At 74.1% G+C, this 55,669-nt stretch carries 55 protein-coding genes (2 of these 55 running past the window's edge); 27 read left to right on the top strand and 28 right to left on the bottom strand.

The window, feature by feature from the left end; translation table 11 throughout:
* The 6 genes from ACH4PY_RS21405 to ACH4PY_RS21430 form a co-directional block, all read left to right on the top strand.
* Positions 1-26 carry the 3' portion of an MMPL family transporter gene (locus ACH4PY_RS21405; RefSeq protein WP_398184992.1) on the top strand. Its footprint begins 2,191 nt before the window's first position, so only the last 26 of its 2,217 coding nucleotides appear in the window; the start codon falls outside the window, past its left edge; the stop codon is at positions 24-26.
* Positions 27-217: 191 nt separating this feature from the next.
* Positions 218-628, top strand: a complete 411-nt coding sequence (locus ACH4PY_RS21410; protein WP_398184995.1) for a hypothetical protein — start codon at positions 218-220, stop codon at positions 626-628.
* A gap of 103 nt (positions 629-731) precedes the next feature.
* The gene (locus tag ACH4PY_RS21415; protein ID WP_398184998.1) at positions 732-1,277 is read left to right on the top strand and encodes a thiol-disulfide oxidoreductase DCC family protein; all 546 of its coding nucleotides are present in this window, start codon (positions 732-734) and stop codon (positions 1,275-1,277) included.
* A gap of 10 nt (positions 1,278-1,287) precedes the next feature.
* Positions 1,288-2,094, top strand: coding sequence for a TetR family transcriptional regulator (locus tag ACH4PY_RS21420; RefSeq protein WP_398185001.1), 807 nt, complete (start codon positions 1,288-1,290; stop codon positions 2,092-2,094).
* A gap of 42 nt (positions 2,095-2,136) precedes the next feature.
* A complete protein-coding gene (locus ACH4PY_RS21425) occupies positions 2,137-2,931 on the top strand; it encodes a hypothetical protein (RefSeq protein ID WP_398185004.1) in 795 nt (264 codons plus the stop codon).
* Positions 2,928-3,293: an ASCH domain-containing protein gene (locus ACH4PY_RS21430; protein ID WP_398185835.1), complete on the top strand. Its 366-nt coding sequence runs from the start codon at positions 2,928-2,930 to the stop codon at positions 3,291-3,293. The genes ACH4PY_RS21425 and ACH4PY_RS21430 overlap by 4 nt, the downstream gene beginning before the upstream one ends.
* Positions 3,294-3,486: 193 nt before the next feature.
* Here ACH4PY_RS21430 and ACH4PY_RS21435 read toward each other — a convergent pair whose 3' ends face one another.
* The 9 genes from ACH4PY_RS21435 to ACH4PY_RS21475 all read right to left on the bottom strand — a co-directional run bounded on the left by ACH4PY_RS21435 (position 3,487) and on the right by ACH4PY_RS21475 (position 12,500).
* Complete coding sequence (locus ACH4PY_RS21435; RefSeq protein ID WP_398185007.1) at positions 3,487-4,149, bottom strand: hypothetical protein; 663 nt, start codon at positions 4,147-4,149, stop codon at positions 3,487-3,489.
* A 359-nt stretch (positions 4,150-4,508) separates the two neighbouring features.
* The gene (locus ACH4PY_RS21440; RefSeq protein WP_398185010.1) at positions 4,509-5,765 is read right to left on the bottom strand and encodes a cytochrome P450; all 1,257 of its coding nucleotides are present in this window, start codon (positions 5,763-5,765) and stop codon (positions 4,509-4,511) included.
* Positions 5,762-7,018, bottom strand: a complete 1,257-nt coding sequence (locus tag ACH4PY_RS21445; RefSeq protein ID WP_398185013.1) for a cytochrome P450 — start codon at positions 7,016-7,018, stop codon at positions 5,762-5,764. The genes ACH4PY_RS21440 and ACH4PY_RS21445 overlap by 4 nt, the downstream gene beginning before the upstream one ends.
* Positions 7,015-7,611 carry a GTP-binding protein gene (locus ACH4PY_RS21450; RefSeq protein WP_398185016.1) on the bottom strand — a complete coding sequence of 199 codons (597 nt, stop codon included), beginning with the start codon at positions 7,609-7,611 and terminating at the stop codon, positions 7,015-7,017. Before ACH4PY_RS21450 ends, ACH4PY_RS21445 begins: the two co-directional genes overlap by 4 nt.
* Positions 7,592-7,948, bottom strand: coding sequence for a DUF742 domain-containing protein (locus tag ACH4PY_RS21455; RefSeq protein ID WP_398185019.1), 357 nt, complete (start codon positions 7,946-7,948; stop codon positions 7,592-7,594). Before ACH4PY_RS21455 ends, ACH4PY_RS21450 begins: the two co-directional genes overlap by 20 nt.
* Positions 7,945-8,394, bottom strand: a complete 450-nt coding sequence (locus ACH4PY_RS21460; RefSeq protein ID WP_398185023.1) for a roadblock/LC7 domain-containing protein — start codon at positions 8,392-8,394, stop codon at positions 7,945-7,947. The genes ACH4PY_RS21455 and ACH4PY_RS21460 overlap by 4 nt, the downstream gene beginning before the upstream one ends.
* Complete coding sequence (locus tag ACH4PY_RS21465) at positions 8,387-9,808, bottom strand: histidine kinase (protein WP_398185026.1); 1,422 nt, start codon at positions 9,806-9,808, stop codon at positions 8,387-8,389. The genes ACH4PY_RS21460 and ACH4PY_RS21465 overlap by 8 nt, the downstream gene beginning before the upstream one ends.
* A 518-nt stretch (positions 9,809-10,326) precedes the next feature.
* Complete coding sequence (locus tag ACH4PY_RS21470) at positions 10,327-11,082, bottom strand: decaprenylphospho-beta-D-erythro-pentofuranosid-2-ulose 2-reductase (protein WP_398185029.1); 756 nt, start codon at positions 11,080-11,082, stop codon at positions 10,327-10,329.
* A 47-nt stretch (positions 11,083-11,129) separates the two neighbouring features.
* On the bottom strand, positions 11,130-12,500 hold the full coding sequence (locus ACH4PY_RS21475) for an FAD-binding protein (protein WP_398185032.1): 1,371 nt from the start codon (positions 12,498-12,500) through the stop codon (positions 11,130-11,132).
* 546 nt (positions 12,501-13,046) lie between these two features.
* Here ACH4PY_RS21475 and ACH4PY_RS21480 point away from each other — a divergent pair.
* The 5 genes from ACH4PY_RS21480 (at position 13,047) to ACH4PY_RS21500 (ending at position 16,819) form a co-directional block, all read left to right on the top strand.
* Positions 13,047-13,619, top strand: a complete 573-nt coding sequence (locus ACH4PY_RS21480; RefSeq protein ID WP_398185838.1) for a phosphatase PAP2 family protein — start codon at positions 13,047-13,049, stop codon at positions 13,617-13,619.
* A gap of 58 nt (positions 13,620-13,677) precedes the next feature.
* A complete protein-coding gene (locus ACH4PY_RS21485) occupies positions 13,678-14,580 on the top strand; it encodes a decaprenyl-phosphate phosphoribosyltransferase (protein ID WP_398185840.1) in 903 nt (300 codons plus the stop codon).
* Positions 14,581-14,801: 221 nt separating this feature from the next.
* Positions 14,802-15,284, top strand: coding sequence for a GtrA family protein (locus ACH4PY_RS21490; protein ID WP_398185843.1), 483 nt, complete (start codon positions 14,802-14,804; stop codon positions 15,282-15,284).
* Positions 15,272-16,261: a YihY/virulence factor BrkB family protein gene (locus ACH4PY_RS21495; protein ID WP_398185035.1), complete on the top strand. Its 990-nt coding sequence runs from the start codon at positions 15,272-15,274 to the stop codon at positions 16,259-16,261. The genes ACH4PY_RS21490 and ACH4PY_RS21495 overlap by 13 nt, the downstream gene beginning before the upstream one ends.
* An 87-nt stretch (positions 16,262-16,348) precedes the next feature.
* On the top strand, positions 16,349-16,819 hold the full coding sequence (locus ACH4PY_RS21500; RefSeq protein WP_398185038.1) for a GNAT family N-acetyltransferase: 471 nt from the start codon (positions 16,349-16,351) through the stop codon (positions 16,817-16,819).
* A gap of 24 nt (positions 16,820-16,843) precedes the next feature.
* Here ACH4PY_RS21500 and ACH4PY_RS21505 read toward each other — a convergent pair whose 3' ends face one another.
* Positions 16,844-18,214: a D-alanyl-D-alanine carboxypeptidase family protein gene (locus ACH4PY_RS21505; protein WP_398185040.1), complete on the bottom strand. Its 1,371-nt coding sequence runs from the start codon at positions 18,212-18,214 to the stop codon at positions 16,844-16,846.
* Positions 18,215-18,318: 104 nt separating this feature from the next.
* Here ACH4PY_RS21505 and ACH4PY_RS21510 point away from each other — a divergent pair, with 104 nt between their 5' ends.
* Positions 18,319-18,645 carry an SCO4848 family membrane protein gene (locus ACH4PY_RS21510; RefSeq protein ID WP_398185043.1) on the top strand — a complete coding sequence of 109 codons (327 nt, stop codon included), beginning with the start codon at positions 18,319-18,321 and terminating at the stop codon, positions 18,643-18,645.
* A gap of 122 nt (positions 18,646-18,767) precedes the next feature.
* Positions 18,768-19,856: a hypothetical protein gene (locus ACH4PY_RS21515; protein ID WP_398185046.1), complete on the top strand. Its 1,089-nt coding sequence runs from the start codon at positions 18,768-18,770 to the stop codon at positions 19,854-19,856.
* 2 nt (positions 19,857-19,858) lie between these two features.
* Here the strand turns inward: ACH4PY_RS21515 and ACH4PY_RS21520 are convergent, their stop codons facing one another.
* Complete coding sequence (locus ACH4PY_RS21520) at positions 19,859-20,455, bottom strand: GNAT family N-acetyltransferase (RefSeq protein ID WP_398185049.1); 597 nt, start codon at positions 20,453-20,455, stop codon at positions 19,859-19,861.
* 97 nt (positions 20,456-20,552) lie between these two features.
* Here ACH4PY_RS21520 and ACH4PY_RS21525 point away from each other — a divergent pair, with 97 nt between their 5' ends.
* The 4 genes from ACH4PY_RS21525 (at position 20,553) to ACH4PY_RS21540 (ending at position 23,436) form a co-directional block, all read left to right on the top strand.
* Positions 20,553-21,071, top strand: a complete 519-nt coding sequence (locus ACH4PY_RS21525) for a GNAT family N-acetyltransferase (protein ID WP_398185053.1) — start codon at positions 20,553-20,555, stop codon at positions 21,069-21,071.
* Between the two features lie 303 nt (positions 21,072-21,374).
* Positions 21,375-21,851 (top strand): GNAT family N-acetyltransferase, encoded by a 477-nt coding sequence (locus ACH4PY_RS21530; RefSeq protein ID WP_398185056.1) that lies wholly within the window; start codon positions 21,375-21,377, stop codon positions 21,849-21,851.
* Between the two features lie 3 nt (positions 21,852-21,854).
* A complete protein-coding gene (locus tag ACH4PY_RS21535; RefSeq protein WP_398185846.1) occupies positions 21,855-22,664 on the top strand; it encodes a class I SAM-dependent methyltransferase in 810 nt (269 codons plus the stop codon).
* A 310-nt stretch (positions 22,665-22,974) separates the two neighbouring features.
* A complete protein-coding gene (locus ACH4PY_RS21540; protein WP_398185059.1) occupies positions 22,975-23,436 on the top strand; it encodes a lamin tail domain-containing protein in 462 nt (153 codons plus the stop codon).
* 54 nt (positions 23,437-23,490) lie between these two features.
* Here ACH4PY_RS21540 and ACH4PY_RS21545 read toward each other — a convergent pair whose 3' ends face one another.
* The 4 genes from ACH4PY_RS21545 to trpS all read right to left on the bottom strand — a co-directional run bounded on the left by ACH4PY_RS21545 (position 23,491) and on the right by trpS (position 28,012).
* The gene (locus ACH4PY_RS21545) at positions 23,491-24,498 is read right to left on the bottom strand and encodes a LacI family DNA-binding transcriptional regulator (RefSeq protein WP_398185062.1); all 1,008 of its coding nucleotides are present in this window, start codon (positions 24,496-24,498) and stop codon (positions 23,491-23,493) included.
* Positions 24,499-24,502: 4 nt separating this feature from the next.
* On the bottom strand, positions 24,503-26,047 hold the full coding sequence (locus tag ACH4PY_RS21550) for an alpha-N-arabinofuranosidase (RefSeq protein ID WP_398185065.1): 1,545 nt from the start codon (positions 26,045-26,047) through the stop codon (positions 24,503-24,505).
* A 171-nt stretch (positions 26,048-26,218) separates the two neighbouring features.
* Complete coding sequence (locus ACH4PY_RS21555) at positions 26,219-26,800, bottom strand: 2'-5' RNA ligase family protein (protein WP_398185068.1); 582 nt, start codon at positions 26,798-26,800, stop codon at positions 26,219-26,221.
* Between the two features lie 192 nt (positions 26,801-26,992).
* The gene (gene trpS / locus ACH4PY_RS21560) at positions 26,993-28,012 is read right to left on the bottom strand and encodes a tryptophan--tRNA ligase (RefSeq protein WP_398185071.1); all 1,020 of its coding nucleotides are present in this window, start codon (positions 28,010-28,012) and stop codon (positions 26,993-26,995) included.
* Positions 28,013-28,241: 229 nt separating this feature from the next.
* On the opposite strand from trpS, the gene rocD reads away from it, so the two are divergent.
* From rocD to ACH4PY_RS21585, 5 genes are all read left to right on the top strand, one after another.
* The gene (gene rocD, locus ACH4PY_RS21565) at positions 28,242-29,489 is read left to right on the top strand and encodes an ornithine--oxo-acid transaminase (RefSeq protein WP_398185074.1); all 1,248 of its coding nucleotides are present in this window, start codon (positions 28,242-28,244) and stop codon (positions 29,487-29,489) included.
* Positions 29,490-29,634: 145 nt separating this feature from the next.
* Positions 29,635-30,477 carry an iron uptake transporter permease EfeU gene (efeU, locus tag ACH4PY_RS21570; protein ID WP_398185077.1) on the top strand — a complete coding sequence of 281 codons (843 nt, stop codon included), beginning with the start codon at positions 29,635-29,637 and terminating at the stop codon, positions 30,475-30,477.
* A 77-nt stretch (positions 30,478-30,554) separates the two neighbouring features.
* The gene (efeO, locus tag ACH4PY_RS21575) at positions 30,555-31,703 is read left to right on the top strand and encodes an iron uptake system protein EfeO (protein ID WP_398185080.1); all 1,149 of its coding nucleotides are present in this window, start codon (positions 30,555-30,557) and stop codon (positions 31,701-31,703) included.
* Positions 31,703-32,962: an iron uptake transporter deferrochelatase/peroxidase subunit gene (gene efeB / locus ACH4PY_RS21580; protein WP_398185083.1), complete on the top strand. Its 1,260-nt coding sequence runs from the start codon at positions 31,703-31,705 to the stop codon at positions 32,960-32,962. Before efeO ends, efeB begins: the two co-directional genes overlap by 1 nt.
* Before the next feature lie 16 nt (positions 32,963-32,978).
* Positions 32,979-33,794, top strand: a complete 816-nt coding sequence (locus ACH4PY_RS21585; RefSeq protein WP_398185086.1) for a hypothetical protein — start codon at positions 32,979-32,981, stop codon at positions 33,792-33,794.
* A 5-nt stretch (positions 33,795-33,799) separates the two neighbouring features.
* Here ACH4PY_RS21585 and ACH4PY_RS21590 read toward each other — a convergent pair whose 3' ends face one another.
* A complete protein-coding gene (locus tag ACH4PY_RS21590) occupies positions 33,800-34,282 on the bottom strand; it encodes a carboxymuconolactone decarboxylase family protein (RefSeq protein ID WP_398185089.1) in 483 nt (160 codons plus the stop codon).
* 49 nt (positions 34,283-34,331) lie between these two features.
* On the opposite strand from ACH4PY_RS21590, the gene ACH4PY_RS21595 reads away from it, so the two are divergent.
* The gene (locus ACH4PY_RS21595) at positions 34,332-35,795 is read left to right on the top strand and encodes a PLP-dependent aminotransferase family protein (RefSeq protein WP_398185092.1); all 1,464 of its coding nucleotides are present in this window, start codon (positions 34,332-34,334) and stop codon (positions 35,793-35,795) included.
* A 118-nt stretch (positions 35,796-35,913) separates the two neighbouring features.
* Here ACH4PY_RS21595 and ACH4PY_RS21600 read toward each other — a convergent pair whose 3' ends face one another.
* The 4 genes from ACH4PY_RS21600 to ACH4PY_RS21615 all read right to left on the bottom strand — a co-directional run bounded on the left by ACH4PY_RS21600 (position 35,914) and on the right by ACH4PY_RS21615 (position 39,624).
* Positions 35,914-36,903 (bottom strand): malate dehydrogenase, encoded by a 990-nt coding sequence (locus ACH4PY_RS21600; RefSeq protein WP_398185095.1) that lies wholly within the window; start codon positions 36,901-36,903, stop codon positions 35,914-35,916.
* Positions 36,904-37,127: 224 nt separating this feature from the next.
* Positions 37,128-37,904: a helix-turn-helix domain-containing protein gene (locus ACH4PY_RS21605; RefSeq protein WP_398185098.1), complete on the bottom strand. Its 777-nt coding sequence runs from the start codon at positions 37,902-37,904 to the stop codon at positions 37,128-37,130.
* Between the two features lie 465 nt (positions 37,905-38,369).
* Complete coding sequence (locus ACH4PY_RS21610; RefSeq protein ID WP_398185101.1) at positions 38,370-38,768, bottom strand: DUF3017 domain-containing protein; 399 nt, start codon at positions 38,766-38,768, stop codon at positions 38,370-38,372.
* Positions 38,758-39,624: a bifunctional methylenetetrahydrofolate dehydrogenase/methenyltetrahydrofolate cyclohydrolase gene (locus ACH4PY_RS21615; protein ID WP_398185104.1), complete on the bottom strand. Its 867-nt coding sequence runs from the start codon at positions 39,622-39,624 to the stop codon at positions 38,758-38,760. The genes ACH4PY_RS21610 and ACH4PY_RS21615 overlap by 11 nt, the downstream gene beginning before the upstream one ends.
* 145 nt (positions 39,625-39,769) lie before the next feature.
* Here ACH4PY_RS21615 and ACH4PY_RS21620 point away from each other — a divergent pair, with 145 nt between their 5' ends.
* Positions 39,770-40,438 (top strand): RDD family protein, encoded by a 669-nt coding sequence (locus ACH4PY_RS21620; RefSeq protein WP_398185107.1) that lies wholly within the window; start codon positions 39,770-39,772, stop codon positions 40,436-40,438.
* A gap of 129 nt (positions 40,439-40,567) precedes the next feature.
* Here ACH4PY_RS21620 and purH read toward each other — a convergent pair whose 3' ends face one another.
* Together purH and purN are read right to left on the bottom strand one after the other, a co-directional pair.
* Positions 40,568-42,151, bottom strand: a complete 1,584-nt coding sequence (purH, locus tag ACH4PY_RS21625; RefSeq protein WP_398185109.1) for a bifunctional phosphoribosylaminoimidazolecarboxamide formyltransferase/IMP cyclohydrolase — start codon at positions 42,149-42,151, stop codon at positions 40,568-40,570.
* Positions 42,148-42,747, bottom strand: coding sequence for a phosphoribosylglycinamide formyltransferase (purN, locus tag ACH4PY_RS21630; protein ID WP_398185849.1), 600 nt, complete (start codon positions 42,745-42,747; stop codon positions 42,148-42,150). The genes purH and purN overlap by 4 nt, the downstream gene beginning before the upstream one ends.
* A gap of 402 nt (positions 42,748-43,149) precedes the next feature.
* Here purN and ACH4PY_RS21635 point away from each other — a divergent pair, with 402 nt between their 5' ends.
* Positions 43,150-43,992, top strand: a complete 843-nt coding sequence (locus ACH4PY_RS21635) for a hypothetical protein (RefSeq protein ID WP_398185113.1) — start codon at positions 43,150-43,152, stop codon at positions 43,990-43,992.
* 19 nt (positions 43,993-44,011) lie between these two features.
* On the opposite strand, the gene ACH4PY_RS21640 is transcribed toward ACH4PY_RS21635, so the two are convergent.
* Positions 44,012-45,544, bottom strand: coding sequence for a DUF6350 family protein (locus tag ACH4PY_RS21640; RefSeq protein ID WP_398185852.1), 1,533 nt, complete (start codon positions 45,542-45,544; stop codon positions 44,012-44,014).
* Positions 45,545-45,883: 339 nt separating this feature from the next.
* Here ACH4PY_RS21640 and ACH4PY_RS21645 point away from each other — a divergent pair, with 339 nt between their 5' ends.
* The gene (locus tag ACH4PY_RS21645; RefSeq protein ID WP_398185116.1) at positions 45,884-46,735 is read left to right on the top strand and encodes an RNA polymerase sigma factor; all 852 of its coding nucleotides are present in this window, start codon (positions 45,884-45,886) and stop codon (positions 46,733-46,735) included.
* 70 nt (positions 46,736-46,805) lie between these two features.
* Here ACH4PY_RS21645 and sucD read toward each other — a convergent pair whose 3' ends face one another.
* From sucD to ACH4PY_RS21670, 5 genes are all read right to left on the bottom strand, one after another.
* Positions 46,806-47,690, bottom strand: a complete 885-nt coding sequence (sucD, locus tag ACH4PY_RS21650; protein ID WP_398185120.1) for a succinate--CoA ligase subunit alpha — start codon at positions 47,688-47,690, stop codon at positions 46,806-46,808.
* 25 nt (positions 47,691-47,715) lie between these two features.
* Positions 47,716-48,894, bottom strand: coding sequence for an ADP-forming succinate--CoA ligase subunit beta (sucC, locus tag ACH4PY_RS21655; protein ID WP_398185123.1), 1,179 nt, complete (start codon positions 48,892-48,894; stop codon positions 47,716-47,718).
* A 325-nt stretch (positions 48,895-49,219) separates the two neighbouring features.
* Complete coding sequence (locus ACH4PY_RS21660; RefSeq protein WP_398185855.1) at positions 49,220-50,320, bottom strand: VWA domain-containing protein; 1,101 nt, start codon at positions 50,318-50,320, stop codon at positions 49,220-49,222.
* A 452-nt stretch (positions 50,321-50,772) separates the two neighbouring features.
* Positions 50,773-53,430, bottom strand: a complete 2,658-nt coding sequence (locus tag ACH4PY_RS21665) for a DUF5682 family protein (RefSeq protein WP_398185126.1) — start codon at positions 53,428-53,430, stop codon at positions 50,773-50,775.
* Positions 53,431-53,633: 203 nt separating this feature from the next.
* Complete coding sequence (locus ACH4PY_RS21670; RefSeq protein ID WP_398185129.1) at positions 53,634-54,746, bottom strand: AAA family ATPase; 1,113 nt, start codon at positions 54,744-54,746, stop codon at positions 53,634-53,636.
* A 138-nt stretch (positions 54,747-54,884) separates the two neighbouring features.
* Here ACH4PY_RS21670 and ACH4PY_RS21675 point away from each other — a divergent pair, with 138 nt between their 5' ends.
* Positions 54,885-55,669: the 5' portion of an SWIM zinc finger family protein gene (locus ACH4PY_RS21675; RefSeq protein ID WP_398185131.1), read on the top strand. It continues 562 nt past the right edge of the window; 785 of the gene's 1,347 nt are visible here — the first part of the coding sequence; its start codon is at positions 54,885-54,887; the stop codon falls past the right edge of the window.

Raw genomic sequence — 55,669 nt, forward strand, 5'->3', positions numbered from 1 at the left:
TCGCGCTCGCGTCCTCCTCGGACTGACGCCCTTCCCTCCCGGCTCTCCCCAGCCCGGCCCGGCTCCGAACCTCGGAGCCGGGCCGGGCTTCGTGCTGCGTGGCGGGGGTCACAGGAACGAGGGCCGCCGCGAGCTTGAACGCGTTCAAAAACAGGTCTAGCGTCATCGGCACAAGATTTTGAACACGTTCAAGGAACGTCTGAGGGGTGGGATCGTCATGGACCTGACCGTGGTCGCGTACGCGGTCTACCTGGTGGTCAGCGTCGCGCTGACCGTCTGGGTGGCCAGGACACTGAGCACGAACGGGCGCGTCTTCCTCGCCGACGTGCTGCACGGCAACGAGCAGCTCGCCGACGCCGTCAACCATCTGCTGGTCGTCGGCTTCTACCTCGTCAACCTGGGCTTCGTCGCCCTCTACCTGAAGTCGGCGGACACCGTCGACGACGCCCGGCAGATCTTCGAGGAGCTGTCGGTCAAGCTCGGCGTCGTCCTGCTGGTGCTCGGCGTGATGCACCTCGGCAACGTCTACGTCCTCAACAAGATCCGCCGCCGCGGGCTCATGGAGCGCGAGCAGTACCCGCCCGTCGCCCCCGACGGCTACACCGCGACGAAGCCCGCGGGGGCCTGAGGTGCCCGCGCCTTCGGGGCCCGGGACCGTGCCTGCCGCGCCGGAGGGGGGCGCGGCAGGCACGGGCCGGGGCGGGGCACCGGCCCCCCTGCGCGGCCTCACCGTGCTGACCGACCCGGCGTGCCGCCTGTGCCGCTTCGTCGCCGGCTGGATCGCCGGCCGGCGCCAGCTCGTCCCCGTCCGGCTCGTCCCCGTCGGCTCCGAGCAGGCCCGCCGCCTCTTCCCGGAGCTGGACCACGACGAGGCCACCCGCCGCGAGATCACCGTCGTCGGCGACGCGGGCCAGGTGTACACCGGCCAGAACGCGTGGGTCGTCGTGCTGTGGGCGCTGGCCGACCACCGTGCCCTCGCCCACCGGATGAGCACCCCGGCGGGCCGCAGGCTGGCGCGGGCGGCGGTGCTGAGCGCGGCGAAATACCGCGAAGCCACCTGGGGCGAGCACGCCGGCCCCGCCTCCCACACAGCACCCGCCCGGGAACGCCCTGCGACCGCACCGCGCGGCGCCCCGCTCGCCGGCCGTCGCCCCGCCGAGAGCCGTACGGCCTGGGTCTACGACGGCAACGGCGGCTGGACGGTCAGCGGCGCGGGCCCCTTCGCGGGGTCCGGCGACGCGCCCGGCTGCGCGGAAGGATGCCCACCGCCGGGCTAGGCTCACCCCGATGGACCACAAGCACAGCCCCGAGGGGCACCCTCCCGCCCCCTCGGCTCCCCCCGGGCCCGCGGAGGAGCTGCCCGGCGGCCGGGCGCGGCCCAAGACCGGCAAGAGCGAGCAGACCCGGGCGCTGATCCTGGAGACCGCGATGCGGCTCTTCCGGGAGCGCGGCTACGAGAAGACCACCATGCGGGCCATCGCCCAGGAGGCGGGCGTCTCGGTCGGGAACGCGTACTACTACTTCGAGTCGAAGGAGTTCCTGATCCAGGGCTTCTACGACCGGATGACGTACGAGCACGCCGCGGACGCCGCCGTCCGCATGGCCGGGGTGCGGGAGTTCGACGTACGGCTGCGGATCGCGCTGGAGTCCTGGCTCGACTGCGCCGCGGACTACCACGAGTTCGCCGCCCAGTTCTTCCGCACGGCGGCGGACCCGGACAGCTCGCTCAGCCCCTTCTCCAACGAGTCCCACCCGGCGCGGGCGACCGCGGTCGACCTCTTCCGCGACGTCCTCACCGGCTCCGATCTGGCCCCCAAGCTCGACCCCGAACTCGCCGACCTGCTGCCCGACCTGCTGTGGCTGCACCTGATGGTCGTCGTCCTCTACTGGGTCTTCGACCGAACTCCCGACACCGAGCGCACCCGCGAGTTCGTCCGCCGCTCCACCCCCTTCGTGGCCCGCCTGATCGCCCTGTCCCGCTACCGCGTCTTCCGCCCGATGGTCCGCGACGCCAAGTCCCTCATCCAGGACTTCGTCCTCCCCACGATCGGCCGCACAGCCGTCACCCGCCCCACCCCCGAGCGGCGTACCTGACCCCCCGTCGGGCCCCGCCGCCCCGCCCGAAAGGCCCCGGCGATGCCCGACACTCCTCCCCCGCGAAGACGCCCGTCCGGCGGCGCGGTCGTCCTCCTCGCGATACCCGCCGGGCTCGGCGGGCTGCTGTGCGCGCAGTTCGCCGTCCAGGGCACACTGCACCGGTCCAGTGACCTGCCCGGCCAGGAGGGCTGGATGGCCTACTTCCTCGTGACCGTGTGGTGGGCCGTCGCCGCGGCCGTCACCGCGCTGGTGCTCGCCTTCCGCCGCCCCGCCCGCACGGTGCTGCGGATGGCCACCGCGAACGCGGCGCTGGTGCTCGCCCTCTTCTGGCCGGTCCAGCTCGCGGGGCTCGTCGGCTACGCGGCGACCCGCAGGTCCCTGCCCCGCGCGCTGCGCGTCCTCGCCGTCCCGATGGGCGTCGCGGTCCTGATCGCGTGCGGCACGTGGGGTGTCCGCGCGTGGGACGACTCACAGGTGTACGAGGACGGGTCCGCGACCGCCACGTCTCTCGCGGGCGACTGGCACACCGCTTCCGGCGGCCGTCTCCACCTCGGCGCGGACGGCCGCTTCCGGGCCACGTGCGTCCCGCACGACGCCCTCCCCACAGCCGCCCCGCGCCCGGACGGCACGGTCGACGCGACCGGCCGCTGGAGCTACGACCCGGGCCCGCACGGCAACGGCCTCACCCTCACCCCCGACGTCTCCCTCGGCCCGGCGGACGCCTGGGACCTCCCCACCCACCTCGCCCCCTTCCGCGCCGGGGGCTCGCCCGTGCTCTGCACCGCGCTCGACCCCGACGACTACTGCGGCTTCGGCGCGGTCCTCGTCCGCTGAGCCCCTGGGTCCTCGACCGCACCCCCGACACCGAGCGCACCCGCGAGTTCGTCCCCGAACTCGTGGCCGCAGGCGCCAAAACCATCGAGGTGCGGGTGAAGTACCCGCACCTGTCGGACCTCACCGCAGGCGAGACCATCCGCTTCCGCGTCAAGGGCACCACCGAATCCTGTGACGTCCGCGTGCTGCGCGTCACCGAATACCCGGGCTTCGAAGCCCTGCTCGACGGAGAAGGGCCCGCCAACGTCAACCCTGATGCCAGCCGCGACCAGCAGCTCGTGAACATCCGGTCCATCTACGGGCCGGAGAAGGAAGCCCTCGGCGCGCTGGCCATCGAGATCGTCCTGATCGACAGCCCCTGACCGGTCGTCCGGACGTCCGACGACGACGAGCCCGTCTTCTGGCGGGTCTCTGCTCGCCCGCGCGCGGCGGTGGGGCCGGTCACCGGCCGAACCGGCAGGGCGGCTTCGGGGGCGTCTGAACCGGGCCGCCGCACAGGGCAGAGGCCCCGCCGCCCGGGAAAGATCCGGGGGCGGGGCCGCAGTGCGTACGGGGCTACTTCATCGGGATGTCGAAGTTCTTCGCCGTGATCTTCGTGCCGTCGGACGCGTTCGCCGCGAGGCGCTTGTAGCGCAGCACGAGGGCGGTCTCGGTCTTCTTCGGGGTGAAGACGATCCAGCCGGTCGTCGTCTTGCCCGTTTCCGCGTCCTCCAGCGGGGTGTAACCCGCGGCCTTGATGTCGTCGTCGAGGATTGTGGTGCTCGCCTGGTCGATGCCGTTCGTCTGGTTCGTCAGGTAGAACGAATCGGCGCCGAGGGTGTCGTAATACTTCGAACTCGCGGTGACCTTCACGTTGACCAGGACGACGTATTCGTCCTCCAGCGCGGAGAAATTGCCCTTCGACGCGGCCGAGGGCTGGAAGCCGGAGATGTAGCTGATGACCGTGCCCTTGTCGCCCATCACGTCGTCCGTGAAGGATTTGCCGACGGTGACCGGCTTGCCCTGGGCCGCGGTGCCGCCGCCCGCGTCGGTGGCGGAGTCGGTCGGGGCGGGGGCGTCCGTGGTGGGCGCGGCGGTCGTGGCCGGGGCGGTCGCCGACGGGCTGGAGGACGTGTCGGACGAGGAGTCGCCCGAGTCGTCGTTGCACGCGGTGAGAAGCGCGCTGCCGGCTATGACCGCGGCGGCGACGGTGAGGGTGGTGGTGATACGGACGCGCAAGGCAATGCCCCCCGGTTGCGGAAATGCGAGTGCGGGATTCGGGAGGGGCCAACAGGCCCGCGTACCCGATCCGTTCGTACGAGTCGTCAGCGACGACGCGTCACTATACACGCAGGCCGAAAGCGTTCGGTTTCCGCCCCGGTTGTCAAGGTTCCGTGAAGAATTCCGTCACCGGGCGTCCGATATCCGGAAGGGCGAAACTCCGGGTTCGTCTTCCGCTGTTTTCGACGCGTCCCGCACGCGTCACGCGCCCGCACGGTTCCCATGGGTAATCGCCGTGGCAGGAAATGAGATTGATGTCACGTCAGGGAATGTCACACCGGGCCCGCCCGAGGACTCGGGAGGGCCCGGCGCGAGGGTCAGCTCGCCGCGGCGGCGGGAGCGCCGAGCCGGATCGGGACGCGCGCCATGTCGTTGCCGATGAACGACGGCTGCGGCACCAGCTCGGCGGGGTCCGCCTCGACCGAGGCGGACGGGAAGCGCGCGAAGAAGGCGGGGAGGGCGACCTCGCCCTCCAGCTTGGCCAGCGGCGCGCCCATGCAGTAGTGCATGCCGTAGCCGAAGGTGAGGTGGCTCTTGTCCTCGCGGTCGATGTCGAAGTCCTGCGGGGACGCGTGCACGCCCGGGTCGCGGCCGTGCGCGCCGAAGCCGATGATGACGGCCTCGCCGGTGCGGATGACGACGCCCTCGCCGAGGTCGATGTCGGCGGTCGCGTACCGCAGGGGCATGTGCATGATCGGCGGGTGCAGCCGCAGGGTCTCCTCGACGACGTCGAGCCAGCGCGCGGGCTCGCGCCGCGCGGCGGCGAGCTGCTCGGGGTGGGCGATCATCATCCGTATCGCATGGCTGATCATCGCCACCGCGGTCTCGCTGCCCGCGCCGATCATCAGGATGAGCGTCGAGATCAGCTCGTTCTCGTCGAGCCGGTCGCCGTCCTCCTCGTGGGCGTCCAGCAGCAGACTCGTCATGTCGTCGCCCGGCGCGTGCCGTTTGGTCTCCACCAGGCGGTACATGGCGGCGCCCATGTCCCGGTTGATGGCCGCGCCCTCCTCCTGGGTGACCCCGGTCATCGTCAGGACCCGGTCGATGACGTCCAGCATCGCGGGCCGCTGGTCGTCGGGCACACCGAACAGGTCGCAGATCAGCCGGGTCGGCACCTGGTAGGCGAAGTCCGCGCGCAGGTCGTACAGGGAGCCGGGAGCCCGGCGCTCGCGCTCCTCCAGGCCATCCAGCAGGTCGGTGACGATGCGCTGGAGCACCGGCCGCATCGCCTCGATCCGGCGCGGGGTGAAGGCGCGGCTGATGAGCTGCTTGAGCCGCTGGTGGTCGGGGTCGTCGGAGGTGAACATGCTCTTGACGTCCACCCAGGAGAACAGCCACGGGATGGCGCCCGGCACATAGCCGGGCCAGCTCCTGCGGGCGTCCTTGGAGAGCTGCTCACCGCTGAGCAGCCTGCGTATGACGTCGCCGCGGGTGACGGACCAGGCCGTCACGCCCTCGGGGAGCGCCACCCGGACGGCGGGTCCGGCCGCGCGCAGTTCGTCGGCCTGCGCGTAGAGGCGGGCCCCGCCGCTCGCGTCGAGCGTCACGTCGGTACCGGTGCTGCTGGTGGTCACGCTGTACCTCCATCGGTTGCGGCGGTCTGGATGACTGCTGCGGACTTCGGGCGGAACGTCACGGGCATCGCGACCGGGCACTGGTGGAAGGGGCCGTGGCGCAGGGCGATCTCCTCGTCCTTGACGGCGAGTTGCATGTCCCACAGCTGGTCGAGTGCCGTCTCGATACCGGTCTGGGCGATCACGGTGGCCTGGCTGATGGCCGGGCAGCGGTGGGGTCCGGCGGACCACGCCAGGTGGGAGCGGTTCTCGTAGCCGAGGTCGGCGGGCAGCGACGGGTCGGTGTTCGCGGCGGCGTGGCTGACGAGAACCGGTACGCCGCCGGGCACCGTGATCCCGTGCAGGGTGGTGTCCTTGCGGGCGAAGTGGACGGAGAAGTTCGCCATCGGGCTGCGCACCCACAGCGCCTTCTCCAGCGCGCGGCGCACCGTCACCGTCCCGGCGGCCAGCGTGCCGGCGTAGGAGTCGTCGCCCAGCAGCAGGTGCAGCGCCCAGCCGATCCACGCGGCGGTGGGGATGACGCCAGCGCCGACCGTCGTGTAGAGCTGGTTGAGGGTCTCCTCGTCGCTGAGCCCGGCGTCGTGGCCGAGCAGCCAGGACGTGAGGTCGTCGCCGGGCTGCCGGCGGCGCAGCTGGATCAGCTCGTAGAGCAGACCGGCGTAGTCGATCGCGCCCTGGGCGGCCTCCGGGCCCGCGCTGATCATCTTCTGGGCGAGGCGCACCATCCGGGTGGCCATCTCGGAGGTGCAGCCCAGCAGGTCGGCGAAGACCATGAGCGGCAGGGTGTCGGCGAAGTCGGCCATCATGTCGGCCTCGCCCCGCTCCGCGACCCGTGCGACCAGGGTCAGCGCGCTGCGCCGGGTGACCTCGCGCAGCCGGTGCGGGCTGATCCGGGCGATGCAGTCGTCCAGCGCCCGGCGCAGCCGGGTGTGCTCCTCGGCGTCGGCGTACAGCACCGAGGCCCGCCACGCCATGAGCGGCAGGACGGGGCTGTCCTGCGGGACCTTCCCGGCGTTGAGGTCGGCCCACAGCCGGGAGTCCTTGGCGTACACCGCCGGGTCGTTGAGCATGTCGACGGCCGCGCGACGGCCGGTGAGGACGAGCGCGTGCACCCCGGGGGCGATCTCCGCCCAGCCGCCCGCGCCCTGCGCGCGCAGCTGCTCGTAGACCTCGGCGGAGCGCGTGGCGAACGACTCGCCGTGCAGCACCGGGCACCCCCGCGACGACAGCGGCAGTTCGGGGGCGCTGGTCATGAGGCGGGCTCCAGACTGGAACGGGACAGCAGGTGGGAGACGAGCGCGATGAGCACGGACTTGGCCGACTCGCGCTCGCGGACGTCGCACGTCACCAGCGGCGTCCAGGGGTCCAGGTCGAGGGCGGTGCGCAGCTCGGCCTCGGTGTAACGCGGCGCGTTCGGGAACTCGTTGACGGCCAGGACGTAGGAGACCCCGGCCTCCTCCAGGCGCTCCATGGCGTCCCAGGAATCGGCGACACGCCGGGTGTCGACCAGCACGACACCGCCGAGCGCCCCGTACATCAGGTCCTCGATCATCGAGGCGAACCGCGGCTGGCCAGGGGTGCCGAACAGGTAGAGCACGATGTCGTCGGTGAGGGTCAGACGGCCGAAGTCGTGGGCGACGGTCGTGGTGTCCTTGTCCTCCAGGCCGCGCAGGTCGTCGATCAGCTCGCCCGCCTGCGTCAGCTTCTCCTCCGTCGAGGCCGGCTCGATCTCCGAGACCGCGCCGACGAAGGTCGTCTTGCCGACGGCGAAGGGCCCCATCACGACGAGCTTGACCGGCGTCACTCCGGCGTCGAGGTAGTGACCGTCAGAGCTCTTGGAGTGCATTGAGCATCCTCTCCAGCAGCGCCCTGTCGTGCTTCTGAGCCGCGGGCGCCGGGTTGCGTGCGATGAGGTGGCCGCTGTCGACCAGATGCGCGGCGATCACCTTGGTGACCGCCCCGGGCAGCTGGAGATCGGCACTGACCTCGGCGACCGACAGCGCGCCCGGCAGGCAGTGCTCCATCACCCGGTAGGCGTGCGGACCGAGGCCGCGCAGCGGCATATCGCGGTCGGCGATCAGGATCGTCGCCAGGTCCAGGCTCCGGCGGGTGGGCGCCGCGTGCCCCTCCGCCGGTGTGTACGGCCGCACCATCCCGGTGCGGCGGCGGCCTCGTGGGGTCATGACGTGGCCGCCCCCGGTGCGGCCGCGGCCCGCCTGCGCTCGCGGGCCGACAGGGCGTCGCGCAGCCCGTTGATCGCCTTGATCGTCGCGGCGGAGGCCACGGCCACCTCGGGGCTGGTCATCTCCGCGTCGACGGCGACCGCGAGGGCGGTGCCGTGACCGGCGCTGAAGACCAGGATGCAGTGGTCGGGCAGGTCGATGATGATGCGGTGCGGCGAGGTGCCCTCGATCTCGGCGAACTCGGCGATGCTGCGGCCCAGCGCGAAGGCGGCGCACGCGTTGGCGGCGGTCCGCTCGGCGACGGGGCGCTCGATGTCCGAGGTGGCCGCGAGGACCAGACCGTCGGCGGAGAAGAGCACCGCGTGCAGGACGCCCTTCTCCTTCCGCAGGTGCTCCAGCACCCAGCTCATGTCGTGGGTGTCGGCGGTGGGCTGCTGCTCAGTCATCGCTGCGCTCTCCTTCGGTGTGCTGGTCCTCGCCGTCGCGGATGGCCGCCGCCAGACCGGCGAAGCCCTCGCTGAACGCCTCGGGGTCCTGGTGCGGGGCCGGTTCGGCGACGCGTCCCGCGGCGGGATCCGCGGCCCGGGGGCGGCGCCGGCGGCGCTGCGGCAGGCCGACGCCGGTCTCGGTACGGCTCACGGCCGCCGGGGCGTCGTCGAGCACCGGCACGCCCATCGCGGCGCGGGCCTCGCGCCGCTCGGCCTGCTGCTCCTCCTCCGTCGGCCCGCTGCCGAGGAGTTCGCGCGGCACGTTCAGCACGGCGCGGACACCGCCGTACGGGGAGGTGGAGCTGACGTCCACCCGGAAGCCGTACGCGGCCATGAGGCGGCCGATCACCGGGAAGCCGAGGCTCAGGGTGTCGGGGACGGTCGTGACGTCCAGCACGGTCTGCTGCGCCAGCAGCCGTTCGGCCTCGCCGCGCTGCTGCGGGCTCATGTTCAGGCCGCTGTCGTCGACGACGACGACCCAGCCGGTCTGCGTCTGCTGCACCTCGACGAGGACCTTGCCGTCGGAGTAGGAGGTGGCGTTGGACAGCAGCTCGGTGAGCGCGATGGTGATCGGCTCGACGACCCGGCCCTCCACCCACACCCCGCCGCTGATCGGCTCGTGGGTGTAGTGGACGCGCTGGTAGGGGTCGATCCGGCCGCGGGCGGACTCCACGATCTCGGCGAACGTGCAGTCGGCGCGCTGGAGTCCGGGCCAGGAGCCGGCGAGGATGCGCAGCCGCTGGAGGGTGTGCACGGAACGGGTGAGCGGGTGGTCGATGTTCATCAGCCCCTGCTGGAAGGCGGTCGCCTCGGGGACCTTGTTCATCTCGTCGATGACCGCCATCTGGCAGCGCACGAGGTACGTCTGCGCCTCGTCGACGAGGTCGCGCACCGAGGAGCGCGCCGCGAGGCCTATGGACTCACGGGTCAGGCCTATCGCCTCGGAGCACAGGTCGAGGACGGTGCGGTGGTGGCCGTCGACGGGCATGCCGGTGAGCGCGTCGTCGAGCAGCCCGGGAACGGTGACGCCGCGGTGGCCGCGGGCCCGGATGTCGACCAGCGCCGGCATCCTGACCTTGGCCAGGTGCTCGATCTCCGCGGAGAGCGCGGCCGCGTGCCGCTCGGCCTCGCGCAGCCGCACCTCCAGCTCCCCGGCCCGCACGCCCGCGGCCTGCTCGGCGGCGCGGGCGCGTTCCTCCAGCTCGCCGGTCTTGACGGTGACGGCCTGCTCGGAGGCCCGCAGGCGCTCCTCCAGCTGTCCGGCGCGGGCGTTGGCCGCCCTTTTGGCACGCGTCTGTGCGACGAGGCCGGCCGCCGAGGCGGCGAAACCGCCGCCCAGCAGCGTGGCTGTGGTCACCAGGGGCTCGATCATGGGAGGTCCTTGTACGGCGTGGTCAGGTGAACGGGCAGGTCGTGGCCGCCCGGGAATTCCGCGCGGACCGGCCGCGCCGGTCGGGCCGAGAGGGCCGATGGGAGCTGTTCACGCCGTCGGGGGCGAATCCGCGGTGGGCGCCGGGATTGCGCGGCCGGCCGTTCGGAGAACGTGCCGGCGGGCACGGGAATAACGGGCGCCGAATCATGACCGCGACTGCACAGTGGAGGCCCAACCTGGTAAGCGCTGATACGTGAACCTTTGAGCGCGTGCTTCCCATCCACAACTCGGTGCGCACGACGGCGAGCACGATACCACCGGCCGAGCGGCGCCCGGCGATTTCCGGAACAGCGAATACGCCGAGGCCCGGCCGCACCGAAATCACGGAAAGGCCGGAACACAAACAGCCATCATCCTCGCGGTGCTGACGGTCCGTCGGCACGGCAAATTCACGCCATTCCCTGGCCGGTTCCCGACGGTGCGAAATACCGGCAATCCCGGAAAGAAGGGAGGCGTTCTCAGACGGGCAGCCGCCGGAAGAGCGGGCGCGGCAGGTGGCGGACGGCCGTCATGACCGCGCGCAGCGCGCCCGGGACCCAGATCGTCGTGCTGCGGCGGCGCAGACCCGTCTCGATCGCGGCGGCCACCGCCTCCGGAGTGGTGGCGAGCGGGGCGGGCGGCAGACCCGCGGTCATCCGGGTGTGGACGTAGCCGGGCCGGACGGCCATCACGTGCACGCCCGAGCCGTGCATGGCGTCGGCCAGGCCCTGGCAGAAGGCGTCCAGGCCCGCCTTGCTGCTGCCGTAGATGAAGTTGACGCGGCGGGCGCGCTCACCCGCGACGGAGGAGAGCACGACGAGCGAGCCGTGGCCCTGCGCCTGGAGCGCGGCGGCGCTCACCAGCGCGGCGGAGATCGCGCCGGTGTAGTTGACCTGCGCGACATGGACGGCCGCGAGCGGCTCCTGCTCGTCGCGCGCCTGGTCGCCGAGCACACCGAAGGCGAGCAGCACCATGTCGATGTCGCCCTCGGCGAAGACCTTGCCGAGGGTGATCTCGTGCGAGGCCGGGTCGAGCGCCTCGAACTCCACCGTCGTGACGTCCGCGCCGAGCGCGCGCAGCGACTGCGCCGCCGCCTCCAGTTGCTCGGACGGGCGCCCGGCGAGGAAGACCGTGCGGGTACGGCGGGCGATCAGCCGGCGCGCGGTGGCCAGGCCGATCTCCGACGTGCCGCCCAGCACCAGCAGCGACTGCGGGGCACCGAAGGCGTCCTTCATGGCTTCTCCCTGGGAGCGGTGGATGCTCAAGACGGTGGGTCCCGGCCTCATACGCCCAGCCGGCGGGCGAGGTCGGAGGTGATGGCGCGGCGCGGGTCGACGCGGGCCCGCAGCTCACGGAAGTCGTCGAGCCGCGGATACATGCGGGCCAGGACGTCGGGGCGCAGCCGGGCGTCCTTGGCGAGGTAGACCCGGCCGCCGGCCGCGGCGACCTCGTCGTCCAGCTCGTCGAGGAAGGCGGGCAGGCCCGGCAGGTCGGCCGGGATGTCCAGGGCCAGCGTCCAGCCGGGCACGGGGAAGGACAGCCACCCCGGGTCGGCCTCGCCGAAGCGTTTGAGGACGGCGAGGAAGGACGGGCAGCGGCGCGAGGCGATCCGCCGCACGATCCGGCGCAGCGCCTCCTCCTCGCCGTACCCCACGACGAACTGGTACTGGACGAAGCCGCCGGGCCCGTACACCCGGTTCCACTCCGGCAGGCCGTCCAGCGGGTGGAAGAAGGCGGAGAGCTTCTGGATCCGGCCGCGCTGCTCACGCGGCGCCCTGCGGTACCAGAACGCGTTGAACAGGCCGACGCTGCGGCGGCCGAGCAGCCCGCCGGGGGTGAAGCGCGGGGCGGCGGGCAGCCGGGTGGCGGGGCGGAAGGCCAGCGGGTCGGCGCGCAGCCGGGGCGGCAGCGCCTCGGGCGGGGCGTGGTCGCCGCGGGTCAGGACGGCGCGGCCGGTGCGCGCGCCGCGGGCGAGCAGGTCGATCCAGGCGACGGAGTAGCGGTAGCGGTGGTCGTCCGCGGCCAACCGCGCCATCAGGTCGTCGAGGTCGGCGGCGCGTTCGGTGTCGACGGTCATGAACGCCGTCCCGACCGGCAGCAGCTCGATCGTGGCGGCGAGGATCACCCCCGTCAGGCCCATGCCGCCCGCGGTCGCCCAGAACAGGTCGGGCTCGTCGTCGGGCGTGACGACCCGGGTCTCGCCGTCCCCGGTGAGCAGTTCCAGCGCGCGGACGTGGCGGGTGAAGGAGCCGGACAGATGGTGGTTCTTGCCGTGGATGTCCGCGCCGATCGCGCCGCCGACCGTCACGTACCGCGTGCCGGGGGTGACCGGCACGAACCAGCCCAGCGGCAGCAGCACCTGCATCAGGCGGTGCAGCGACACGCCCGCGTCGCACGTGACCAGGCCGCCGACCGCGTCGATCTCGTGGATACGGTCCAGGCCCGTCATGTCCAGGACCGCGCCGCCCGCGTTCTGCGCCGCGTCGCCGTACGCCCGGCCGAGCCCGCGGGCGATCGCGCCGCGCCCGCCGCACTCGCGCACGGCACGCACCGCCTCCTCGTACGACCCGGGGCGCAGCACCTGCGCGGAGGTGGGCGCGGTGCGGCCCCACCCGGTCACGGGGACGGCGTCGGCGGCGAAGGGTACGGGCATATCCATGACGGTATCGCCCGGAAGATACCAAAAGGGGGTTATGCACAGGTCTCTCACCGTAAAGGGCGAGCGGTCCGGCGTGAGCGGCGGGCCCGCACGGTAATCACTCGGGGCTGGACGCACCGCGCGGCGACGAGTCGCCCGCCGCGGGCGGACGGCGCGCACGCCGGGCCCCGCACGCCCGCCGCGCGCGGACGGCCCCGCGGACCTCCTGCGGGACCGGGCCGGAAGTCGACACCACCGGCCCACCCCCTGCGGAGGGAGAGACCGCCGATGCGCCCATCCGACTCCGCCGCACCCCGCGGCACCACCTCGATATCCGGCCCCGCCCCGGACCCCGAACCGGGAACGGGCGCGCTCCCGCCGACGACCGGGCCCCAGGAGGGCGCGGCCGCCCCGGCCACCCGGCAGCCCGAGCCGGGCACCGCCGCACCGACCGCCCGCCCCGACGAACCGGACGCCGTCCCGCCGGCCACCGGGCGGCCGCAGCTCGCGCTCGTCTGGTCCGCGGGGCGGGACGCCCCCGCCGGACGCGTGCGACGGGCGGTGCGGCGGGTCGCGCGGGCCGACCGGCGGGCGCTGGTGGCGCTGCGGACCGGCGGGCGGGACCCGCGGGTCGCCGCCGCCGTACGGGTCCTCGGGCTCGCCGGGGAGCACGGCGCCCTCTGGCTCGCCGCGGGGGCGGCGGGCGCGGTCGCCGACCCGGAGCGGCGCGCCGCCTGGGCGCGGGCCACCGGCGTGGTGGCCGGGGCGCACCTCGCGAGCATGGGCGTCAAGCGCGTCGTACGGCGCCCCCGCCCGCTGGTCGGCGAGGCGCCGCTGGTGCGGACCGCCGGACGGCACTCCTTCCCCAGCTCGCACGCCGCGAGTTCGGCCGCCGCCGCCGTCGCCTTCGGGACGCTGCTGCCCGGTACGGCCACCGTGCCCGCGCTCGCCGCCGCCATATGCGTCTCCCGGCTGGTCGCCGGGGTGCACTACCCGAGCGACGTCGCGGGCGGCGCACTGCTGGGGGCGGCCGCGGCGACGGCGGGCCGGGCATGGGTCGCCGGGGGCGGCCTGCGCGTCCCGGAGGCCCTGCGTGACGCGGCCCGCGGGCGAGGGGGTGGGGGGCGTGGGTGAGCCGTCCGCCGTACTGGTCGAGGAGACCGCGGGGGGCGCCGGGGTCGCCGGGCTCGGGGTGGGGCGGGTGCCGGGCGGGGTGCCCGCGGGGCTGGTGCGGACCGCCCGGCCCCGGCAGTGGGTCAAGAACGGACTGGTGCTGGCCGCGCCCTTCGCCGCCGGGCGGCTGCTGAGCGCGGGCGAGTGCGTCCAGCTCGGCATCGTCCTGGTGCTGTTCACCGCGTGCGCGTCCGCCGTCTATCTGATCAACGACGCCCGGGACGCCGAGGCCGACCGGGCCCATCCGGTCAAGCGCCGCCGCCCGGTGGCGTGCGGGCAGGTGCCGGTCGGCGTCGCCTATGCCGCGGGCGGCGCGCTCGCCGTGGCCGCGCCCGTGACCGCGGCCCTCACCTGCAACGTCGACACCGCCGGTCTGCTCGCGGGCTATGTGCTGATGCAGCTGGCGTACTGCGTGCGGCTCAAGCACATCCTCGTCGTCGACCTGGTGGTCGTCACCACCGGATTCCTGATGCGCGCCATGGCCGGCGGCATCGCCCTCGGCATCGGGCTGTCGCGCTGGTTCCTGATCACCTCCGGCTTCTGCGCCCTCTTCGTCGTCGCGGCCAAGCGGTATTCGGAGCTGGTGCTGATGTCGGGCCGGGACGGCGACGTGACGGCCTCCCGCGCGCTGCTCGGCGCGTACACCACGGGTTATCTGCGCTTCGTGTGGCAGCTCGCGGCAGGCGTCGCGGTGCTGGCCTACTGCCTGTGGGCGATGGAGACGGGGGCGCGCCCCTCGGGGCTGCTGCCCTGGCGCCAGCTGTCCATGGTGCCGTTCATCCTCTCGGTGCTGCGCTACGCCGTCTTCGCCGACGCCGGTTCGGCCGGGGCGCCCGAGGACGTGCTGCTGCGCGACCGCGCCCTGGTGGTGATCGGACTGGCATGGGGGGCGCTGTACGTGCTCGCCGCGGTCAACAGGTGAGCGGGCGCGGCGCACCGGCCCGGCGCACCCCGCGCCGTACGCCGCGTATCGCCACGCGGCGGGCGCACCGCGCGCTGCGGGGCTTCCGGCGCGGTCTCCCCCGGGCGCTGCCCCGTACGCTGCCGGGTCTGCGGCGCACCGCCGCCGAGTTCCGGCCACGGCACATACCGCCGCGCGACTCCCGCCGCCGCCCGCCCCGCCCGGCCGGGAGAATCGCGGCGCTGCTTCCGGCGCGCATACGCGCCGTGCTCCCGGAGGTCGCCGGGTTCGCCCTGGCCGGGGGCGCCGCCTATGCCGCGGACCTCGCCCTTTTCATCTGGCTGCGCGGGCACGCCGGGCTCGGGCCGCTCTCCGCCAAGGCGCTGTCCTTTCTCGCCGGATGCGGGGTGGCGTACAACGGCAACGCCCTGGGCACCTACCGGCGCCGGGTCGCGGCGACACCGCGGGTGCGCCGCTACGGGGTCTTCTTCGCCGTCAACGCGGCGGGCGCGGGCGTGCAACTGCTGTGCCTGGCCGTGTCGCACTACGTGCTGGGCCTCACCAGCGCGCGGGCCGACGTCGTGTCAGGCGGGGTCGTCGGCATGGTGCTGGCGACCGCGCTGCGCTTCTGGGGCACCCGCACGCTGGTCTTCCGTTCCGCCACCCGGCGCAGTCGCGGCGTGCGGCGGGCCGACGAGGGTAGCCGACCCACATGGACTGGCTGACCCGTATCCCGTGGATCGGTCCGCGGCTCGGGCCGTGGTACGACCGCCGTATCAAGCCGCGCGTGGAACGTGCGATGCGGACCCACGCCTACCGGGCCTTCGACCACCTCCAGGACGTGCACTGGACGCGGCTGGCGGCCGCGATGACCTTCACGAGCTTCCTGGCGCTCTTCCCGCTCATCACCGTCGCGGCCGCGGTGGGCGCGGCCCTGCTGTCGCAGGGCCAGCTGAGCCGGCTGGAGAACAAGCTCGTCGACCAGATCCCCGGCATCGCCGACCAGATCGACATCCACGGCCTCGTCGCCAACGCCGGCACGGTCGGCCTCATCGCGTCCGGCGCGCTGCTCTTCACCGGTATCGGCTGGGTCAGCTCGCTGCGGGACTGCCTGCGCGCGGTGTGGCGCAAGGACGACGTGCACCCGAACCCGGTGAAGGCCAAGCTCACCGACGGGGTGATCCTGGTGGGGCTCGGCGTCGCCGTGCTCGTCTCGCTCGGCGCGTCCGGCTTCGCGACGGCCGCGGTCAACTGGTCCGCCGACCACATCGGACTGTCGGAGCACGGCGCCGGGCGCATCGCGCTGACCGTCGTCGGCTATCTGCTGGCGGTGGTCGCCGACTTCCTCATCCTGGTCTACCTGCTCACCTTCACCCCCGGCGTGGACCCGCCCCGGCAGGCCGTGGTGGTGGCCGCGACGATCGGGGCGGCCGGTCTGGAGATCCTCAAGGTCGCCCTCAGCGGCTACCTCCAGCGCGTCGCCGGGCGCAACATCTACGGGGCCTTCGGCACACCCATCGCGCTGCTGCTGTGGTTCAACTTCATGGCCAAGCTGCTGCTGTTCTGCGCCGCCTGGACCGCCACCCCGCGCTACCCGCCCGACCCGCTGGGCCCGCACCCGGCGCTGCCCGAGGAGGGCGGCGGGGCGACCCGCTGGAAGCCGCAGCCGCCCCCGCGGGAGGGGCACGAGATCCGCCCGTAACAAACGGAGGGGAGAATTCAGGCAACCGCCCGCCACCCGGGGCGGTCCGCCCGCACCACGCGCCAGCAGAGAAAAGACCCGTACCGCATGCACATCGCGACCGACGACCTCTCGGGCCCCGAGATAGCCGACTTCCTCCACGAGCACCTGGCGCACATGCGCTCGCTCTCGCCGCCCGAGAGCACCCACGCCCTTGACCTCGACGCCCTGCGCGCGCCCGGCGTCACCTTCTGGTCGGTACGGGAGGGCGACGACGGCACCGGGCCCGTCGTCGGCTGCGGCGCCCTCAAGGCGCTCGACGCGCGGCACGCCGAGCTGAAGTCGATGCGCACCCGGCCCGCCCGGCAGCGCGGCGGCATCGCTTCGCTGCTGCTCACGCACATCCTCGACGAGGCCGCCGCGCGGGGCTTCACCCGGCTGAGCCTGGAGACGGGCAGCGACGAGCCGTTCCTGCCCGCCCGCCGCCTCTACGCCAAGTTCGGCTTCACCGAATGCCCGCCCTTCGGCGACTACCGGCCCGACCCGTACAGCACCTTCATGACGCGCGAGCTGGGCTGACGGTCCTCCCCCGCGGCGCGGGGCTCAGCGTCTGCGGTGACCGCGGCGCCGCCCGCCGCCGGAGCCGCGCGGCTCGCCCGAGCCGGTGCCGGATCCGATGCCGGACCCGGCCGCCTCGCCCGGCAGCGGGCGCCGGCGGCGGATGACGGCCACGACGGCACCGAGCACCACGACCGTGCCGAGCGCTATCCCCGCGGCCGTCCAGACGCCGCCGCCGGAGGACGAGGTCGCGCTCGCCGAGGCGTCCACGTGCTTGCCCGGCGCCTTCGCGGCCGCGCTCGCCGAGGCCTCCTGCGACGCCCTGACCTGGCTCAGCGGCGGCACCAGCGTGCCGACCGGCTTGGCGGTGGTGCCCGCCTTGAAGCCCCAGTCCAGCAGCGAGGCGGCCTCGCGGTAGACGTTGTTGTGACCGGGCGCCGGGTTCATGACCGTGACCAGCAGCGTCCGCCCGTCGCGCTGGGCGACACCGGTGTAGGTGGCGCCCGCGTTCGTGGTGTTGCCGTTCTTCACACCGGCGATGCCCGGGTAGCGCTGCAGGTCGTAGTCGCCGCTGAGCAGGCGGTCGGTGTTCTGGATCTGGAAGGACCCGCGGACCTTCTTGCCGGTCTTCTTGTCCTTCGTGAAGTCGCCGGGGAACTGCGCGACGACGGTCGAGCAGTAGGCGCGGAAGTCCGCGTTCAGCAGGCCGTGGCGGGCGAAGAGCGTGAGGTCGTACGCGCTGCTGTGCTGGCCCGGCTCGTCGTAGCCGTCCGGCGTGACGACGTTGGTGTCGCCCGCCTGCAGCTCCTTGGCCATGGCGTTCATGTCGGCCACCGTCTTGGGCACGCCGCCGTTCATCGCGGCGAGCACGTGCACGGCGTCGTTGCCCGAGCGCAGGAAGACCCCGAGCCACAGGTCCTTGACCGTGTACGGGTGGTTCTCCTGTATGCCGACCAGGCTGCTGCCCTCGCCCATGCCCTTGAGGTCGCTCGCGGCGACGACATGCGTCTGCGTCTGCGGGAACTTCGGCAGCACCGTGTCCGCGAAGAGCATCTTCAGGGTGCTGGCCGGGGCCAGCTGCCAGTGCGCGTTGTGCTCCGCGAGGATGTCGCCGGTCTCGGCGTCCGCGACCAGCCACGAGCGGGCGGTCAGCTTCGCGGGCAGCGCCGGGGCGCCGCCCGACAGGTCCACCTGTGTGCCGGGCACCCCCAGCCGGTCGCCGCCGGTCGTCGACATCTGCGCCGGCGGCTGCGGGACCTTGGGCGCGCGGGCGGGCGCGGCACCGGCCGTCCCCGCGCAGACGGTGCCGCCCAGCAGCAGGGCGGCGGCGAGGCTCGCGAGGGCCCCCGCAGCTCGGCGGCGCCGGGCGGGGCGCGGCCTCGCGGGGCGGTCAGGTGCGGTGAGAGACGTCAGCACCCGCCCGAACGTACAGGGCGAAGATGTCCGCGCGCCCCTCAGGTCCCGGACTGCCCCCTCCCCCGCCGCACACCACGTGGGGCGGGCGGCACATACTGGGACGTATGAAGCTCAGTCGCCCGGTCTCCTGGTTCCTCGCCGCCTTCGGGGTCTGGTCCTGGATCGTCTGGACCACCTTTGTCAAGAATTTGTGGAAGGACACCAGCGGCCTGGCCTTCCACGACGGCGACCACTCGTCGCCGACGGCCTACTTCTGGATCCACCTCACCCTGGCCGTGGTCTCCACCGTCCTCGGCACCGCGATCGGCGTGCTCGGCATCCGCGGCCTGCGCGCGCTGCGCCGCGAGCAGCGCCCGAGCGCGGACGAGCCGCTGCCCGCGGCCCGGACCGGCCAGGAGCAGACGCCGGAACTCGGGCTGCGGCAGCGGTGACCGCCGCCCCGCCCGGCGGGATCACGGGGACGTCACGTCTTCCCGGGGGCCGAGGGGCGTGCGGGCCCGCCGTGGCACGCTGATCCGCGAGGGGCCGGGGGGACGGCGGAGGGGGACCGCACATGACACACCGGACGGCGCTGCGCGGGCGGTGCGCCGCCGCGGCCGCGGCCGGGCTGCTCGCCCTGACCGCGTGCGGCGGGCACTCCGGACCCGCGGGACCGCCGAAGGCCGGGCAGGCGCGCGTGCTCGCGCGCACCTCCGCCGACGGGGACATCGGCCCGGAGGACTCCGGCGCCACGCGCGGTGTGGCCGTGGCCGCGGACGGCACGGTCTACGTCGACACCGGCGAGCGGCTGGTCCGGCTCGGGAAGGACGGCCTGTGGACCGATGCCTCGGGGCAGCAGGCGGGCCGCCCGTGGCACCAGGACCGCGGGATGAGCGGGCTGGTCCTCCGCGCCGACGGCAGCGTGCTCGCGGGTGAGGACGGCCAGCTGGTGGCCGTCGCCCCGGACGACGGCCGGATCACGGTGCTGGCGGGCACCGCGGGCACCTTCCGCTCCCTCACCGCGCCGGTGCCGGGGAGCGCGGCCGCGGCGGGCTTCCGCTTCACCCGCGAGGTGACACCGCTGGCGGTGCAGCAGGACGGCACGGTCGTCGTCGCGGACGGCACCGCCGTGTGGGCGCTCAGCGGCGGGCGGCTGACGCGGCGCTACCGGCAGGCCGCCGTAAAGCCCGCGGCCGATCACCTGCCCGCCTTCGAGGGGCAGATGTCGGCCGCCGGGCCCGACGGCACCGCCTTCCTGGTCCCCTACGGCAGCACGGTCTCGCTCGCGGACGTCGTCGTCGTGCCCGGCGGCGGGCAGCCGCCGCACCGGCTCGCCGTCCCGGACCGGCCCGCGGGCACGGACGTGCCGACGTCCGACCTGGAACCGGCGTCCCTCGCGTCCGACGGGTCCGGCGGCGTCTACGCGCTCGCCTTCCGGCGCCAAGGGCACGGCGACTACGTCGTCCACGTCCACGACGGCCGGATCGACATCGTCGCGTCCAGCACCGCGTCGGCCGTCTCCGACACCTGCGACGTCCACGGGGACGTGCCCGCGCGCGGCTTCCCCTGCTACTTCCCGGAGGGCATCGCCTACCGCGCGGGCCACGTCTACCTGGCCGGGCAGCGCTCCTACGTCCTGGACATCGCGGTGGCCGCGGCCTGAGGTCAGCCCGCGTGCGCCGCCAGCCGGGAGGTGAGGGCGGCCTTCGCGGCCGGCCACTCGTCCGCCAGGATCGAGAAGTAGACGGTGTCGCGCCAGGTGCCGTCCGGGCGGCGGCGGTGGCGGCGCAGGACGCCCTCGCGCTGCGCGCCCAGCCGCGCGATGGCCGCCTGGGAGCGGAGGTTGAGGTGGTCGGTCTTGAGCTGGACGCGGCCCATGCCGAGTTCCTCGAAGGCGTGCGTCAGCAGCAGGAGCTTGGCCTCGGTGTTGACGGAGCTGCGCCAGTACGCGCGGCCGTACCACGTCCAGCCGATCTCCAGGCGCTCGTTGGGGACGTCCACGTCCATGTACGTCGTCCAGCCGACCGCCCGGCCCGACGGCACGTGCACGACGGCGAAAGGCACGTACGGCCCCTCCAGGACGATCCGCAGGCGCTGCGCCAACTCCTCCTCGGTGCGCGGGGCGGGACCGCCCTGCCAGCGCCACAGCTCCTCGTCACCGCCGCCCGCCGCGAACAGGTCGGGCAGGTGGGCGGGCGTGAGCGGTTCGAGCCGGACGGTGCGGCCGGTGAGGATCACGGGCCCGGGGTACGTGGCGGTCATGAGCAGGACACTAGGCACACCCCGACGCGCCGGGCAAAACGGTTCGGCGTTCACGGAGCGTGTAGTGTCGCTGCTCATCCGCCGGAAGGAGGCCTTCTTGCTGTCCCAGGACCTGGTGCCGCTGCCCACCGCGCGGCTCGCCTTCCGCCAGATGACCGAGAACGACCTCGACGCCATGGCGGCGCTGCTCGGGGACCCCGACGTCATGCGGTACTACCCGCGGCCCAAGTCGCGGGAGGAGGCGGCCGACTGGATCGCGTGGAACCGCCGCCTGTACCGCGAGGCGGGACACGGACTGTGGATCGTCACCCTGCGTGACACCGGCGAGTTCGTCGGCGACTGCGGGCTCACCCCGCAACTCATCGAGGACGTCACCGAGATCGAGGTCGGCTACCACGTCCGCGCCGCCCTCCAGGGCCACGGCTACGCCACGGAAGCGGCTGCCGCCTGCCGGGACTTCGCGCGGGACGTGCTCGACGCGAAGCGACTCGTCGCGATCATCCGCCCGGAGAACCTCCCCTCCCAGCGGGTGGCCGAGAAGATCGGCCTCCCCTTCGAACGCACCGCCATCTCCCGCTCCGACCTCCCGGTCTACCTCCACGCAGCCGACCTCTGACGAACACCGCCGGCCCCCGCGGACGGGGTGAGCGTCTTTCAGGCGCGCGGAGTGAGCGCTTTTCAGGGGCACGGCGTGAGCGTCTTTCAGGCGCGCTGGGTGAGCGTTTCTAAGGGGCGCGTGGGGGCACCTCCCGGGCGAAGCCTGGGGGAGAACTGCGCGACAAGCCACAGCGGCGAGAAGGCCGCGCAAAGCCCCCCCCCCCGGTGGCACCCCGGGGCGCACGGCCGCGCGGCACCAGCAGGCGGCACCCGGCGGAAATCCGGTGGAGCCGCACAGGGCGGCAAGAGTAGCGTCGCGCGCGTGGGGGACACGCGCGAGGCGAGCAGCAGGGTCAGGATCCGGACGGCGGCGGCCGAGGACGCCGACGTCATCGCACGGGTGCACATGGACTCGCGGGCCGCCGCGATGCCCTATCTGCCCCCGCAGAAGCGGACGCACGACGAAGTGGCCCGGTGGATCCGGGAGATCGTGCTCAGGGACTGCCGGGTGTGGGTCGCGGAGCACCCCGGCGGGGAGGTCGTGGGGTACGCGGCCCTCGAAGGGGATCTGCTCGACGCGCTCTACCTGCGTCCCGAGGCGCGCCGCCAGGGCGTCGGGACGCTGCTGCTGGACGTCGTCCGGCAGCACAGCCCCGACGGCCTGTCCCTGCACGTCTTCCAGCAGAACACCGAGGCGCGGGCCTTCTACGCGCGGCACGGTTTCACGGTGCTGGACACGAACGACGGGGAGCGCAACATGGAGAACCTCCCCGACATGACGCTGCGCTGGACGCCGTAAGTGGTGCGCGACGACCGGCCCGCCGAGGACCGGCGGGTCCGGCTCGCCCGGACCTTCGACGAGGACGCCGAACGCTACGACCGGGCCCGCCCCGGCTATCCGGAGCGCCTGTACGGGGACCTCGCGCGGCTGGCCGGGGCGGTGCCCGGCAGCCGGGTGCTGGAGGTGGGGTGCGGGACGGGGCAGGCGACCGTGCCGCTGGCGGCGCGCGGGTGCCGGGTGACGGCGGTGGAGGCGGGGCCGCGGATGGCGGCGGTGGCCCGGCGCAGGCTGGGCGCGGACACCGAGGTCGTGACGGCGGTGTTCGAGGCGTGGGAGCTGCCCGCGCAGCCGTACGACACGGTGCTCGCCGCGACGGCCTTCCACTGGATCGACCCGGCGGTGCGGGTCGCCAAGGCCGCGGACGCGCTGCGGCCGGGCGGGGCGCTCGCCGTCGTCCGCACGCAGCACGTGCGGGGCGGCACGGAGGACTTCTTCGCCGAGGCGCAGGCGTGCTACGAGCGGTTCGACCCGGCCACCGAGCCGGGCCTGCGCCCGCCCGCGGCGGCCGACGTGGACGGCTCGGACCACGCCGTGGAGGTCGCCCGGAGCCGCCGCTTCGGGCCGACGCTCTTCCGCCGCTACGAGCGCGATCTGACGTACACCACGGCCGAGTACCTGGACCTGCTGCTGACCTACTCCGGTCACCGCGCCCTCCCCGGCCCCGCCCGCGACGGCCTGCTGGGCTGCCTGGGCACGCTCATCGACGGGCGGTACGGGGGCCGGGTGACGAAGCGTTATCTCACCGAGCTGGCCGTCTCCCACCGCCGCTGAGGCGTTACGTGCGCCGGGCCCGGCGGGGCCGCCGTCCGGGCGGGCGTTCGGGGTGGCCCGCGGGGTGGCGGACCTCTGCCGCCGGGCGCCGCACGCCCGCCGTACCCGGGCTTACGCGGAGCGTACGAACGACACACCGAACCGGTGGTTTCATGTGCCACGCAGCCGACGATTACGGAATTGTCCGGAATCGGTAACACGGTGCCGCCCTGCATGCCGCCGTCGGGGTGCCGGGGCGACCGTGTGCTCATCCGGCACGGCCATCCCGCGCCGGGCCACGAAGAACGGCACCAACACGAAAGGGGACCCCGTGTCCCGTATCGCATCCCGCCTGGCCGCGACCGTGCTCGCGGCCGGCGCGCTCGTCACCGCCGTCGCACTCCCGGCGTCCGCCGCGCCCGACCGGCACGGACGGCACCAGCAGATGGGCGCCCAGGTCGCCCTCGGCAGCGTCCACCACACGCGTGACGCCCGCTCGGCCCGCGGGCTGAACGACGAGTGGATCACGGTCACCAACGAGGGCCGCCGCGCCGTCAGCCTCGACCGCTGGACGCTCACCGACTCCGACCACCACGTCTACCGCTTCGGCCGTGTCACGCTGCGCGCGCACGAGTCGGTGCGGGTCCACAGCGGCCGCGGGCGCGACACCTCCCGCGACCTCTACCAGGGCGGCAACCGCTCGCTGTGGGAGCGCGGCGGCGACCGCGCGACCCTGCGCGACGCCCGCGGGCACGTCGTGGACACCGAGTCGTGGGGCCACAGCCACCGCTGAACGCCCCTGACGTGAAGGGTGCCCCGCCGGCGATCCCGGCGGGGCACCGCCGTGTCACCCCCCGGTGGACTCCCTGACGACCAGCGAGAACGGCCCCACGACCTCCCGCGGCGGTGCCCCGGCCCCGTCCGCCTCCAGTCGGCGGACCAGCAGTTCCACGGTGGTGCGGGCCATCGCGTCGTGGTCCGGGTCCACCGTCGTCAGGGACGGGACGAGGAAGGCCGCCTCGTCGATGTCGTCGAAGCCGACGACCTTGACGTCCTCCGGCACCCGCACCCCGCGGTCGGCGAACCCGCGCAGCACTCCCATCGCGACGGTGTCCGTCACGCAGAAGACCCCGTCCGCGCCCGCCGCCGAGTCGGCCAGCTCCCGTGCGCAGGCCGCGCCCGCCGCCATCGTCAGCTCGGGCGCGGTGCGCACCAGGGCCGGGTCGGCGGGCAGGCCCGCGTCCGCGAGGGCCTGCCGGTAACCGGCCAGCCGCAGCGCGGACACCCCCGGCCCGGGGCCGACCGGCCCGCACACGACGGCGATACGGCGGCAGCCCCGCGCGGCCAGGTGGGCGGTCGCGGCGCGCGCGGCCTCCGCGTTGGGCATGGCCACGTGATCGACGGGCCCGCCGAAGACCCGCTCGCCGAGCAGCACCACCGGGTGGTCGACCTTCAGCCACTCCGCGTCGGCCGCGCCCATGCCGACCGCGCTGAGGATCAGCCCGTCGTAGAGCCGGGTGCGGGACAGCTCCAGGGCCGCGACCTCGTTCTCCCGCAGCGCGCCGGTCTGCTCGATGCCGACCCGCAGCCCGTGCCGCGCGGCGGCGGTGATGACGGCGGCGGCCAGCCGCCCGTAGTAGGGGCGGCTGATCTCCGGGACGGCCAGGCCGATCGTGCCGGTGCGGCCCTTGCGCAGGTTGCGGGCGGCGACGTTGACCCGGTAGCCGAGCGCGGCCATCGCGTCGCGGACCTTCGCGGCGGTCGCGGGGCGGACGTGGGGGTGGCCGTTGATGACGTTGGAGACCGTCATCGGTGAGACTCCGGCCGCCTTCGCGACGTCCTGGATCGTCGCCATCGCGTCAGGCCGCCAGCGGTGCGCTGAGCGTGACGAAGGAGTGCGGGGGCAGTGTGAGGACGAGCCCGCGCCCGGTCACCGCGACGGCGTCGAAGGTGCGCGGCGCCACCGCGTCCGGCGCCGCGGGGCTGTTGTGCGCCTGCACCCGGTCCGCCGTCAGCAGCCGGGCGGTCGGCGTGCCGACGCCGCCGCCGCGCAGGTCGAGGGTGATCTCGGCGCTCTCCTCGGCGTCCAGGTTGCTGAGCGAGACCAGCAGCGTGCCGTCCTTGACGCTCGCGGACGCGGACAGCGTGTCCAGCTCGGTGTCCCCCACCGTGCGGCGGGCGTTGCCCGCGGTCGTGCGCAGGTGGACGGCGAGCGAGGCGGCGTCGTGGTGTCCCTTGTTCATCTCGAAGACATGGTAGGTCGGGGTGCGCACGAGCGTGTCGCCGTCCGTCAGCAGCATCGCCTGGAGGACGTTGACGGTCTGTGCGATGTTCGCCATGAACAGGCGGGCGGCGTGCCGGTGGAAGACGTCGAAGTGGGTGGCGGCGACCAGGGCGTCGCGCATCGTGTTCTGCTGGAACAGGAAGCCGGGGTTGGTGCCGGGCTCCACGTCCCACCACGTGCCCCACTCGTCGAGGACCAGGCCGACCGCGCGGCCCGGGTCGTAGACGTCCATGACCGCGCTGTGGCCGGCGAGGACGCGGTCGATGCGGCGGGCCGAGGCCATCGTGCGGTAGTAGTCGGCTGTGTCGAAGGCGGTCGCGCTGCCCTTCGCCTCCCACGGCCCGGCCAGGGTGTAGTGGTGGACGGAGACGCCCTGGAAGAAGGTGCGCGGGGTGGCCTCGCAGCCGAAGCAGCTGATCTGCTGCATGAGCGTCTCGGTCCACTTGAAGTCGTCGCCGTTGGCGCCGGACGCGACGCGGTAGAGGGTGTTGTCGCCGTGGTCGCGGCAGTAGGTGGCGTACTGCCGGGCGAGGTCGGCGGAGTATTCGGCGCGCATGTTGCCGCCGCAGCCCCAGGTCTCGTTGCCGATGCCCCAGAAGGGGACCTTCCACGGCTCGTCGCGCCCGTTGGCCTTGCGCATCCGCACCATGGGGCTGTCGCCGTCCCGCGTCAGGTACTCCACCCACTCGCTCATCTCCTGCACGGTGCCGCTGCCGACGTTGCCGTTGATGTACGGCTCGGCGTCCAGCAGCTCGCACAGGGCCATGAACTCGTGCGTGCCGAAGTGGTTGTTCTCCTCGACGTTGCCCCAGTGGGTGTTGACCATGCGCGGCCGCCGTTCGCGCGGCCCGACGCCGTCCTTCCAGTGGTACTCGTCGGCGAAGCAGCCCCCCGGCCAGCGCAGGTTGGGGATGTGCAGCGCCCGCAGCGCCTCGACGACGTCGAGCCGGATCCCGCCCTCGTGGGGGACGTCCGAGTCCTCGCCGACCCAGAAGCCGCCGTAGATGCAGCGCCCCAGGTGCTCGGCGAAGTGCCCGTACAGGTGGCGGCTGATACGGGGGCCTTCGAGATCGAGGTTGATCACGGCGGTGGCGGCGGTGGCCGCTGAGGTGCCGGGCACGGTGTACTCCCAGATTTGTATCGCTACATTGGATCGATACAAATTGGCATCCACCGGTGGAGGTGTCAAGGACGCCGGGACCGCGACGGGCGCGTCAGTCCTCGAAGTCGCGCGCCGGCTCCTCCCTGCGCCGGGAGCCGGTCGTCGACCCGCGCGGCCGGAGCGCCCGCGTCAGAACGGGCTCGCCGCCGAGTGGACCGCGCCCTGGTGGGGGACGGAGGGGGACGGGGGCTCAGCGCCGAAAGGGTATTCGCGCATCTTCCGCCACACGCCGTCACCGCCCTGCTCGTAGAGGGCGAAGCCGGTCGCGGTCCAGGCGGCGGCGAAGTCGGCCAGCTCGCGCTGGGCGCGGTCGAGGGCGGGCTCGGCGATGGCGTGGGCGACGGTGACGTGCGGGTGGTAGGGGAACTGCAGCTCCCGTTCGACGGGGCCGGAGCGCAGCCGCTCCTGGAGGTCCGCGCAGTCGGCGGCGCCCTCGGCGAGGCGGACGTACACCACCGGGGACAGCGGGCGGAAGGTGTCCGTGCCGTGCAGCCGCATCACGAAGGGGCGGCCCTCGGCGGCGACCTTCGCGAGGTGGCGGCGGAAGGGCGGCAGCTCGTCGCGGCCGACCTCGGTGGGCGGCAGCAGCGTCACATGGGTGGGGATGGCGTACGCGGCCGGGTCACCGAATCCGGCCCGCCGCTCCTGGAGCAGCCGCCCGTACGGCTCCGGGACCGCGAGGGACACGCCGATCGTCGTGGTGGTCTCCATGCGTTCACCCCTTTTCCCCCAGGTCGGTGCCCTGCCCGCGAGCGCGCGGGCGCGTGCCTTTCCCCGAAAGCCCCGTTCCCCCGCCGGGTCCGGTTTCCCCGCCGGACCCGTCACACCCGGTGTACCCCGAACGGCCCCGACCCGCGACCGCGCCCTCCGGGCACGGGCCCCGGCGCCGGCCTCGCGCCGCGGTCAGTGCTTGGCGGGCACGAAACCGATCCGGTCGTAGGCCGCGGCCAGCGTCTCCGCCGCCACGCTCCGGGCCTTCTCGGCGCCCTTGGCGAGGACCGAGTCCAGGGACTCGGGGTCTCCCAGATACTCCTTCGTGCGCTCGTGGAACGGCGTGACCCACTCCACGAAGATCTCCGCGAGGTCGGTCTTGAGCGCACCGTAGCCCTTGCCCTCGTACTGTCGTTCCAGTTCCGGAATTCCGGTACCGGTGAGGGCGGAGTGAATGGTGAGCAGATTGCTGACGCCCGGCTTTTCCTTTTCGTCGTACCGGATGACCGTGTCGGTGTCGGTGACGGCGCTGCGGAACTTCTTCGCCGAGACCTTCGGGTCGTCGAGCAGGTTGACCAGGCCCTTCGGGGTGGCCGCCGACTTGCTCATCTTGGCGCTCGGGTCCTGGAGGTCGTAGATCTTCGCCGTCTCCCGGACGATGTGCGGCGCCGGGATCGTGAAGGTCTGCCCGAAGCGGCCGTTGAAGCGCTCGGCCAGGTCGCGGGTCAGCTCGATGTGCTGGCGCTGGTCCTCGCCGACCGGCACCGCGTCCGCCTGGTACAGCAGGATGTCGGCGACCTGGAGGATCGGGTACGTGAACAGACCGACGGTGGCGCGGTCGGCGCCGTGCCGCGCGGACTTGTCCTTGAACTGCGTCATGCGGGAGGCCTCACCGAATCCCGTGATGCAGTTCATGACCCAGCCGAGCTGCGCGTGCTCGGGCACATGGCTCTGCACGAAGAGCGTGCAGCGGTCCGGGTCGAGCCCCGCCGCCAGCAGCTGCGCGGCGGCCAGCCGGGTGTTCGCGCGCAGCTCCGCGGGATCCTGCGGCACCGTGATCGCGTGCAGGTCCACGACCATGTAGAAGGCGTCGTGGGACTCCTGGAGCGCCACGTACTGCCGGATCGCACCGAGGTAATTGCCCAGGTGGAAGGAACCGGCAGTGGGCTGGATGCCCGAGAGGGCGCGGGGACGAGAGGCCATGTCCACCATTCTCTCAGGTCGGGCCACGGACCCATACCCCCGATCACGGCGGGCGCATCTGCGGCGCGAGAGCGCGAGCGCGGGAAGGTTTCGCGCGAGCCCCGGTGAGCGACGATAGAAACACCAGACAAATGCACTGGGGGCACCACCCCGCCCCCGCTCCAGGCCCGCGCCGCGGCCCGACCGGGCCGTGCGCCCGCCGCCTGGCTCCCGACGCACGACGAACGGAGTACGCGAAGTGACACAGCGGAGCAGCAGCATCCCCGGTCCCGAGGCGCGGACGGCCACCGAGCGGCAGATCGCCGAGGCCGAGACGTACAGCGCGCACAACTACCACCCGCTGCCCGTGGTGATCACCGAGGCGGAGGGCGCCTGGGTCACCGACGTCGAGGGCCGCCGTTACGTGGACATGCTCGCCGGCTACTCGGCGCTGAACTTCGGGCACGCCCACCCCCGGCTGATCGCGGCCGCGAAGGCGCAGCTGGAGCGGGTCACGCTGACCTCGCGGGCCTTCCACCACGACCGCTTCGCCCGTTTCTGCGCCGAGCTGGCCGAGCTGTGCGGCATGGAGATGGTGCTGCCCATGAACACGGGCGCGGAGGCGGTGGAGACCGCGGTGAAGACCGCCCGCAAGTGGGGCTACCGGGTCAAGGGCGTACCGGACGGGCGGGCGAAGATCGTCGTCGCGGACGGCAACTTCCACGGCCGCACCACCACGATCATCAGCTTCTCCACCGACCCCGAGGCCCGCGCGGACTTCGGCCCGTACACCCCCGGCTTCGAGGTCGTGCCCTACGGCGACCTGGCCGCGCTGGAGGCGGCGGTCGACGACGACACGGTGGCGGTGCTGCTGGAGCCGATCCAGGGCGAGGCGGGCGTGCTCGTGCCGCCGCCGGGCTACCTCGCCGGGGTGCGGCGGATCACCGCCGAGCGCGGGGTGCTGTTCGTCGCCGACGAGATCCAGTCGGGCCTCGGCCGCACCGGGCGCACCTTCGCGTGCGAGCACGAGGGCGTGGTGCCGGACATGTACGTGCTGGGCAAGGCGCTCGGCGGCGGCGTGGTGCCGGTCTCGGCGGTGGTGTCCTCGCGCGAGGTGCTGGGCGTCTTCCGGCCGGGCGAGCACGGCTCGACCTTCGGCGGCAACCCGCTGGCCTGCGCCGTCGGCCTGGAGGTCGTCGCGATGCTGCGCGGCGGCGAGTACCAGGCGCGGGCCGCCGAGCTGGGCGACCACCTGCACGCCGAGCTGGCCGGGCTGCTGGGCGCGGGTCTGCTGACGCAGGTGCGCGGCCGGGGGCTGTGGGCGGGTCTGGACATCCCGCCGGAGCGCGGTACGGGCCGGGCGGTGTCGGAGGATCTGCTGACGCGCGGGGTGCTGGTCAAGGACACCCACACCGAGACGATCCGGCTGGCCCCGCCGCTGGTCATCTCCAAGGACGACCTGGACTGGTCGCTGGACCGGCTGCGGGCCTCGCTCGCCCTGCGGTAGCCACCTGCGGCGCGGCCGCGCCACCGGCCGTCCAGCGGGAGTACAACGGCCGTACACGGTGATATTAGGTCAGGCTCACCTTATAATCCTCCGGTTAGGGTACCCTCACCCCAGCACCACCGCCTTGTCCCGGAAGGACCCTCAGGTGATCCCCACCCTCGTCATCGGTTTGCGTGAAGGCATCGAGGCGTCCCTCATCGTGGGCATCATCGCCGCCTTCCTGGGGCGCAACGGCCGCCGCGACGCGCTGCGCCAGGTCTGGATCGGCGTGTCCGTCGCGGTCGTGGTCTGCCTCGGCATCGGCATCGGCCTCGTCACGCTCTCCCGCGAGCTGCCGCAGCAGCAGCAGGAGGCGATGGAGACCGTCATCGGCGCGCTCGCCGTCGTCATGGTCACCGGCATGATCCTGTGGATGAACAAGCACGCCCGCGGCATGAAGCGCGACCTGGAGGGCCAGGCGGCGAGCGCGCTGGCCCAGGGCTCGGCCCGCGCGCTGGTCGTGATGGCCTTCCTCGCGGTGCTGCGCGAGGGCTTCGAGACCGCGGTCTTCCTGGTCTCGGTCATCCAGAACAGCACCAGCGTCGGCACCGGCACCACGGGCGCCTTCATCGGCATCGCCATCGCGGTCGTCATCGGCTACGGCATCTACCGCGGCGGCGTGAAGTTCAACATGGGCCGCTTCTTCAAGATCACCGGCCTGGTGCTGGTGCTCGTCGCGGCGGGGCTCGTGATGACGGTCGCGCACACCGCGCACGAGGCGGGCTGGATCGACGCCGGCCAGTCCCAGGCGCTCGACCTGAGCTGGCTGGTCCGGCCCGGCACCGTGCTGTCCTCGCTGTTCACCGGTGTGCTCGGGGTGCAGCCGCAGCCGACCACCGCCGAGGTCACGGTGTGGGTGGTCTACGCCCTGCCGATGCTCGCGTTCGTCGGCTGGCCGCGCGGCGGCAAGCGCCCGGCCCCCAAGCCCGCCGCCGCGTCCGGCAGCTGACCCGCACCACCCGTACCGCCCGTACCCGTATCCCGTATCTCCCTCTCTTCGCTGACACGCCCTAGGAGCGCCCGCCCATGTCCATGTCCACCACCACCCCCCGCGTGCTGCGGGCCACCGGCCTGCTGGCCATCGCCGGCCTGGTCGCCACCGGGTGTGCGAAGAGCAAGGACGACAGCGCGCCCAAGGGCTCCCCGAAGGTCACCGTCAACCTCACCGACGACGGCTGCAAGCCCTCCCCCGCCTCCGTGCCCGCGGGCCCGGTGACCTTCCAGGTCAAGAACGTCAGCGCCAACAAGGTCACCGAGGCCGAGCTGCTCAGCGGCGACACCATCATGGGCGAGAAGGAGAACCTCACCCCGGGCCTGTCCGGCAGCTTCTCGCTGACCCTCAAGGGCGGCACGTACGAGATGTACTGCCCCAACGCGAAGACCGAGAAGAGCGCCTTCACGGTGACCGGCTCGGCCGCCGCGCCCTCCCAGGACCCGGCCGTCAAGGCGCTGCTGACGCAGGCCACCACCGGCTACCAGGCCTACGTGACAGCCGAGGTCGACAAGCTGCTGCCCGCCACCAAGACCTTCACCGACGCGGTGCGCGCCGGGGACATCGCGAAGGCCGAGGCCTCCTTCGCCCAGGCCCGCTACTACTACGAGGAGGTCGAGCCCGTCGCGGAGAGCTTCGGCGACCTCGACCCGGACCTCGACGCGCGCGAGGACGACGTCACCGACGCCACCAAGTGGACCGGCTTCCACCGGCTGGAGAAGGCGCTCTGGCAGGACAAGTCGCTGACCGGCATGAAGCCCGTCGCCGACAAGCTCGACGCGGACGTCGCCAAGCTCAAGACCCTCGTGGCCACCACCACCTACCAGCCCGCCCAGCTCGCCAACGGCGCCACCGGGCTGCTCGACGAGGTCGCCGCCAGCAAGGTCACCGGCGAGGAGGACCGCTACAGCCACACCGACCTGTCGGACTTCGAGGCCAACGTCGTCGGCGCGCAGAAGGCGTTCGACCTGCTCAAGCCCGCGCTGGACAAGATCGACGCGACCTTGTCCGGCAACGTCAGCACGCAGTTCACCGCCGTGCTCGACGCCCTCAAGCCCTACAAGCAGGGCAGCGCCTACGTCGACTACTCCACCGTCGGCGACGACAAGCGCCGCGAACTCACCCAGAAGGTCGACGCCCTCGCCGAGCCGCTCTCCCAGGTCGCCGGGAAGGTGAACGGCTGATGAGCACGCCGGGCACCACCCGCCGGGGCCTGCTCGCCACTCTCGGCGGCGCGGCCCTGGCGGGCTCCGCCGGAGCGGCGCTCGCCGGATGCAGCGACGACGGGAAGTCCTCCCCGGACAAGGCCGCGAGCACCACCGTGCCCTTCTACGGCACCCACCAGGCGGGCATCGCCACCCCCGCCCAGGACCGGCTGGCCTTCGCGACCTACGACCTGACCGTCAGCGGCTCCGTCGAGGAGAACCGCGCCGCCCTGCGCGCCCTGCTGCAGCAGTGGACGGCCGCGGCCGCCGCCATGACGCAGGGAAAAACGGTGCCCGGCGACAACGACAACCCGGCCGCGCCGCCCGCCGACACCGGCGAGGCCTACGGGCTCTCCCCCGCCAACCTGACCATCACCCTGGGCCTGGGCCCCTCGCTCTTCGACGAGCGCTTCGGCCTCGCCGGTCACCGCCCCGCCGCGCTCGCCGACCTGCCCAAGCTCCCCCCGGAGAACCTGGACGCCGAACGCTCGGGCGGCGACCTCGCCATCCAGGCCTGCGCCGACGACCCGATCGTGGCCTTCCACGTCATCCGCAACCTGGCCCGGATCGGCCGCGGCACCGTCGTCATGCGCTGGTCGCAGCTCGGCTTCGGCAACGCCACCGGCAACGGCGGCGGCAAGGAGACCCCGCGCAACCTCATGGGCTTCAAGGACGGCACCCGCAACATCGCCGGTGACGACAAGAGCCTGATGGACGGGCACGTGTGGGTCGGCTCCGAGACCGACCAGCCGTGGATGCGCGGCGGCAGCTACCTCGTCGCGCGCCGCATCCGGATGCGCATCGAGGCGTGGGACCGCGACTTCCTGTCCGACCAGGAGGCCGTCTTCGGCCGCGCGAAGTACACCGGTGCGCCGCTGACCGGCACGAAGGAGTCCGACCAGCCGGACTTCGCGGCGAAGAAGGCGGGCGAGCCCGTCATCCCCGCGGGCGCGCACATCCGGCTCGCCGCCCACGAGAACAACGCGGGCCTGCGCATCCTGCGCCGCGGCTACTCCTTCACCGACGGCATCGTGCCCGCCACCGGCGAACTGGACGCGGGCCTGTTCTTCATCGCCTACCAGAAGGACCCGCGCAAGCAGTTCGTGCCGCTGCAGACCAAGCTCGGCGGGCACGACGCCCTCAACGAGTACATCCAGCACGTCGGCTCCGGCCTCTTCGCCTGCCCGCCCGCCCCCGCCGCCGCGGGCAAGCACTGGGCGGAGGAGCTGCTCGCGTAGCGCGTAGGGTGCCCGGGTGACTCTCGGGATGGTGGCGGCGCTGTGCGCGGCCTTGTGCTTCGGTGTGGCCTCCGTGCTCCAGGCGAAGGGCGCGCGGGCCGCCGAACCCGGCAGCGGCTCGGGCGTCGACACCCGGCTGCTCGCCCGCGCCCTGGCCCAGCGCGTCTACCTCGCCGGACTCGCCCTGGACGCCGCCGGGTTCGGCATGGAGCTGATCGCCCTGCGGCGGCTGCCCATCTACGCCGTGGGAGCCGCGCTCGCCGCGAGCCTGGCCGTCACCGCGGTCACCGCCGGGCGGCTGCTCGGGACGACGCTGCGCCGCGCCGAGTGGACCGCGGTGGGCGTCGTCTGCGGGGGCCTGGCCCTGCTGGGGCTCGCCTCCGGCGCCGAGGGGAGCGCACACGGCAGCACCGCGCTGCGCTGGGGGACGCTCGTCGCCGCCGGGGGCGTCCTGCTCATCGGCGCGGCCGGCGGGCGCCTCCCCGTAAGGGCCCGCGCGGCCGTCCTGGGCCTGGGGGCGGGGCTCGGCTTCGGTGTCGTCGAGGTGGCCGTCCGCCTGATCGACGGGGTGACCGGCCCGGCCCTCTACGCCCTGCTGCTCGGCGGCGGCGCCGCCTTCCTGCTGCTGACCTCGGCCCTCGGCCAGGGCTCGGTGACGACCGCGACCGCCGCGATGGTCGTCGGCGAGACGGTCGCCCCCGCGCTCGTCGGCGTCCTGGCCCTCGACGACCACACCCGCCCCGGCTGGACCCCCGTCGCCGTCACCGGCTTCGCCCTCGCCGTCCTCGGCGCCCTGGCCCTGACCCGCTTCGGGGAACCGGCCGCGGTCTGACGTCCCTACCGGTGGGCCGCCGGCGAGAGCCGGCACGTCACGCCGATGCGGTTCCACGCGTTCATCGTCACGCACATCGCGACGAGCCGCGGCATCTCGTCCTCGTCGAAGAGCTTCGCCGCCTCGTCGTAGACGTCGTCCGCGACACCGTGCGGGCCCAGCTCCGTCACCGCCTCCGCCAGCGCCAGCGCGGCCCGCTCGCGGGCGGTGAAGAAGGGGGTCTCGCGCCACACGGTGACCCCGATGAGCTTCTGCTGCGTCATGCCCTCGGCGAGCGCCGCGTGGCTGTGCTTGTCGACGCAGAAGGCGCAGCCGTTGAGCTGCGAGACCCGGACCCGGACCAGCTCGCGCACGACCGGGTCCAGGCCGCGGGCGGCGGCCTTGTCGAGGGCGAACATGGCCTCGTAGAAGTCCGGGGCGCGGTCCATGAGGTTGATGCGGCGGACGGGGGCGGGGACGGTCGGCTCGGCTGCTTCGTTCGTGGTCATGACCTCACCGTATCCGCCAAGTGGCACCGCCCCATGGTCCACTAGGGGCATGAACGAATGGGCCAATCCATCCGGTCCCGGAACGCCGACGCGCGGCGGCGGCGACTACGACCTCCTGCTGGACCTCGCGGGCCAGCGCACCCGGGCCGGGCTGGAGGAGGCGCTGCGCGCGGCCGTACGCGACGGGCGGCTCGCCCCCGGCACCCGCCTGCCCTCCAGCCGGGTCCTGGCCCGCGACCTCGCCCTCGCCCGCAACACCGTCGCCGACGCGTACGGGCAGCTCGTCGCCGAGGGCTGGCTCACCGCCCGGCAGGGCTCGGGCACCACGGTGGCCCCGCGGCCCGCCGTCCCCGCGCACCGCACCGGACGGCGCACCCCCGAAGGCCCCCGCAGCGGCCCCGCCGAACTCGCCCCGCACCACTCCGGGCTGCCGTACGTCCTGTGGCCCGGCTCCCCCGACCTCGGGTCCTTCCCCCGCACCGGCTGGCTGCGCGCCGCCCGCCGCGCGCTGACCGCCGCCCCCAACGAGGCCTTCGGCTACACCGACCCGCGCGGCCGCCCCGAACTGCGCACCGCCCTCGCCGACTACCTCGCCCGCGTCCGCGGGGTGCGCACCGACCCCGAACACCTGGTGATCTGCACCGGCTACACCCAGGGCGTGGGCCTGCTCGCCCGCGTCCTGCACGCGCGGGGCGCCCGCCGGGCCGCGTACGAGAGCGTCGGGCTGCCCGACGTGCCCACCGTGCTGCGCGCCTCCGGCCTCGACCCGCGCCCGCTGCCCGTCGACGCGGACGGGGCCCGCGTCGAGGAACTGGCCGACGACGTCGCCGCGGTGCTGCTCACCCCCGCGCACCAGTTCCCGCTCGGGGTCAGCCTCTCGCCCGCGCGGCGCACCGCGGTCGTCGCCTGGGCCCGCTCCACCGGCGGAATCGTCCTGGAGGACGACTACGACGGGGAGTTCCGCTACGACCGGCAGCCCGTCGCCGCACTCCAGGCACTCGCGCCCGACCACGTCGTCTACGCCGGAACCGCCAGCAAGAGCCTCGCCCCCGCGCTGCGGCTCGCCTGGCTCGCGGTGCCGCCGCACCTGCTCGACGCGGTCGTCCGCGAGAAGCGGATCGCCGACCACCAGTCCGCGGTGCTCGACCAGCTGACGCTGGCGGAGTTCCTGCGCTCCGGGGCGTACGACCGGCATGTGCGCCGGATGCGGACGCGCTACCGCGCGCGGCGGGACCGGGTCGTGGAGGTGCTCGGCGGCTGCGCGCCGGGCGTACGCGTGTCCGGCATCGCCGCGGGGCTGCACGCCGTGCTGGAGCTGCCCGCCGACGCGGGCCCGGTCGAGGCGGTGGTGGCCCGCGCCCACCGGCTGGGCCTGTCCGTGCCGGGCCTCCCGGCCTTCGGGGCTCCCCCCACCCACCCGCCCGCCCTCGTCGTGGGCTACGGCACCCCACCCGACCACGCGTTCACGCACGCGCTGAGCTTGCTGTGTGAGGCGCTCCGGGGCGGGACGTGAGGTGATCCGCGCGACTGTCCGCCGGTGGGTGGTTGCGCGCACAGCCCCCGCCGGCGGGAAGAGCGCGACGCCCCGGGCAAGGGGCAGCCCGGGGCGTCGCGGCGAGGAAAGGCCGGGCTCAGATGAGGCCGAGTTCGCGCACGGCGGCGCGCTCCTCCTCCAGCTCCTTGACGGACGCGTCGATCCGCGGACGCGAGAACTCGTTGATCTCCAGGCCCTGGACGATCTCGAACGTGCCGTTCTTCGTCGTCACGGGGAAGGACGAGATGAGGCCGGCGGGCACGCCGTAGGAGCCGTCGGAGACGATGCCCATGGACGTCCAGTCGCCCTCCGCCGTGCCGTTGACCCACGTGTGGACGTGGTCCAGCGCCGCGGACGCGGCCGACGCCGCGGAGGACGCGCCGCGCGCCTCGATGATCGCCGCGCCGCGCTTCGCCACCGTGGGGATGAACGTGTCCGCGAGCCACTGCTCGTCGTTGACGACCTCCGCCGCGTTCTTGCCCGCGACCTCCGCGTGGAAGATGTCCGGGTACTGCGTCGCGGAGTGGTTGCCCCAGATCGTGACGCGCTTGATGTCGGCGACGGCCGCACCCGTCTTCTTCGCGAGCTGCGCGATCGCCCGGTTGTGGTCCAGCCGCGTCATCGCGGTGAAGCGCTCGGCCGGGACGTCGGGGGCGGCGGACTGCGCGATCAGCGCGTTCGTGTTCGCCGGGTTGCCGACGACCAGGACCTTGATGTCGTCGGCGGCGTGGTCGTTGATGGCCTTGCCCTGCGGCTTGAAGATGCCGCCGTTGGCGGAGAGCAGGTCACCGCGCTCCATGCCCTTGGTGCGCGGGCGGGCGCCCACGAGCAGGGCGACGTTGGCGCCGTCGAAGGCGACGTTCGGGTCGTCGGTGATGTCGATGCCGCGCAGCAGCGGGAAGGCCGCGTCGTCCAGCTCCATGGCCGTGCCCTCGGCGGCCTTGAGCCCCTGCGGGATCTCCAGCAGCCGGAGCTTCACCGGCACGTCCGCGCCGAGCAGGTGGCCCGAGGCGATGCGGAAGAGGAGCGCGTAGCCGATCTGGCCGGCCGCTCCGGTGACGGTGACGTTGACGGGAGTGCGAGTCATTGCCTTCTCCTGGCCTGTGCGCGTTCGCCGCGCGTGCTGCTGGGGTCGGGGGTGCGGCCTGTGCGCGGCCGCTCGGCAATGGCTGGGCGGCGGCCCAGATCGCGGATCTCCCCGTCGTCGGGAGAGCCACCCGTCAGGCTATCGCGGGGCTGTCGCCGAGCCGACCCGGCCCCGCCCCGGCATGCCGCCGACGTGCTGTTTCGGCCACCGCGGGGTGACCTGCCTCACCCTATGCAGACCCCGAGCACGATGAGGCCCAGGCAAAGGCCGGTGGACGTCGGGCTCGGCGTCGCGGTCGGCGGCCCGTCCGAGGGGCTCGGCGCCGCGGTCGTCGTCGAGGTCGCGGGCGCGGAGGGGGGCGGGTCCACCGGGGCGGGCGGCGCGGCGGGCGGCGGGGCGGACGTCTGCGGCGAACTGTCCGGCGCGGGCGGCGCCGTCGTACCGGCGGGCGGCCGCGCCGAGGCCTGCGGCTGGGTGTGCGGCGGGGAGGCCGCGGGGGTACGGGTCGCGGGCGCCGTCGTGGCCGTCGCCGTCGGGGCGGCGCCGGGGCCGGGGGCGCTGCCGCTGCCCGTACTCGCGAGGAGGACGACCGTGAGGAGCGCGGCCACCGCGCACACACCGGCCGCCCCCAGCACGACGGCCCGCCTGCGGCCGGGCGGCAGGCCCTCCTCGGCGCTCAGCGGATCCAGCGGGTCCGGATCCGGTACGGGCTTGCCGCGGCCGCGCTCGCCCGTGCCGTTCGCCGCCTTGTCCGCGAGCCGCCACAGCGCGCCGGCCCGCTCGTAGTCCGCGCCGCTCGCCTGCGCCAGCACCTCCACGGCGGCCAGCGGCGGTACGCGGCGCGCCGCGAGGTACGAGGCCCACGCCTCCGCGGACTCCGCGGTGCGCGCGGCGAGCGCGGGCACGGTGAGGCCGCTGCGGTCCTTCATGCGCCGCAGTTGCGTCGCGAGCCGCCGCATGTCCACGGGGGCATGGTCCGTGAGCGGCTCCCATTGACCCATGGCCCCGCACCCTTCGTGTCCCGACGGATACCGAGGGCAACGATAGAACACCCGTGCCGCACGGATGTTCTTTCCGCTCAACCCCCCACACGGGGAGCCCGTGTGTGCTAATGCCCACCCCCGGCGACGCCCCGGGCTGCCCCGGGGGTGCTTTCCGCGACCTTCCGCCGGTGGGGGCTGGTCGCGCAGTTCTCCCCCAGGCTTCGCCCGGGAGGTGCCCCCACGCGCCCCTGGTTTGTTGCCCTGCGCGGCAGAAGCGAGCCCGTACCGCGCAGGGTGAGCGTTTTCAGGGGCGCGTGGGGGCACCTGGGAGAACTGCGCGCGCAACCACCCACCGGCAGAAGGGCGCGCGGAGCACCGCAAGGCGCACCCCGGGGCGAAAGGGGCGCGGGGAACTGCGCGACCAGCCCACCACCGGCAGACGGTCGCGCGGCACACCGCACCAGGCAGCCCGGAGCGAAACCCCTACCGAACCGAGAAGTGGATGATGTCCTCCAGGAACGGGATCCGGAGGATCGGGTCCGGCTGGGCCATGAGGGCCAGCAGGATGATCACGAGGCCCAGGATCGCGTACGTGATCACGTCAGTGAACCTGCTGCGGACGGCGAGCATGCCGACCGACTGCAGGGTCCACCGGAGCACCCCCCCGAGCAGCAGCGCCACCCCCACCGTGATCGCGCCCGCGCGGAACGCGCCGGACGCGGTGGTGACGAGGCCGGCGACCGTGCCGGCGACGACGAGGAGGATGGGCCACTGCCGTGCGGGCGCGGGCGCGTCGCCCGGGGCGGCGCGCCCGCCGCCCTCGGGGCGCGCGGTGGAGGTCGTGACGGCGGGGCGGCCTCCGGGGCCGAGCTCAGCCGACACGGCCCGCCGCCTGCCGTTCGGCCGCCTCGACGACGTTCTGCAGGAGCAGCGCCCGGGTCATGGGGCCGACGCCGCCGGGGTTGGGGGAGAGCCAGCCGGCGGTCTCGGCGACGGCGGGGTGGACGTCGCCGACGATCTTGCCGGCCTCGTCGCGGCTGACGCCGACGTCGAGCACGGCGGCGCCGGGCTTGACGTCCTCGGGCTTGACGATGTGCGGCACGCCCGCCGCGGCGACGACGATGTCGGCCTGCCGCAGTTGCGCGGACAGGTCACGCGTGCCGGTGTGGCACAGCGTCACGGTCGCGTTCTCGGACTTGCGGGTGAGGAGCAGGCCGATGGAGCGCCCGACGGTGATGCCGCGGCCGACGACGACGACGTGCGCGCCGTTGATCGTGACGCCGTGCCGGCGGAGCAGTTCGACGATGCCGTTGGGGGTGCAGGGCAGCGGTGCGGGCACGCCGAGGACGAGCCGGCCGAGGTTGGTGGGGTGCAGCCCGTCCGCGTCCTTGGCGGGGTCCATGAGTTCCAGGACGCGGTTGGTGTCGATGCCCTTGGGCAGCGGGAGCTGCACGATGTAGCCGGTGCAGGCGGGGTCCTCGTTGAGCTCGCGGACGACCGCCTCGATGTCCTCCTGGGTGGCGGTGGCGGGCAGCTCGCGCTGGATGGAGCCGATGCCGACCTGCGCGCAGTCGCGGTGCTTGCCGGCGACGTACCACTTGCTGCCGGGGTCGTCGCCGACCAGCAGAGTGCCGAGCCCGGGGGCGACACCGCGGGCCTTGAGCGCCTGGACACGCTCGGTCAGTTCGGACTTGATCGCGGCTGCGGTGGCCTTGCCATCGAGAATCTGGGCGCTCATGGCCCCCATTGTCGTCGATCGGGGGTGCCGGTCAGCAAATCCGTGCGGTTCCCGTACGGGGACAGCCCTTGCGCGGCGATGTCACCTGGTCGGAGTATGTGGCGGTTCGCTGCCGCCCGTCCCCGTCCCGCGAAGGAAACCGCACGTGAGCCAGCCTCCCGGCCCCCCGTACCCGTACGGCGGCCAGCCCCAGCAGCCGCAGTCGCAGCCGTACGGACAGATGCCGCCCGGTGTCCCGCCGCAGGTCCCGTACGGGCAGCCGGCCGGTTACGGCTACCAGCAGCCGTACGGCTACGCGCAGCCGGGCGGGGTGCCGCCGGGGATGCCGCCGCTCGCGAGCTGGGGCGCGCGGCTCGGGTCGCTGCTGCTGGACTTCCTGATCGTGAACCTGGTGCCCGCGGGCGTCTACCTGGCCGGTTACATCCCGCACGCCGTCAAGGTGCAGCAGGCCTACAACAAGTGCGCAGACCACGGCATCTCGCAGAAGAACTGCCACAACGTGCCGGACGCGACCAGCACGAACGTGACGCTCATGGTCGTCGGCGGCATCCTGCTGCTGGCGGCCACGATCTTCCTCAGCTACCGCGAGGGGAAGACGGGCCAGACGCCGGGCCGGAAGATCGTCGGCATCCGGCTGCTGCGCGAGCGCGACGGTTCGGCGACCGGTTTCGGCCGCGCCTTCGGCCGCCGCCTGCTGCACATCCTGGACGGCATCCCGTGCGGCCTGGGCTACCTGTGGCCGCTGTGGGACTCCAAGAACCAGACGTGGGCCGACAAGATGGTCGGCACGGTGGTCGTCAAAGACCAGTTCTGATACGCCGTTTCCGATACACCGCTTCTGCTGCATCGGTACCGAATCGGCACGCACGACGGCCGCGGCCGTACCCGCCCGGGAAGGGGGTACGGCCGCGGCCGTTCGCGTGCTCGCTCAGCGCGTGCTCACTCAGTGGAAGAAGTGCCGCGTGCCCGTCAGGTACATCGTGACGCCGGCCTTCTGCGCGGCCTCGATCACCGCGTCGTCGCGGACCGAGCCGCCGGGCTGGGCGACGGCCTTGACGCCCGCCTCCGCGAGCACCTCGAAGCCGTCGGGGAAGGGGAAGAAGGCGTCGGACGCGGCGTACGAGCCGGTCGCGCGCTCGGCGCCCGCGCGGGCGACCGCGAGCTTGGCCGAGTCGACCCGGTTGACCTGGCCCATGCCGACGCCGACCGTGGCGCCGTCCTTGCCCAGCAGGATCGCGTTGGACTTCACCGCGCGCGAGGCGCGCCACGCGAACGCCAGGTCGGCCAGCTCGGCCGGGGCCAGCGGCTCGCCGCTGACCAGCCGCCAGGTGGCAGGGTCGTCACCTTCGGCCTGGAAGCGGTCCTTGGCCTGGATCAGGACGCCGCCCTCGACCGGGCGCCGCTCGGTGACCGCGGCCGGGGCGCCCTCGACCTTGAGCACCCGGATGTTCTTCTTGCGGGCGAGCACCTCGACCGCGCCGTCCTCGTAGCCGGGGGCGACGATGACCTCGGTGAAGATCTCCGCGACCTGCTCGGCCATGGCGACCGACACCGGGCGGTTGACGGCGATGACGCCGCCGTACGCGGACAGCGGGTCGCACGCGTGCGCCTTGCGGTGCGCCTCGGCGACGTCCGCGCCGACCGCGATGCCGCACGGGTTGGCGTGCTTGATGATCGCCACGCACGGCTCGTCGTGGTCGTGGGCGGCGCGCCGGGCGGCCTCGGTGTCCACGTAGTTGTTGTAGGACATCTCCTTGCCGTGCAGCTGCTCCGCGCCGGCCAGGCCGCTCGCGGGGGCGTCGGCGCTGACGTACAGGGCGGCGGCCTGGTGCGGGTTCTCGCCGTAGCGCAGGGTCTGGCGGCGGGTGAAGACCTCACCGGCGAAGGCCGGGAAGTCGCCGGAGCCGTCGGCCGCGTAGCCCTCGGCGAACCAGGAGGCCACAGCCACGTCGTAGGCGGCGGTGTGCCGGAAGGCCTCGGCGGCGAGCTGCTTGCGGGCCGCCAGGTCGAAGCCGCCGGTGCGCACGGCGGCCAGCACGTCGGCGTACCGCTCGGGGCTGGTGACGACGGCGACGGAGGGGTGGTTCTTGGCGGCGGCGCGCACCATCGAGGGGCCGCCGATGTCGATCTGCTCCACGCACTCGTCGTCGGACGCGCCGGAGGCGACGGTCTCGCGGAAGGGGTAGAGGTTGACGACGACCAGGTCGAACGGCTTGACGTCCAGCTCCTCCAGCTGCCGCCGGTGGTCGTCGAGCCGCAGGTCGGCGAGGATGCCGGCGTGCACGCGCGGGTGCAGCGTCTTGACCCGGCCGTCCAGGCACTCGGGGAAGCCGGTCAGCTCCTCGACGGGCGTGACGGGCACCCCGGCGGCGGCGATCCGGCCGGCCGTCGAGCCGGTGGAGACCAGCTCCACACCCGCCTCGTGCAGCCCGCGGGCCAGCTCCTCCAGGCCGGTCTTGTCGTAGACGCTGATCAGCGCGCGGCGCAGCGGGCGCTTGTCCTGGCCTTCGGTGGTGTCGGCGCTCATGCCGGGATCCGTACCTTTCGTCCTTCGATGCGGTAGCCGTCGCGCGACAGCCGCCCTACGACGTCGACGAGCAGCCGCCGCTCGACGTCCTTGATGCGCTCGTGGAGCGCTTCCTCCGTGTCGTCCTCGCTGACCTCGACCACGCCCTGGGCGATGACCGGGCCGGTGTCGACGCCGTCGTCGACGAAGTGGACGGTGCACCCGGTGACCTTGGCGCCGTACGCGAGCGCGTCGCGTACGCCGTGGGCCCCGGGGAAGCTCGGCAGGAGCGCGGGATGGGTGTTGACGAACCGGCCGCCGAAGGCGGCGAGGAAGTCCTTGCCGACGATCTTCATGAAACCGGCGGAGACGACCAGGTCCGGGGAGTGGGCCGCGGTCGCCGCGGTGAGGGCGGCGTCCCACGCGGCACGGTCGGGGTGGTCCTTGACGCGTACGACGAAGGTCGGGATCCCGGCGCGCTCGGCGCGTTCCAGACCGGCGATCCCGTCGCGGTCGGCGCCGACGGCGGCGATCCTGGCCCCGTACCCGGGGTCGGCCGCGACGGCGTCCAGCAGCGCCTGGAGGTTGGTGCCGGAGCCGGAGACCAGCACGACCACGCGCGCGGTGGATCCGGCGGAGTCTGCGGCGGGCGGGACGACGAACGGCGCGTCGGACGAGGCGGGAGTACGGGCGGCCACTGGCGGGAGGCTCTCTCTCGCGGCCGCCGGGCAGGCACCCGTCAGCCTTAGGATGATCGTACGAGTCAGGGATTGGCCGGATTCCGGGGAACCCTACGAGACCCCCGACCGTCAGCAACGATACCGGCACTCCGGACGGCCCCCGCGGGACGGGGGAGCCCGCGGAGGGTAGCGTCTGCCGGGAACACGGACTTCGCGCGCCCTGCGCGAGAGTGAACGTGATGTATCCGACACCTGTGTCACGTATGACGTACATACGGCCGCACAGGCCGGAGGATTTCACCAGACCGCAATGCCCGCACGAGGAGTCGAGCCCAGGGGATGGCGCATCACATCATGAGCAGCGGCCGTATTCGTCTCGCGCTGCGCACGCCCGAGGGCGACCAGGACCAGGACAACCCGTTCGCACCGCCCCCCGAGGGCACACCGGACCGGCCCTGGCAGCCGCGGCAGCCCTCGGGTTCGAGCGGCTCGGGCGGTTCGGGCAGCTCGGACGGTTCGGACGGCTCCGGTGGACCGGACTCCGGGTCGGGGCAGGGCTCCCCCGACGGCTCCGGCTCCACCCCGCCCACCCCGCCGCGCGGCGCACCCCAGGCGTGGGGCAGCCAGTGGAGCAGCCGCCAGCCGCAGGGCGGACGGCCCGACCCGTACGGGCGGCGGCCCGACCCCATGCAGGGCCCGACCGGCCCGCAGGGCACCGGCCCCCGCTTCGACCCCACCGACCCGGCCCACCGCCGCTCCCGCTACGCCCTCTTCTTCGGCAGCTGCGGCCTGCTCTTCGCCCTGCTCGGCTGGACGCCGGTCGGCCTGCTGCTCGGCGCGCTCGCGCTCTACTGGGGCATCAGCGCGCTGCGTATGCCGGACGAGGAGCGCGCCCAGGCCCGCGCCGCGGCCGCCTCCGCGCTGGCCGACGCCACGCAGTCGGCGCGCCCCGCGCCGCCCGCGCCGGGCCCGGACGCACAGCGCTCGTTCGTCACGGCGGCCTGGACGGGCATCGTCGCGAGCGGGCTCGCCCTCGTCATCGTGGCCGGCACGTACGCCTTCCACCTCGCCTACCGCGACTACTACACCTGCCGCCAGGACGCCCTCACCACTCCGGCCGCGCACGCCTGCCAGAAGCTCCTCCCGAAGCCGCTGCGCGACCTGCCGTCGATGCGCCCGTAGTTCTCCTTCCCTCTCGTCCTCAGCTCCCGTCCGCCGCCTCGGGCGGAGCGGGCGGTTTCGGCGGCTCGGACGGCACCGGAGGCTTCGACGTCGTGAGCGGATCCGGTGGCGACGACGACGGCGGTCCTGCCGACACGGGCGGCTTCGGCGGCACCGGAGGCTTCGACGGCACCGGCGGCTTCGACGTCGTGAGCGGGTCCGGCGACACGGGCGGCACCGGGGGCTTCGGCGGCTGCGCCGGCTGTGGTGGCTGTGGCGGCGCCGGGGGCCGGAACGGCTGGAGCGGGCGCGGGCGTACGGGCGGCTGCGGGACCTGCGGCGGCTGCGGCGGCGGTTGGGGCACCGCCCTGGCGCGCGGGGTGCGGGTACGCAGCCAGGACACGGCCGCGGCGGGCGGCAGCACCAGGGCCAGCGGCCAGGCGGCGGCCGCGGCGGCGGTGAGCCACCACACCGGGCCGACGTGCGCGAGCGTGCCGACGCCCAGGGGCCCGCCCGCGGCGGCCGCGAGGATCCCGAGCGTGAGCCCGCACGTCACCGCGGCGCCCACGGTGACCAGGGCGGTGCGGCCGGGCCGCAGCCGGGCGCGTACGCAGACCCAGCCCAGCGCCGCGGCGGCGAGGACCGGCACCGCGAGGGTCGCCCAACCCGCCGGGGTCGGCCCGCCCTGGCCCGGCAGCGCGGCAAGCAGCGGGAAACGCGGCAGAAGCGGGTAGCCGGAGGTCCCGGCGGGCGCGACGGTGCTGCCCGCGCCGACCGAGAAGCCGGGCCCGAGCGCGTACGCCGCCGACCACACCGCGAGGTTCGGCACCAGCAGCGCGCACAGCAGGAACACCGCAGCCTGGCCCGCGAAGGGCGCGCTGAGCTGCCCGAACGTCCGGCCTGCCGCCCCGGAGTGCCACCCGAGGGCGAGTCCGCCGACGACGGCCCCGCCGCCCACCAGGACGCCCGCGCCGATACCGCCGGCCCGCAGCGCGAGCGCGACGTCGCCGCCCCACGTCCGGGCCGACAGCAGGGGACGGCCGCTGCCCGCCCACGCCCCGGCCGCGGTCGCGGCACCCGCGAGCAGCGGCACGTGCAGCAGCGCGGACAGCACGCCGACGTGCAGCGACCCGGCGGTGGCGTACACGGTGACGGGCACGGCGACGGCGAGGTAGCCGCCGAGCACCCAGCCCGCGCAGGCGCGCGTGCCGTTGGCGACCGCCGACGCCGTCCCGCGGTACAGCAGCCACACCGGCAGCACGGTGAGCAGCAGCGGCGTGACGCCCACGGGCGCCGGGGTCCCGGAGAGGGTGGTGTCGCGCACCAGGTCGGCGCCGTGCGCCAGCAGCCAGAGGTCGGCGGCGATGTGCAGGGCCCCGCCGAGTCCGCTGTCGGGGAAGGGCGAGACGACCCAGAGCAGCAGCACGACCGCCGCGAGGCCGAGCAGCGCGAGCCCCGCCGCGGCCGTCCCCGCGGCGAGGGCGGACGCGCGCAGCGCGGGGAGGGGGCGGGGAAGGTCGGGGTCGGGCTCGGCCGCTGCTCCGGAGCCGGGGCGGGCCGCCGGTTGCGTCATATGGGTCACGGCGTCCCATGGTGCCAACAACACCCGTTTCGCCCGTGCAGCAGGCGGTTGGTCGTCGTGTCGCCCATGATGCGGCGTATACGTGCTTTTTTCGGATTGTCTGATGCATATGACGAGTCGGATGAGATGAGAGGTCGTTCCCGTGAGCAGGCGTACCTCGTGAGCAGGCGCAAGCGCCCCCACACGTCCCGGCCCCGGGCCGCCGCCGCCCGGACCGCCCGTACCGCTCCCGCGTCCGTCGCCGCCGCGTCCCCTTCCGCGCCGGCCCCTCCCTCCCCCGCCGCTTCTGCGACGGCCCTTCCGCTGCGGACGGTCACCGTTCACCCCGCGGTGACCGCCGAGATCCTGCGGCTGGACGCGGACGCGGCCCCGGCCGAGGTCGCGCCCGAGGCGCCGACCCGTACGGCGGCGGCGGACCCGGGTGACGCGCTGCTCGACCCGGCGGACACGCTCGACCCCGAGGCCGCGTTCGACGCGCTCTACCTGCGCTGCGCGGGGCCGCTGCGACGGCAGGTCGTCGTCCTCACGGGCGACGCGGAGCTGGCCGCCGAGGCGGTGCGGCGGGCGTTCGACCAGGCCTGGCAGCGGTGGCCGGAGGTCGCGCGGGACAGCGACCCGGCGGGCTGGCTGCGGGCCACCGCGCACACCTACGCGCTCGCACCCTGGCAACGGCACTGGAAACGGGTGCGCAGGCGCCCGCCCGTACCCGCGCCGGAGGACGGCCTGTGGCGCGCGCTGGTGGGGCTGCACCCGGAGCGACGGCGGGCGCTGCTGCTGCACGACGGGCTCGGGATGAGCCTGCTGCGCACCGCGGCCGAGGTCGAGTCGAGCCCGGCGGCCGCCGCGTCCCGCATCATCGGGGCCCGCCGCGAGCTGGCCGCGGCGGCGCCGGACGCGTACGACGGGGGTGACGCGGCCGAGCACCTGGGCGGTCTGCTCGCGGCCGTACCCGAACCGCCGCCCGCGCCGGACGGCGCCCCCGAGGTGCCCGCGCGGGCCGCGGGCGTACGGGAGGCGAGCGAGCGCGGGACGCGGCGCCGCACCCTCGCGTCCTTCGCCGCGGCCGGGACGGTGCTGCTGGTCACGACCGTCGGCATGATCGTCGGACCGAGCCGTCCGGGCGCCTCGCACCACCACGACCCCGTGCCGCCGCACGGACAGGCGGCGCGGACCGCGCCCTGAGACCCCCCGCGACGACGGACGGCCCGCCCCCCGGTTGCGGGGAGCGGGCCGTCCGGTGTGCGGCGGTGGGTCAGCCGACCAGGATCTCCCGGGCGAGCCGCGCGGTCTCGGACGGCGTCTTGCCGACCTTGACGCCCGCGGCCTCCAGGGCCTCCTTCTTGGCCTGCGCGGTGCCGGAGGAGCCGGAGACGATGGCGCCGGCGTGGCCCATGGTCTTGCCCTCGGGCGCGGTGAAGCCCGCGACGTAGCCGACGACCGGCTTCGTCACGTTCTTCTCGATGAAGGCCGCGGCCCGCTCCTCGGCGTCGCCGCCGATCTCACCGATCATGACGATCAGGTCGGTGTCGGGGTCGGCCTCGAACGCGGCGAGCGCGTCGATGTGCGTGGTGCCGATGATCGGGTCACCGCCGATGCCGACCGCGGTCGAGAAGCCGATGTCGCGCAGCTCGTACATCATCTGGTACGTCAGCGTGCCGGACTTCGAGACCAGGCCGATACGGCCCGGCTTGGTGATGTCGCCCGGGATGATGCCGACGTTCGACTGGCCCGGGGTGATGATGCCGGGGCAGTTCGGGCCGATGATGCGGGTCTTGTTGCCCTTCTTGCCGGCGTACGCCCAGAAGGCGGCGGAGTCGTGCACCGCGATGCCCTCGGTGATGACGACGGCGAGCGGGATCTCGGCGTCGATCGCCTCGACGACGGCGTCCTTGGTGAACTTCTCCGGCACGAAGATGACCGTGACGTTCGCGCCGGTGGCCTCGACGGCCTCCTTGACCGAACCGAACACCGGTACCTCGGTGCCGTCGAAGTCGACCTTCTGCCCGGCCTTGCGCGGGTTGACGCCGCCCACGACGTTGGTGCCGTCGCCCAGCATCAGCTTGGTGTGCTTGACGCCGGTCGCGCCGGTCATGCCCTGGACGATGACCTTGCTGTCCTTGGTGAGCCAGATAGCCATGGTGGTGTGTGTCCTCGTCCTCTGCTTACTTCGCGGCGGCCAGCTCGGCGGCCTTGTCGGCCGCGCCGTCCATGGTGTCGACGCGCTGCACCAGCGGGTGCGCGGCGTCGGTGAGGATCTTCCGGCCCAGCTCGGCGTTGTTGCCGTCGAGACGGACGACGAGCGGCTTGGTGACCTGCTCGCCGCGGTCCTCCAGCAGCTTCAGCGCCTGGACGATGCCGTTGGCGACCTCGTCGCACGCGGTGATGCCACCGAAGACGTTGACGAAGACGGAACGGACGTCCGGGTCGCCGAGGATGATCTCCAGGCCGTTGGCCATGACCTGGGCGGAGGCGCCGCCGCCGATGTCCAGGAAGTTGGCGGGCTTCACGCCGCCGTGCGCCTCACCGGCGTACGCGACGACATCGAGGGTGCTCATGACGAGGCCCGCGCCGTTGCCGATGATGCCGACCTGGCCGTCAAGCTTGACGTAGTTCAGGCCCTTGGCCTTGGCGGCGGCCTCCAGCGGGTTGGCGGCGGCCTTGTCGTGGAGCTCCTCGAAGTCCGGGTGGCGGAACTCCGCGTTGTCGTCCAGCGACACCTTGCCGTCCAGCGCGAGGACCTGGCCGGAGGCGACCTTGGCCAGCGGGTTGACCTCGACCAGGAGGGCGTCCTCCTTGATGAAGACCTCCCACAGGCTCACCAGCACGTCCGCGACCTGGTCGGCGACCTCGGCCGGGAACTTCGCGGCGGCCACGATCTCCTGGGCCTTCGCCTTGTCGACACCGTCGATCGCGTCGATCGGGGTCTTCGCGACGGCCTCGGGGCGGTTCGCCGCGACCTCCTCGATCTCCATGCCGCCCTCGACGGACGCGATGGAGAGGAAGGTGCGGTTCGCGCGGTCCAGGAGGAAGGAGACGTAGTACTCCTCGACGATCTCCGGGGCCGTCTCGGCGATCATCACCTTGTGGACCGTGTGGCCCTTGATGTCCATGCCGAGGATGTCCGTCGCGCGGGCGACGGCCTCGTCCGGGGTCGCGGCCAGCTTCACGCCGCCGGCCTTGCCACGGCCACCGACCTTGACCTGCGCCTTGACGACCGACTTGCCGCCGAGCCGCTCGGTGATCTCGCGCGCCGCCTCAGGCGTGTCGATAACTTCACCGGCCAGCACCGGTACCCCGTGCTTGGCGAAGAGATCCCTCGCCTGGTACTCGAACAGGTCCACGCGCGTCCGTCTCCCTTTTCCCTGGAATCGGCTGGAGTTAAGCCCGGATGGTGTACGCGTCGGCGGGAGGCTGCCGTCGTGAACACGTACAGCGCCGCCTGCCGGCTGGGCGTGCCGCACGGGCAGGGCGACTGCACCACCAGCTGTCACCAGATAAGCGCACGCGGTGTCCGAGTACGCGGCATGTCCGTCTTGCAGGTTATCGCCGCGCGGCGGCGCTGCCGAAATCCGGGCATGGCCGTGAGCGGTGAGAACGGTCACAACCCGCCCGTTCGGGCCACCGCCGGAGGGCCCCGTACGGGGCCTTTCCGGGCCCCGTACGGCCTCAGGCCTCGGGCATCGGGATCGGGCGCTTCTCGATGGCCGCCGCCATGACGTCCGGGAAGTGGTCGGGCGTGCAGGCGAACGCGGGCGCGCCCAGTGCTGCCAGTGCCGCCGCGTGCTCCCGGTCGTACGCCGGCGCACCCTCGTCCGACAGCGCGAGCAGCGCCACGAACTGCACGCCGGACGCCTTCATCGCCGCGACCCGCTTCAGCATCTCGTCCCGGATACCGCCCTCGTACAGGTCACTGATCAGCACCACCACGGTGTCAGCCGGACGGGTGATGCGGGAAGCGCAGTACGCCAGCGCCCGGTTGATGTCCGTACCGCCGCCGAGCTGCGTGCCGAACAGCACGTCCACCGGGTCGGCGAGCTGGTCGGTGAGATCGACCACCGCCGTGTCGAACACCACCAGGCGCGTCGCGATCGCACGCATCGACGCCAGGACCGCGCCGAAGACGGAGGCGTAGACGACCGAGGCCGCCATCGACCCGGACTGGTCGATGCACAGCACGACGTCCTTCTTCACCGAGCGGTCCGCCCGCCCGTAGCCGATCAGCCGCTCCGGCACGACCGTGCCGTGCTCCGGCAGGTAGTGCCGCAGATTGGCGCGGATCGTACGGTCCCAGTCGATGTCGCGGTGGCGCGGCCGGCCGACCCGGGCCGAACGGTCGAGCGCGCCGGTCAGCGTCGCCCGGGTGCGGGTGGCGAGGCGGGCCTCCAGATCCTCGACGACCTTGCGGACCACGGCCCGCGCGGTCTCCTTCGTCGTCTCGGGCATCGCCTTGCTGAGCGACAGCAGCGTGCCGACCAGATGCACGTCCGCCTCCACCGCCTCCAGCATCTCCGGCTCCAGCAGCAGCGCGGACAGGCCGAGCCGGCCGATCGCGTCCCGCTGCATCACCTGCACCACGGAGGTGGGGAAATACCGGCGGATGTCCCCGAGCCAGCGCGCGACCTGCGGCGCCGACCCCCCGAGCCCCGCCCCGTTCCCCCCGTAGAGCGACCCGAGCGCCCGGTCCATCGCCGCGTCCCGCCCCGCGAGCGCATACCCCGTCCCCTCCCCCCCGTCCCCCCCACCGAGCACCATCCGCCACCGCCGCATCCGCTCCTCGCCTCCGGCGAGGACGGGTACTGAGCTGCTGCTGCCGGTCACGCGGCTACCGGGGGCGCTCCCGTGGGAGGAGCTTCCGCCGGGGGCGGGGGGCTCGGCTGCCGCGCCGGTGGGGTGGGCGCTGGGGGCACCGACGGAGAAGCTCCCGCCGAAGGTGGGAGTGCTGCCGCCGGGGGCGGGCGGGAGCGGGATCGGGACGGCTCCCGCGCCGGGCGCGGTGCCGCCGGAGGGGGCGGGGGCCGCAGGCTCGCCTGCGGACGCGAGCGGGGTCCGGCTGTTCCGGGCAGGTGCCGCTGCCGCGCCGGTGGCGGACGCCGCAAGGGCAGGCGGCACGGCAGGGGGCTCCGCCGGCCTGCGCGTGGGGCCCGCGCCAGCGGCGGGCGCCGAGGAGGTGGGCGGCACGGGCGGGACGGGGGGTTCGGTGGGGTGGGGATTCGTCATTGTCAGGCTCCCCCGGTCGGGTGGGTTCCCAGGTCGGTGGTCGTGGTCGTGCCGAGCAGCAGACGGACGGTGTGGGCCGCGGCGGCGGCGCGGGACGGGTCGAGGGCCGGGGCGAATCCGGGCAGGCCGGGTTCCGCGGAGCCGGGGGCGGGACGGCGGGCGGTCGCCGGGCCGCGGCGCACCAGCTCGCCGACCGTGCGGCGCACCCCCGGCTCGAACTCCGCGAACGTCCGCCGCAGCAGCGGCAGCACATCGGGGAAGGCCGCGGGCGGCACCGCGCATATCCATGCGTCCAGCAGCGCGAGCAGGCGCTCGTCGTGCACGAGCAGCATCCCGCCGCCCGCGAGGAAGCCCTCGATCCAGCCCGCCGCGTCCGCGGGGGCGGTGCCCGGGGAGAGTGTCAGCCCCATCAGCCGGGCGGCCTGCTCGGGTGTCAGCCGCCCGTCGTCCAGCAGCAGCCGGGCCGCGGCTCCGCGCAACAGTCCGGGTATGCCGCCGGGCGCCCCGCCGGGCCGGTCGGCGCGTTCGGCGAGCCCGCGCAGGGCCGCCGCCCAGCGGTCCCGCAGTGCGGGGTCGGGCAGCAGCGCGACCGCGCGGTGGACCCCGTCGAGATGTTCGCGCATGGCCGCCGCCCCGTCGGCGTCCAGCCCCGCGCAGGCGGGCGGCAGTCCGACGCAGATCCGCAGCGCCAGGCCCGCGGCGACCTCGCCGAGCGCCGCCGCGTCCGTCCCCCGCACGTCCCCGTAGCGGACCGCCCGCACCAGCGCGGGGAGCGCCGCCGCCAGGTGCGCCACATCGGTGTCGAGCGCCGCGCGATCCGCCAGCACCCGCATCACCACGGGCAGCGCGTCCGCGAGACCGGCGAGCAGGCATGTCTCGGCCAGCGCCGTGACCTCGGCGAGTGTCGTGGCGTGCGCTGCCGCGTCGGCCGCCTTCGCCGCCGCGGCGGACGCCACCGTCGTCCCCCAGATTCCGGCCTCCGCGACCCGCACCGCCAGTTCGGGTTCCCAGCGCAGCCGCCATTCCTCCCGGAAGGTGCCGGTGCTCCCCCGGCCGCCGGCGGGTTCGCCCCAACCGACGCCGAGCAGCGCCAGCCGGTGCAGCAGCCTGCTGCGGGCGGCGTCGGTGTCCTTGCGCAGATCCAGGTCCAGGTGGCGCTCCAGCGCCTCCGGCTTGAGGCGCAGTGTGCGCTGCTGCCGGGCCAGATCCCGGGCGAGCGGCACCGCGGGCGCGTCCGGCGGCACCTCGCCGAGCGCGTCCCCGACCACCAGCCGGTCGCGGATGAGGGCGAGCGGCACGTCGGAGCCGTCGCACATCACCGCGCGCACCGCGTCCGTCGCCTCGCCGAGCCCGGCGAGCGGTCTGCCGCGCAGCGCCGCGAGCGTCTCGGCCAGCCGCACCGCCTCGATGACGTGCGCGGACGACACCGGGATGTCCTCGCCCCGGAGCAGCCCGGCGACCTTCGTCATCCAGCGGGTGACCGGCCGGTCGGGTGAGGTGAACAGGTGCCGGTACCAGCCCGGCGAGTCGATGCCCGCGCCGTACCCGCTCGCGCGGGCGAGCCTGCGGTGCGTCCAGGGCACCCACGTCGTCTCCACCCGGACCTTCGGCAGGCCCTTGAGCAGCTGCCGGTCCGCGGCGACCGCCGTCCGCGCGGCGAGCGCGGGCACGTGCCAGGCCCCGCACACCACGGCCGTCCGCGCGTGCGCCCGGCGGGCCTCGCGCAGCCGCAGCCGCATGTGGGCCTCGCGCACGGGGTCGTGGGGGTGGCCGCCGTCGCCGTGCACCGCGCGGATCGCGGCCATCGCCTCGCCGAGCGCGGCGAACGGGGCGAGCGGATCGGCCTGCCCGTCGGCACCTCCGCCGGTGCCGTCGCCGCGGTGCTCGACCGCGTCCTCCCACCAGCGCTCCGGATCGTCGTACCCGGCCGTCTCCGCGAGCACCGCCAGCGGATCGATCCGCACGTCCGCCTCCCCCGCACCCCCGCCGGGCCCCGGCTCGGGCCCGGTCGCTTCGGGCGCGGCCCCGGGGGCAGGGGCGTCCCCCGGACCGGGCCCGGCGGCGGGCGGCGTCCCGCGACCGGTCGGGGCCTCCTCATCCGCGTCGTCCGGGGCGTCGGCGAGGGCCAGGTCTTCCGGGGAGGGGCGCAGGGCCAGGCTGACGGCGGCGGGGAGGTCGACGAAGTGGACCTCCGCGCCCGCGGCCGCGGCCCAGCGCAGGGCGACCCACTCGGGCGAGAACTCGGCGAAGGGCCAGAAGGCCGCCCGCGCGGGGTCGTCGACCACGTGCGAGAGCAGCGCGACCGGCGGCCGCATCGCGGGATCCGCGGCCAGCCCCACCAGCGCGTCGGCCTCCGGCGGGCCCTCGATCAGCACCGCCTGCGGGCGGTAGGCCTCCAGTGCGGCGAGCACCGCCCGCGCCGACCCGGGCCCGTGGTGCCGCACCCCGAGCAGCACCGCGTCCCCCGTGCCCTGCGCCACCACGGTCGCGGCCAGCACGTCCCGGGCCTTCCCGCGCGGCGCGGGCGCACCGGTCGCAGCCGCGCGCTCTTCCTCGCCCGGCCCGGGGGACGGGGAGTCCGGCCCGGACACGCCGGGCGCTGCCGTCCCCTCCGGCTGCCCGGCCGCCCGCCGTACCTCGGATCCTGTCGTACCGCTCATGCCGCGCCCCCTCCCGAACACCCCGCTTCCCGACACCGCCCGGTCCGTGGGCGGCGCTTCGGCCGCCGGTCGCCGCCGTGTCCCGGACGCCCCGGCCTCCTGCGCGCCCGCGGCTTCCCCCGTGTCCGGCCGTGGGCCGGGAGCGGCCGCCGGGCACCACGGCGACCCACCGGTGCGCAGGGCCGCCGGGCGGCGGGGCGGCCTCATGACGACACCTCACGGCAGGCGCGGTAGAAGTCCTTCCAGCCGTCGCGCTCGCGCACGACCGTCTCCAGATACTCCTGCCAGACGAGACGGTCCGCCGCCGGGTCGCGGACCACGGCGCCGAGGATGCCCGCGGCGACGTCGGGGGCGCGCAGCACGCCGTCCCCGAAGTGGGCCGCCAGGGCGAGGCCGCTCGTCACGACGGAGATCGCCTCGGCCGTGGAGAGCGTGCCCGACGGGGACTTGATCTTGGTGCGCCCGTCCTCCGTGACGCCGGAGCGCAGCTCGCGGAAGACGGTGACGACACGGCGGATCTCGTCGGCGCCGCGTGGCGCGGCGGGGAGGTCGAGGCCGCGTCCTATCTGGGCGACGCGGCGGGCGACGATCTCCACCTCGTCCTCCGCGCTCGCGGGCAGCGGCAGCACCACCGTGTTGAAGCGGCGGCGCAGCGCGCTCGACAGCTCGTTGACCCCGCGGTCGCGGTCGTTGGCCGTCGCGACGAGGTTGAAGCCGCGGACGGCCTGCTGCTCCGTCCCCAGTTCGGGGATCGGCAGCGTCTTCTCGGACAGGATCGTGATGAGCGTGTCCTGCACATCGGCCGGGATGCGCGTCAGCTCCTCCACGCGCGCGATGCGGCCCTCCGCCATCGCCCGCATCACGGGGCTGTGCACGAGCGCCTGCCGGCTCGGGCCGTGCGTGAGCAGCTGGGCGTAGTTCCATCCGTAGCGGATGGCCTCCTCGGGGGTGCCGGCCGTGCCCTGCACCAGCAGGGTGGAATCGCCGCTGATCGCCGCCGCCAGATGCTCCGACACCCAGGTCTTCGCCGTGCCCGGCACACCGAGCAGCAGCAGCGCCCGGTCGGTGGCGAGCGTCGTCACGGCGACCTCGACGATGCGGCGCGGGCCGACGTATTTAGGGGTCACGACCGTGCCGTCCGGGAGTGTCCCGCCGAGCAGGTAGGTGGCCACCGCCCAGGGCGAGAGCTGCCAGCGGGCCGGGCGCGGGCGGTCGTCGGCGGCGGCGAGCGCGGCCAGTTCGGCCGCGAAGGTCTCCTCGGCGTGCGGCCGCAGGGCCTCCTCGGTGCCGGCCGCGACGCTCGTCGAAGCGGTCATGGCTCTCCCCCACTCGTTCGAACGGACCCCCTCGGTCCGTGCTGATCCCACTGTGCACCCCCCCACTGACAATCCGTCACAGCGCGCTATCCGCGCAGGTCACAGCGATTGTCAGTGGGTGCCCCTAGCGTGGTGGGCATGGACGAAACGGAAGCTCGGTGGACGGCCGACCAGGTGCTCGCACTCGCGCCTGACACGGCGTCACGCACCGCGGGCGCGCGGCTCGCGACGCGCGCGCCGTGGTCGGGCACGGGCGCGTCGCACGACGCGGTGTGGGGCCTGTGCGCGGGCAGCGGCAGCCGTCCGTACCAGACGGCCGTCGATCTGCGCGGGCCCGCGTACGCGTGCTCGTGCCCGAGCCGGAAGTTCCCGTGCAAGCACGCGCTGGGGCTGCTTTTACTGTGGGCCGGTGACGAAGGGGCGGTCGCCGCGGGGGCGGTCGCGCCGGAATGGGCCGAGCAGTGGCTGACGGCCCGCCGTAAGAAGGCGGAGGCGACCGCCTCCACCGCCTCGGCGGAGGAGGAGCCCGCGCCGGGCCCGTCCGCGGCCGACGCCGCCCGCAAGCGGGCCGAGCGGCGGGCGGTGCGGGTCGAGGGCGGCGCCGCCGAGCTGGAGCAGCGGCTCACCGACCTGCTGCGCGGCGGCCTCGCGGGCGCGGAGCGCACGGGCTACCAGCAGTGGGACGAGATGGCGGCCCGCATGGTCGACGCGCAGGCCCCCGGGCTCGCCTCCCGGGTCCGCACGCTGGGTGCGGCCGCCGCGGCGGGCGGGGACTGGCCGTCGCGCATGCTGGAGGAGACGGGCCTGCTGCACCTGCTGGCCCGCGGGTATCTCGGCCGCGAGCGCCTCCCCGGGCCGCTGGCCGAGACGGTACGGACGCGCGTCGGCTTCACCGTCGATTCCGCAGAGGTCCTCGCGGGGCC

Origin of the sequence: Streptomyces sp. NPDC021224, assembly GCF_044332905.1 — a bacterium.
GTDB lineage: Bacteria > Actinomycetota > Actinomycetes > Streptomycetales > Streptomycetaceae > Actinacidiphila.

Coding starts and splice junctions, on each gene's coding strand:
- ACH4PY_RS21410 (WP_398184995.1), top strand. CDS start 218: ATGGACCTGACCGTGGTCGCGTACGCGGTCTACCTGGTGGTCAGCGTC.
- ACH4PY_RS21420 (WP_398185001.1), top strand. CDS start 1,288: ATGGACCACAAGCACAGCCCCGAGGGGCACCCTCCCGCCCCCTCGGCT.
- ACH4PY_RS21425 (WP_398185004.1), top strand. CDS start 2,137: ATGCCCGACACTCCTCCCCCGCGAAGACGCCCGTCCGGCGGCGCGGTC.
- ACH4PY_RS21445 (WP_398185013.1), bottom strand. CDS start 7,018: ATGACCAGCGCCCCCGAACTGCCGCTGTCGTCGCGGGGGTGCCCGGTG.
- ACH4PY_RS21450 (WP_398185016.1), bottom strand. CDS start 7,611: ATGCACTCCAAGAGCTCTGACGGTCACTACCTCGACGCCGGAGTGACG.
- ACH4PY_RS21455 (WP_398185019.1), bottom strand. CDS start 7,948: ATGACCCCACGAGGCCGCCGCCGCACCGGGATGGTGCGGCCGTACACA.
- ACH4PY_RS21460 (WP_398185023.1), bottom strand. CDS start 8,394: ATGACTGAGCAGCAGCCCACCGCCGACACCCACGACATGAGCTGGGTG.
- ACH4PY_RS21465 (WP_398185026.1), bottom strand. CDS start 9,808: ATGATCGAGCCCCTGGTGACCACAGCCACGCTGCTGGGCGGCGGTTTC.
- ACH4PY_RS21470 (WP_398185029.1), bottom strand. CDS start 11,082: ATGAAGGACGCCTTCGGTGCCCCGCAGTCGCTGCTGGTGCTGGGCGGC.
- ACH4PY_RS21475 (WP_398185032.1), bottom strand. CDS start 12,500: ATGCCCGTACCCTTCGCCGCCGACGCCGTCCCCGTGACCGGGTGGGGC.
- ACH4PY_RS21495 (WP_398185035.1), top strand. CDS start 15,272: ATGGACTGGCTGACCCGTATCCCGTGGATCGGTCCGCGGCTCGGGCCG.
- ACH4PY_RS21500 (WP_398185038.1), top strand. CDS start 16,349: ATGCACATCGCGACCGACGACCTCTCGGGCCCCGAGATAGCCGACTTC.
- ACH4PY_RS21510 (WP_398185043.1), top strand. CDS start 18,319: ATGAAGCTCAGTCGCCCGGTCTCCTGGTTCCTCGCCGCCTTCGGGGTC.
- ACH4PY_RS21515 (WP_398185046.1), top strand. CDS start 18,768: ATGACACACCGGACGGCGCTGCGCGGGCGGTGCGCCGCCGCGGCCGCG.
- ACH4PY_RS21520 (WP_398185049.1), bottom strand. CDS start 20,455: ATGACCGCCACGTACCCCGGGCCCGTGATCCTCACCGGCCGCACCGTC.
- ACH4PY_RS21545 (WP_398185062.1), bottom strand. CDS start 24,498: ATGGCGACGATCCAGGACGTCGCGAAGGCGGCCGGAGTCTCACCGATG.
- ACH4PY_RS21555 (WP_398185068.1), bottom strand. CDS start 26,800: ATGGAGACCACCACGACGATCGGCGTGTCCCTCGCGGTCCCGGAGCCG.
- trpS (WP_398185071.1), bottom strand. CDS start 28,012: ATGGTGGACATGGCCTCTCGTCCCCGCGCCCTCTCGGGCATCCAGCCC.
- efeO (WP_398185080.1), top strand. CDS start 30,555: ATGTCCATGTCCACCACCACCCCCCGCGTGCTGCGGGCCACCGGCCTG.
- efeB (WP_398185083.1), top strand. CDS start 31,703: ATGAGCACGCCGGGCACCACCCGCCGGGGCCTGCTCGCCACTCTCGGC.
- ACH4PY_RS21590 (WP_398185089.1), bottom strand. CDS start 34,282: ATGACCACGAACGAAGCAGCCGAGCCGACCGTCCCCGCCCCCGTCCGC.
- ACH4PY_RS21595 (WP_398185092.1), top strand. CDS start 34,332: ATGAACGAATGGGCCAATCCATCCGGTCCCGGAACGCCGACGCGCGGC.
- ACH4PY_RS21600 (WP_398185095.1), bottom strand. CDS start 36,903: ATGACTCGCACTCCCGTCAACGTCACCGTCACCGGAGCGGCCGGCCAG.
- ACH4PY_RS21605 (WP_398185098.1), bottom strand. CDS start 37,904: ATGGGTCAATGGGAGCCGCTCACGGACCATGCCCCCGTGGACATGCGG.
- ACH4PY_RS21615 (WP_398185104.1), bottom strand. CDS start 39,624: ATGAGCGCCCAGATTCTCGATGGCAAGGCCACCGCAGCCGCGATCAAG.
- purH (WP_398185109.1), bottom strand. CDS start 42,151: ATGAGCGCCGACACCACCGAAGGCCAGGACAAGCGCCCGCTGCGCCGC.
- ACH4PY_RS21635 (WP_398185113.1), top strand. CDS start 43,150: ATGGCGCATCACATCATGAGCAGCGGCCGTATTCGTCTCGCGCTGCGC.
- ACH4PY_RS21640 (WP_398185852.1), bottom strand. CDS start 45,544: ATGACGCAACCGGCGGCCCGCCCCGGCTCCGGAGCAGCGGCCGAGCCC.
- sucD (WP_398185120.1), bottom strand. CDS start 47,690: ATGGCTATCTGGCTCACCAAGGACAGCAAGGTCATCGTCCAGGGCATG.
- ACH4PY_RS21660 (WP_398185855.1), bottom strand. CDS start 50,320: ATGCGGCGGTGGCGGATGGTGCTCGGTGGGGGGGACGGGGGGGAGGGG.
- ACH4PY_RS21665 (WP_398185126.1), bottom strand. CDS start 53,430: ATGAGCGGTACGACAGGATCCGAGGTACGGCGGGCGGCCGGGCAGCCG.
- ACH4PY_RS21670 (WP_398185129.1), bottom strand. CDS start 54,746: ATGACCGCTTCGACGAGCGTCGCGGCCGGCACCGAGGAGGCCCTGCGG.